General features: G+C 64.7%; 52 protein-coding genes and 1 pseudogene (1 of these 53 only partly in view). 32 read left to right on the top strand and 21 right to left on the bottom strand.

The window, feature by feature from the left end; translation table 11 throughout:
- Window positions 1-76, top strand: the 3' end of a protein-coding gene (locus tag F2P45_RS23030) for an NHL domain-containing protein (protein ID WP_166880281.1). 1,394 nt of this gene lie to the left of the window's left edge; 76 of the gene's 1,470 nt are visible here — the last part of the coding sequence; the start codon falls outside the window, past its left edge; it ends in the stop codon at window positions 74-76.
- Between the two features lie 24 nt (window positions 77-100).
- Here F2P45_RS23030 and F2P45_RS23025 read toward each other — a convergent pair whose 3' ends face one another.
- Window positions 101-535 (bottom strand): carboxymuconolactone decarboxylase family protein, encoded by a 435-nt coding sequence (locus F2P45_RS23025; protein ID WP_166880279.1) that lies wholly within the window; start codon window positions 533-535, stop codon window positions 101-103.
- Between the two features lie 93 nt (window positions 536-628).
- Between F2P45_RS23025 and sigJ the strand changes: the two genes are divergently transcribed.
- The 4 genes from sigJ to F2P45_RS23005 all read left to right on the top strand — a co-directional run bounded on the left by sigJ (window position 629) and on the right by F2P45_RS23005 (window position 4,937).
- Window positions 629-1,498, top strand: coding sequence for an RNA polymerase sigma factor SigJ (sigJ, locus tag F2P45_RS23020; RefSeq protein WP_166880277.1), 870 nt, complete (start codon window positions 629-631; stop codon window positions 1,496-1,498).
- Window positions 1,495-2,412 (top strand): AraC family transcriptional regulator, encoded by a 918-nt coding sequence (locus F2P45_RS23015; RefSeq protein ID WP_370663299.1) that lies wholly within the window; start codon window positions 1,495-1,497, stop codon window positions 2,410-2,412. The genes sigJ and F2P45_RS23015 overlap by 4 nt, the downstream gene beginning before the upstream one ends.
- 96 nt (window positions 2,413-2,508) lie before the next feature.
- Window positions 2,509-2,799, top strand: a complete 291-nt coding sequence (locus F2P45_RS23010) for a putative quinol monooxygenase (RefSeq protein ID WP_166880275.1) — start codon at window positions 2,509-2,511, stop codon at window positions 2,797-2,799.
- A 53-nt stretch (window positions 2,800-2,852) separates the two neighbouring features.
- Complete coding sequence (locus F2P45_RS23005) at window positions 2,853-4,937, top strand: TonB-dependent receptor (protein ID WP_166880273.1); 2,085 nt, start codon at window positions 2,853-2,855, stop codon at window positions 4,935-4,937.
- 57 nt (window positions 4,938-4,994) lie between these two features.
- Here F2P45_RS23005 and ppnN read toward each other — a convergent pair whose 3' ends face one another.
- Window positions 4,995-6,365 carry a nucleotide 5'-monophosphate nucleosidase PpnN gene (ppnN, locus tag F2P45_RS23000; RefSeq protein WP_166880271.1) on the bottom strand — a complete coding sequence of 457 codons (1,371 nt, stop codon included), beginning with the start codon at window positions 6,363-6,365 and terminating at the stop codon, window positions 4,995-4,997.
- Window positions 6,366-6,579: 214 nt separating this feature from the next.
- On the opposite strand from ppnN, the gene F2P45_RS22995 reads away from it, so the two are divergent.
- Entirely contained in the window at window positions 6,580-8,151 is a 1,572-nt protein-coding gene (locus tag F2P45_RS22995; RefSeq protein ID WP_441295249.1) for a peptide MFS transporter, read from the top strand.
- A 62-nt stretch (window positions 8,152-8,213) separates the two neighbouring features.
- Here F2P45_RS22995 and F2P45_RS22990 read toward each other — a convergent pair whose 3' ends face one another.
- Window positions 8,214-9,116 (bottom strand): LysR substrate-binding domain-containing protein, encoded by a 903-nt coding sequence (locus tag F2P45_RS22990; protein WP_166880267.1) that lies wholly within the window; start codon window positions 9,114-9,116, stop codon window positions 8,214-8,216.
- Between the two features lie 122 nt (window positions 9,117-9,238).
- On the opposite strand from F2P45_RS22990, the gene F2P45_RS22985 reads away from it, so the two are divergent.
- From F2P45_RS22985 to serB, 15 genes are all read left to right on the top strand, one after another.
- On the top strand, window positions 9,239-10,150 hold the full coding sequence (locus F2P45_RS22985) for a Rossmann-fold NAD(P)-binding domain-containing protein (protein WP_370663298.1): 912 nt from the start codon (window positions 9,239-9,241) through the stop codon (window positions 10,148-10,150).
- A gap of 76 nt (window positions 10,151-10,226) precedes the next feature.
- On the top strand, window positions 10,227-10,769 hold the full coding sequence (locus F2P45_RS22980) for a sigma-70 family RNA polymerase sigma factor (protein ID WP_308613713.1): 543 nt from the start codon (window positions 10,227-10,229) through the stop codon (window positions 10,767-10,769).
- Window positions 10,766-11,755 (top strand): FecR family protein, encoded by a 990-nt coding sequence (locus tag F2P45_RS22975; RefSeq protein ID WP_166880262.1) that lies wholly within the window; start codon window positions 10,766-10,768, stop codon window positions 11,753-11,755. Before F2P45_RS22980 ends, F2P45_RS22975 begins: the two co-directional genes overlap by 4 nt.
- A 77-nt stretch (window positions 11,756-11,832) precedes the next feature.
- On the top strand, window positions 11,833-14,286 hold the full coding sequence (locus tag F2P45_RS22970) for a TonB-dependent siderophore receptor (RefSeq protein ID WP_166880260.1): 2,454 nt from the start codon (window positions 11,833-11,835) through the stop codon (window positions 14,284-14,286).
- 3 nt (window positions 14,287-14,289) lie between these two features.
- Entirely contained in the window at window positions 14,290-14,577 is a 288-nt protein-coding gene (locus tag F2P45_RS22965; RefSeq protein WP_166880258.1) for a hypothetical protein, read from the top strand.
- Window positions 14,574-16,169 (top strand): PepSY-associated TM helix domain-containing protein, encoded by a 1,596-nt coding sequence (locus F2P45_RS22960; protein WP_229505244.1) that lies wholly within the window; start codon window positions 14,574-14,576, stop codon window positions 16,167-16,169. The genes F2P45_RS22965 and F2P45_RS22960 overlap by 4 nt, the downstream gene beginning before the upstream one ends.
- A complete protein-coding gene (locus F2P45_RS22955; RefSeq protein ID WP_166880257.1) occupies window positions 16,166-16,513 on the top strand; it encodes a DUF3325 domain-containing protein in 348 nt (115 codons plus the stop codon). Before F2P45_RS22960 ends, F2P45_RS22955 begins: the two co-directional genes overlap by 4 nt.
- A 132-nt stretch (window positions 16,514-16,645) precedes the next feature.
- Entirely contained in the window at window positions 16,646-19,027 is a 2,382-nt protein-coding gene (locus tag F2P45_RS22950; protein WP_370663300.1) for a penicillin-binding protein 1A, read from the top strand.
- Between the two features lie 89 nt (window positions 19,028-19,116).
- Entirely contained in the window at window positions 19,117-21,099 is a 1,983-nt protein-coding gene (locus F2P45_RS22945) for an OPT family oligopeptide transporter (RefSeq protein WP_166880255.1), read from the top strand.
- 92 nt (window positions 21,100-21,191) lie between these two features.
- Window positions 21,192-21,710, top strand: coding sequence for a hypothetical protein (locus F2P45_RS22940; protein ID WP_166880253.1), 519 nt, complete (start codon window positions 21,192-21,194; stop codon window positions 21,708-21,710).
- A gap of 388 nt (window positions 21,711-22,098) precedes the next feature.
- Window positions 22,099-22,887 (top strand): PP2C family protein-serine/threonine phosphatase, encoded by a 789-nt coding sequence (locus F2P45_RS22935; RefSeq protein WP_166880313.1) that lies wholly within the window; start codon window positions 22,099-22,101, stop codon window positions 22,885-22,887.
- 140 nt (window positions 22,888-23,027) lie between these two features.
- Entirely contained in the window at window positions 23,028-24,023 is a 996-nt protein-coding gene (locus F2P45_RS22930) for an HDOD domain-containing protein (RefSeq protein ID WP_166880252.1), read from the top strand.
- A 12-nt stretch (window positions 24,024-24,035) separates the two neighbouring features.
- Window positions 24,036-24,977 (top strand): 5'-nucleotidase, encoded by a 942-nt coding sequence (locus F2P45_RS22925; RefSeq protein WP_166880250.1) that lies wholly within the window; start codon window positions 24,036-24,038, stop codon window positions 24,975-24,977.
- A gap of 85 nt (window positions 24,978-25,062) precedes the next feature.
- Complete coding sequence (gene mfd / locus F2P45_RS22920) at window positions 25,063-28,518, top strand: transcription-repair coupling factor (protein ID WP_166880249.1); 3,456 nt, start codon at window positions 25,063-25,065, stop codon at window positions 28,516-28,518.
- 16 nt (window positions 28,519-28,534) lie between these two features.
- On the top strand, window positions 28,535-29,377 hold the full coding sequence (serB, locus tag F2P45_RS22915) for a phosphoserine phosphatase SerB (protein WP_166880312.1): 843 nt from the start codon (window positions 28,535-28,537) through the stop codon (window positions 29,375-29,377).
- Window positions 29,378-29,431: 54 nt separating this feature from the next.
- Here the strand turns inward: serB and F2P45_RS36365 are convergent, their stop codons facing one another.
- From F2P45_RS36365 to F2P45_RS22890, 5 genes are all read right to left on the bottom strand, one after another.
- On the bottom strand, window positions 29,432-30,289 hold the full coding sequence (locus F2P45_RS36365; RefSeq protein WP_229505243.1) for a PEP-CTERM sorting domain-containing protein: 858 nt from the start codon (window positions 30,287-30,289) through the stop codon (window positions 29,432-29,434).
- 24 nt (window positions 30,290-30,313) lie between these two features.
- Window positions 30,314-31,183: a PEP-CTERM sorting domain-containing protein gene (locus F2P45_RS22905; RefSeq protein WP_166880247.1), complete on the bottom strand. Its 870-nt coding sequence runs from the start codon at window positions 31,181-31,183 to the stop codon at window positions 30,314-30,316.
- Between the two features lie 132 nt (window positions 31,184-31,315).
- Entirely contained in the window at window positions 31,316-31,864 is a 549-nt protein-coding gene (locus tag F2P45_RS22900; RefSeq protein ID WP_166880246.1) for a GNAT family N-acetyltransferase, read from the bottom strand.
- Window positions 31,865-31,989: 125 nt separating this feature from the next.
- Entirely contained in the window at window positions 31,990-32,172 is a 183-nt protein-coding gene (locus F2P45_RS22895) for a hypothetical protein (protein ID WP_166880244.1), read from the bottom strand.
- Window positions 32,159-32,947 (bottom strand): hypothetical protein, encoded by a 789-nt coding sequence (locus tag F2P45_RS22890; protein WP_166880242.1) that lies wholly within the window; start codon window positions 32,945-32,947, stop codon window positions 32,159-32,161. The genes F2P45_RS22895 and F2P45_RS22890 overlap by 14 nt, the downstream gene beginning before the upstream one ends.
- Window positions 32,948-33,300: 353 nt before the next feature.
- Between F2P45_RS22890 and F2P45_RS22885 the strand changes: the two genes are divergently transcribed.
- Complete coding sequence (locus F2P45_RS22885) at window positions 33,301-34,848, top strand: sigma 54-interacting transcriptional regulator (RefSeq protein ID WP_166880241.1); 1,548 nt, start codon at window positions 33,301-33,303, stop codon at window positions 34,846-34,848.
- Window positions 34,849-34,853: 5 nt separating this feature from the next.
- Here the strand turns inward: F2P45_RS22885 and F2P45_RS22880 are convergent, their stop codons facing one another.
- Together F2P45_RS22880 and F2P45_RS22875 are read right to left on the bottom strand one after the other, a co-directional pair.
- The gene (locus F2P45_RS22880; RefSeq protein ID WP_166880239.1) at window positions 34,854-35,483 is read right to left on the bottom strand and encodes a hypothetical protein; all 630 of its coding nucleotides are present in this window, start codon (window positions 35,481-35,483) and stop codon (window positions 34,854-34,856) included.
- A complete protein-coding gene (locus F2P45_RS22875) occupies window positions 35,480-37,597 on the bottom strand; it encodes a protein kinase domain-containing protein (RefSeq protein ID WP_166880237.1) in 2,118 nt (705 codons plus the stop codon). The genes F2P45_RS22880 and F2P45_RS22875 overlap by 4 nt, the downstream gene beginning before the upstream one ends.
- A 208-nt stretch (window positions 37,598-37,805) precedes the next feature.
- Here F2P45_RS22875 and F2P45_RS22870 point away from each other — a divergent pair, with 208 nt between their 5' ends.
- Entirely contained in the window at window positions 37,806-38,255 is a 450-nt protein-coding gene (locus tag F2P45_RS22870; RefSeq protein ID WP_166880235.1) for a hypothetical protein, read from the top strand.
- A 3-nt stretch (window positions 38,256-38,258) separates the two neighbouring features.
- Here F2P45_RS22870 and F2P45_RS22865 read toward each other — a convergent pair whose 3' ends face one another.
- Window positions 38,259-38,657 carry a GFA family protein gene (locus tag F2P45_RS22865; protein WP_166880234.1) on the bottom strand — a complete coding sequence of 133 codons (399 nt, stop codon included), beginning with the start codon at window positions 38,655-38,657 and terminating at the stop codon, window positions 38,259-38,261.
- Window positions 38,658-38,813: 156 nt separating this feature from the next.
- Between F2P45_RS22865 and F2P45_RS22860 the strand changes: the two genes are divergently transcribed.
- Both F2P45_RS22860 and F2P45_RS22855 read left to right on the top strand, forming a co-directional pair.
- Complete coding sequence (locus F2P45_RS22860; RefSeq protein WP_166880232.1) at window positions 38,814-39,083, top strand: hypothetical protein; 270 nt, start codon at window positions 38,814-38,816, stop codon at window positions 39,081-39,083.
- 112 nt (window positions 39,084-39,195) lie between these two features.
- A complete protein-coding gene (locus F2P45_RS22855; RefSeq protein ID WP_166880230.1) occupies window positions 39,196-41,391 on the top strand; it encodes an ATP-binding response regulator in 2,196 nt (731 codons plus the stop codon).
- Here F2P45_RS22855 and F2P45_RS22850 read toward each other — a convergent pair.
- Window positions 41,357-42,148: a DUF72 domain-containing protein gene (locus tag F2P45_RS22850; RefSeq protein WP_166880228.1), complete on the bottom strand. Its 792-nt coding sequence runs from the start codon at window positions 42,146-42,148 to the stop codon at window positions 41,357-41,359. The two genes, F2P45_RS22855 and F2P45_RS22850, sit on opposite strands and share 35 nt — an antisense overlap.
- Before the next feature lie 99 nt (window positions 42,149-42,247).
- On the opposite strand from F2P45_RS22850, the gene trxC reads away from it, so the two are divergent.
- Both trxC and F2P45_RS22840 read left to right on the top strand, forming a co-directional pair.
- On the top strand, window positions 42,248-42,691 hold the full coding sequence (gene trxC, locus F2P45_RS22845; RefSeq protein WP_166880227.1) for a thioredoxin TrxC: 444 nt from the start codon (window positions 42,248-42,250) through the stop codon (window positions 42,689-42,691).
- Between the two features lie 75 nt (window positions 42,692-42,766).
- Window positions 42,767-43,144, top strand: coding sequence for a DUF4870 family protein (locus F2P45_RS22840; protein WP_166880225.1), 378 nt, complete (start codon window positions 42,767-42,769; stop codon window positions 43,142-43,144).
- Between the two features lie 22 nt (window positions 43,145-43,166).
- Here the strand turns inward: F2P45_RS22840 and F2P45_RS22835 are convergent, their stop codons facing one another.
- The 4 genes from F2P45_RS22835 to phaC all read right to left on the bottom strand — a co-directional run bounded on the left by F2P45_RS22835 (window position 43,167) and on the right by phaC (window position 48,498).
- Entirely contained in the window at window positions 43,167-44,327 is a 1,161-nt protein-coding gene (locus F2P45_RS22835; protein ID WP_166880224.1) for a cystathionine beta-lyase, read from the bottom strand.
- Window positions 44,328-44,387: 60 nt separating this feature from the next.
- On the bottom strand, window positions 44,388-45,767 hold the full coding sequence (gene rimO / locus F2P45_RS22830; protein ID WP_166880223.1) for a 30S ribosomal protein S12 methylthiotransferase RimO: 1,380 nt from the start codon (window positions 45,765-45,767) through the stop codon (window positions 44,388-44,390).
- Window positions 45,768-45,940: 173 nt separating this feature from the next.
- Window positions 45,941-46,495 (bottom strand): polyhydroxyalkanoate synthesis repressor PhaR, encoded by a 555-nt coding sequence (phaR, locus tag F2P45_RS22825; RefSeq protein ID WP_166880222.1) that lies wholly within the window; start codon window positions 46,493-46,495, stop codon window positions 45,941-45,943.
- A 209-nt stretch (window positions 46,496-46,704) separates the two neighbouring features.
- Window positions 46,705-48,498, bottom strand: a complete 1,794-nt coding sequence (gene phaC, locus F2P45_RS22820) for a class I poly(R)-hydroxyalkanoic acid synthase (RefSeq protein ID WP_166880221.1) — start codon at window positions 48,496-48,498, stop codon at window positions 46,705-46,707.
- Between phaC and F2P45_RS35475 the strand changes: the two genes are divergently transcribed.
- The gene (locus tag F2P45_RS35475; protein WP_187367215.1) at window positions 48,497-48,880 is read left to right on the top strand and encodes a hypothetical protein; all 384 of its coding nucleotides are present in this window, start codon (window positions 48,497-48,499) and stop codon (window positions 48,878-48,880) included. The genes phaC and F2P45_RS35475 overlap by 2 nt on opposite strands.
- An 11-nt stretch (window positions 48,881-48,891) precedes the next feature.
- On the opposite strand, the gene pgeF is transcribed toward F2P45_RS35475, so the two are convergent.
- Window positions 48,892-49,680 (bottom strand): peptidoglycan editing factor PgeF, encoded by a 789-nt coding sequence (gene pgeF, locus F2P45_RS22810; RefSeq protein ID WP_187367213.1) that lies wholly within the window; start codon window positions 49,678-49,680, stop codon window positions 48,892-48,894.
- Window positions 49,680-50,696 (bottom strand): RluA family pseudouridine synthase, encoded by a 1,017-nt coding sequence (locus F2P45_RS22805; RefSeq protein ID WP_188130208.1) that lies wholly within the window; start codon window positions 50,694-50,696, stop codon window positions 49,680-49,682. The genes pgeF and F2P45_RS22805 overlap by 1 nt, the downstream gene beginning before the upstream one ends.
- Before the next feature lie 98 nt (window positions 50,697-50,794).
- Here F2P45_RS22805 and F2P45_RS22800 point away from each other — a divergent pair, with 98 nt between their 5' ends.
- Entirely contained in the window at window positions 50,795-51,625 is an 831-nt protein-coding gene (locus F2P45_RS22800) for an outer membrane protein assembly factor BamD (RefSeq protein ID WP_166880219.1), read from the top strand.
- A 283-nt stretch (window positions 51,626-51,908) separates the two neighbouring features.
- Here the strand turns inward: F2P45_RS22800 and yaaA are convergent, their stop codons facing one another.
- Window positions 51,909-52,679: a peroxide stress protein YaaA gene (gene yaaA / locus F2P45_RS22795; RefSeq protein ID WP_166880218.1), complete on the bottom strand. Its 771-nt coding sequence runs from the start codon at window positions 52,677-52,679 to the stop codon at window positions 51,909-51,911.
- A gap of 37 nt (window positions 52,680-52,716) precedes the next feature.
- Here yaaA and F2P45_RS22790 point away from each other — a divergent pair, with 37 nt between their 5' ends.
- A complete protein-coding gene (locus F2P45_RS22790; protein WP_166880217.1) occupies window positions 52,717-53,169 on the top strand; it encodes a putative toxin-antitoxin system toxin component, PIN family in 453 nt (150 codons plus the stop codon).
- Between the two features lie 44 nt (window positions 53,170-53,213).
- Here the strand turns inward: F2P45_RS22790 and F2P45_RS22785 are convergent, their stop codons facing one another.
- Both F2P45_RS22785 and F2P45_RS22780 read right to left on the bottom strand, forming a co-directional pair.
- On the bottom strand, window positions 53,214-54,296 hold the full coding sequence (locus F2P45_RS22785; protein ID WP_166880215.1) for an NAD(P)/FAD-dependent oxidoreductase: 1,083 nt from the start codon (window positions 54,294-54,296) through the stop codon (window positions 53,214-53,216).
- A gap of 250 nt (window positions 54,297-54,546) precedes the next feature.
- Window positions 54,547-55,563 carry a beta propeller repeat protein gene (locus tag F2P45_RS22780; protein WP_166880213.1) on the bottom strand — a complete coding sequence of 339 codons (1,017 nt, stop codon included), beginning with the start codon at window positions 55,561-55,563 and terminating at the stop codon, window positions 54,547-54,549.
- Window positions 55,564-55,667: 104 nt separating this feature from the next.
- Here F2P45_RS22780 and F2P45_RS22775 point away from each other — a divergent pair.
- Together F2P45_RS22775 and F2P45_RS22770 are read left to right on the top strand one after the other, a co-directional pair.
- Window positions 55,668-56,447: pseudogene (locus F2P45_RS22775) on the top strand (aminotransferase class I/II-fold pyridoxal phosphate-dependent enzyme); the annotation flags it as partial.
- Between the two features lie 121 nt (window positions 56,448-56,568).
- A partial coding sequence (locus F2P45_RS22770; protein ID WP_166880210.1) for a transposase occupies window positions 56,569-56,994 on the top strand: 426 nt, incomplete at its 3' end.

Here is a 56,994-nt window from a genome sequence, read left to right as displayed (position 1 = left end):
ATTCGACGCCAACGGCGTGCTGTATGTAACCGTTAGCGACGGCGTGATCAAGGTGATGCTGCCGCCTGCCCAGTAAAGGTAACACCGGGGCGCAAGCGCCCTATTCCGGCATCTTGCCGAATCCTACCGCCAGCCGGTTCCACCCGTTGATGGTCGAAATCAGCAAGGTCAGGTCGACCATCTCCTCGGCGCTGAACTGCTGCGCCAGCGCCGCGTAGCTCTCGTCTGTCTCCGGCTGCTGCGCCAGGCGCGTCATGGTTTCGGTCCACGCCAGCGCGGCCCGTTCGCGAGGCGTGAAGAACGGCGTCTCGCGCCACACCGACAGCGCGTGCAGGCGCCGTGCGGTCTCGCCGCCATTGGCGGCATCGGTCGCGTGCATGTCCACGCAAAACGCGCAGCCGTTGATTTGCGAACTGCGCAGGCGCACCAGTTCGGCCAGCGGCTTGTCGATGCTCGCCGTGGCGATATACTGCTCCAGCGCCGTCCAGGCTTTAAGGGCTTTCGGCGAGGCGGTCATAAAATTGATGCGTTCCATGTTTGATTCCTTGATTGTTGAAGTTGATTGCTTGGCCTTACAATCATTAGACGAGCCTGCCGCAACGTTTGTGACAGCTTTCCCGAAAAAAGAATGAACGACACCTTCACCACCCAGTTTCACCAGGTCCGGCCACGCCTGTTCGGCATCGCCTACCGCATGCTCGGCTCGCGCGCCGACGCCGACGACGCCGTGCAGGACGCCTGGCTGCGCTGGAACGCGAGCGACACGCGCGATACGCTGGCAAGTAGCGACGCCTGGCTGGTCACGGTCGTCACGCGCCTGTGCATCGACCGTTTGCGCGGCGCGCTGCTTGAGCGCGAAGCCTACACCGGCCCGTGGCTGGCCGAACCGATCGTCACGCGCGCGGCCGACCTGCCCGAGTCGCGCCTGGAACTGGCCGGCGACATCTCGATGGCCTTCATGCTGATGCTCGAACGCCTCGGGCCCGAGGAACGTGCGGTCTTCCTGCTGCACGAGGTATTCGACTGCGACTACGCCGATATCGCCGCCGCCGTCGGCAAGACCGAAGCGGCCTGCCGCCAGCTGCTGCACCGCGCGCGCGAACGGGTGCGCGCCGACAAGCCGCGCTTTGCGGTCAGCGACGCAACGCACATGGAGCTATTGCGACGCTTCGTGACGGCCGCGCAAAGCGGCGAGCGCGCGCAGCTGGCGCAGTTGTTCGCACCGGACGCCACCTTCCGCGCCGACGGCGGCGGCAAGGTCTCGGCCACCATCAACGTGGTGCGCGGTGCCGACAAGATCGCCCGCTTCTACGAAAGCATGGCGCGCAAATACGGCGCCGCCACCACCTTCGAACACGCGTTCATCAATGGCGAAGCGGGCCTGCTGCGCCTTGTCGACGGCAGGCTCGATTCGACCATGTCATTCGATATCGACAATGGCAGGATCGGCGCGATCTACGTGGTGCGCAATCCCGACAAACTGCTGCGCGCATCGTGAGCGCCGGCGCCGCTGCGACTCCCCTGGCACGCCTGCGCGACATGGTCGCCGCGCGCGCACAGATCGACGGCCGCACCGACTCGGCCTGGCCGGGCCTGCGCTACTACCGCTTCTCAAGCCCGGTGCGCTACGACAAAACCCAGACACTGGCGCCCGGCATCGTGGTCGTGCTCCAGGGCCGCAAGCACGCCCGCCTCGGCACCAGCACCCTGGTCTACGACGACATGAGCTGCCTCGTGCTGAGCGCCGAAACGCGCTGCGACGGCACCGTGGTCGAGGCCACGCCGGACCAGCCCTATCTTGCGATCCACATGGACCTGCCGCCCGACCTGCTGGTAAAGACCTTGATCACCCTGGCCGACGCCGCGCCCCCGTCAACCGCGCAGGCGGCGCCGAACTACGTCGCCCCGGTCGATGCGCGCGTGCTGGACGCCTTCACGCGGCTGCTGCCGGCACTTGACCACGCCATCGACCGCGCCACCATCGCACCGCTGGTCGTCGAAGAGATCATCGTGCGCCTGCTGCGCTCCGAAGCGGCAAGCGCCATCCGCGATGCGGCGGCGATCAAGCGCTCCGCCGCCCGCATCCACCAGGCGATGCAGCTGATACAGGAGCACTTCCGGCGCCCGCTGGCCATCGCCGAACTGGCCAGCGCCGTGGCGATGAGCCCCTCGCACTTCGCCCACACCTTCCGTGAAGTGGCGGGGCTGGCGCCGATGCACTTCCTGCGCAATACCCGCCTCGACGCGGCCCGGGTGCTGCTGCTGGCCGGCGGCAGGCGGCCCGGCGAGGTGGCGGCGCTGACCGGTTTCGACAGCGCGGCGCACTTTACCCGCGAATTCAAGCGCCGCTACGGCGCGCCGCCGGCGCAATACGCCAGCCAGCTCGCAAGTTCGCAGCCGCAGTCAACATAAGCGCAGCCGGGGGGCTGGCGGCGCCGCGCAAGCTCGCCTATCGTGTGCGTACGGCCGATTCGCGGCCGCATTCATCAAAAGCGAAGCGACATATCCATGCCAGGCACCACCTTCATCATCACCTTCGCCACCCGCCCCGAAGCGGCATCCGACTTTCGGGCGATGCTGGGCCGCGTCAAGCACGACCTGCCCGCCGTCGCCGGCTGTCGCGGCGTGAGCATCTTTCGCGCCAGCGACGATCCGGCCGTGTTTACGCTGGTCGAGCAATGGGACAGCGAACAGGCGCACAAGGCCCACATCGACACGCTGACCGCCTCCGGTGGCTGGGACGCGATTGCCGCGTGCCTGCGGGAGCCTCCGGCGGGCCGCTACGCCAGAGCGCTCTGAGCATTCCGTACAAAACGCGCCCGTTGCCGCCACAGAAACGTTAAAATGCAGTCATGCATTTCAATCAACGCCGCCATGCCCGTGCCACGCTCTCCATCATCCTGCTTGGGAGCCTGGCGCCGCCGATGGCTGCGCGCGCGCAAGACCCGGCTGTCGTGACGGTGACCGGCAAAAAGGCACCGGTCCTGAAAAAGCTCGACAAGACGGTATACGACGTGTCGAACATGGCGCGGGCCGCCAACGGCACCGCACAGGATGTATTGCAGTCAACACCCGAGATCGCGGTCACGGCCGACGGCCAGATTGCGGTCAAGGGGAATACCCAGGTCACGGTCCTGGTCGACGGCAAACCGGCGGCGATGATGGCCGGCGATGAACGGGCGGTGGCGCTGCAAACCATGAGCGGCACCGACATTGCCGGCATCGAAGTAATCACCAATCCGTCGGCCGCCTACAATGCCAACGGCGGGGCGATCGTCAACATCGTCCTCAAGCGCAAGCGCAAACCGGGCGCGCGCGCGCAGATGCAGGCCAGCGCCGCCGATCACGGCCTGTGGAACGTCGGCACATCCGGCGACATCACGCACAAGGAGTTCAGCGTGCATGGCAGCCTGGCCTACCGCCGTGACGGCACCCGGAAATTCCGGCGCTCTGAGGTCGAATGGCATAATCCGTTCGGCGGCCAGGCCGGAAGCACGCTGCAGACGTCTGACATCTTCGTGCGCCGCAAGGTGGAAAGCGCGGCATTCGGCGTCGACTACGCCTTGGGCGACACCGATAGCCTCAGCCTGTCGACGCGCTACAACGGCCGCCGCTCGCGCCCCCTGCTCGACACGCTCAATGTGATGCGGGAGGGCGCCGGCCAATCCATCTTTCACCGCATCTCCGAAGGTCCCAACGAGCAGTCCGACAACAGCGCCAGCCTCAGTTACAGCCATCAGGACAGCGGCAACGCGCTCAAGGCGATGGTCCAGCGCAGCAATACGACGGGACTGATCGACAAGTCGTACGGCGACGTCTCCGTCGAACCGCTGCGCGCCACCACCTACAGCCGCGGCGCGACCAGGTCGGCGCGCCACCTCAACCAGGCCACCGTCGACTGGAGCCGGGCCTGCGCTCACGGCCAGTGGGGCATGGGCCTCGATATCCAGGACGAGGTCAATGACCTGGACAATTATCAGGCGTCCGTCGACCGCCTGAGCGGCGCCGAGACGCCCGATCCCGCCACCACCAACGGCTACAAGGTGGCGACGACGCTGAGCGCAATCTATCTCACCGACCAGATCAAGCATGGGCAATGGGAAGCGCTGCTTGGTGGGCGGATCGAGCGCATGGCGCTGCGGGTGCGTCCGGCGCAAGGCGCCATGCAAAGCGCGCACTGGCAGGCATTCAATCCCAGCCTGCACCTCAAATACGCCGCCAGCGACAAAACCGACCTGACGTTCACCTATCGGCGCAGCCTGCAAAGGCCCGATCCGCGCGATCTGAATCCCTTCACCACCTACGTCGATGCGCAAAACCTCAGCCGCGGCAATCCCGGCCTCAAACCGCAGCGCCTCAATTCATGGGAAATCGGCGCCGACACCGAGCTTGCGCAAGTAAGCGCCAGCGCGGCCGCCTTTTACCGCACCAGCGGCGACACCGTGGCCGATGCGCGCAGTTTCGCCGACAAGGTGCTGGTGACATCCAAACAGAATGGCGGACAGGCCCGCTCGGCCGGTCTGACCGGCTCGCTCGACTGGATGCCGGATGCGGCGCTGCGCTTCGGCGTGGACGGCGGCATGTACCGCGTGGCGCTCTCGACCCCCGATCTGTACGGCCAGGTGCGCCAGGCCGACATGGCGGGCTACATGAATCTGCGGGCGAGCTACAGCGCCGGTCCGGACAATCTGTCGCTCGACGCGCACATCCAGTCGGCTGCCATCACACCGCTCGGGCGGCATGGATCGACCAGCAATGTGAACCTGAGCTGGAAGCGCCAGTTGAGCAAGACGCTCACCTTCACCGTCAACGCCAGCGATATCTTCGATGGCAGCAAGCGCAGCTACCGCACCGACGCGAGCACCTTCCGCCAGGCGGGATTCGATCATTTCGTCGCGCGCCGCATGTACGTCGGCTTCGTCAAAAAGCTCGAGTAAGGCCGCTGCCTGCAGGTCGGTGCGCGCCGGGCGGCGCGCACCATGCGGCTTAGGTACTTAGGTAATCACCCGATAGCACGGCGTGTAGGCCTTGCCCGGCAATTTCATCCGGCTTTGCGCGACGAACGACGACAGCAGCGCGTCCATCGGCCCCATGATGGCGGCGTCACCGTGAATTTCGAAGTGACCGAATTTTTCGATGGCGCGAATGCCTTCATCCTTGACGTTGCCCGCCACCACACCCGAAAACGCGCGCCGCAGGTTGGCCGCCAGCAGGTGCTTTTCCTGGTTCTTGTGCAGGGAGAGGTTGCGCATGTTCTCGTGCGTCGGCCGGAACGGTCGCTGGAACTCCTCGTCGATCTTGAGCAGCCAGTTGAAATAATAGGCATCGCTGCGCGATTTGCGGAATTCGCGCACCTGGCGGATCCCCAGCTGCATCTCCCTGGCCACCATTTCCGGATCGTCGATGATGATCTTGTAGCGCTTCTGCGCTTCCTCGCCCAGGGTATCGGCGATGAACTGGTTAATCTGGATGAAGTAGTCGCGCGCCGTTTCGGGCCCCGTGAAAATGAGCGGATACGGCATGTCGGCGTTATCCGGGTGGAGCAGGATGCCGAGGATGTACAGGATCTCTTCGGCGGTGCCGGCGCCGCCCGGGAATACAATGATTCCGTGCCCGGTGCGGACAAACGCTTCGAGGCGCTTCTCGATGTCCGGCATGATCACCAGGTCATTGACGATCGGGTTGGGCGACTCGGCCGCGATAATGCCCGGCTCCGAAATGCCCAGGTAGCGCCCGCCCGCCAGGCGCTGCTTGGCGTGCCCGATGGTGGCGCCCTTCATCGGCCCTTTCATCGCGCCCGGACCGCAGCCGGTGCAGATGTCGAGGTCGCGCAATCCCATCTGGTAGCCGACTTCCTTCGAGTAGTTGTATTCGATCCGGTTGATCGAGTGTCCGCCCCAGCACACCACCAGGTTCGGATTGCGCTGCGGCTGCAGCACATCGGCGTTGCGCAGGATATGGAACACCGAATCGGTGATGCCTTCCGTGCGCGACATGTCGAACTTGGGATTATCGGTCACTTCACTGCTGATGAAAACGATATCGCGCAGCACCGCGAACAGGTGTTCGTGAATCCCCTTGATCATCTTGCCGTCGACGAAAGCGATCGCCGGGGCGCCCTTGATCTCCAGCTTGATGCCGCGTTCGCGCTGTACGATGCTGATTTCAAAAGATTTATAGCGTTCCAGTAGTTCTTTTCCATCGTCGATGGTGCTGCCGCAGTTCAGGACTGCGAGCGCGCAGTTGCGGAAGATTTGATACAGGCCACCCTGGCTGGTGTCGAGCAGTTTGAAGACTTCGGCTTTCGACAGCACTTCGAGCTGGCCTTCCGGCGAAATCAGGGTATCGACAACGTCATGTTCCATAGTACAAATCCTTTTCGAATCGGTGTAACAAACAAGCCTGCAATGCCAATATACGACAACTCGCCGCTCTTGGGGGACACAACTGCCGCTGTGCTTGCGCAGCCTCGTTTGATGTCGTAATTAGCACATCTGGCAAAAATTCGCTGAGCATAGAAGATTTACATTAAAATGCGACCCTATTGGAAAACCGGGGTCACGAGCCGCGGCTGTCCATATGATTTATCCAACCATAACCATATTCAGGAGAAACCGCATGAGCGGTGCCGCTAACACACCCCACCAGGAAGTCGCTATCCCGGAATTCAAGCAGATCTTGGGTCATCCAAGTCCGCTCTGGATGTTGTTCATGACCGAATTTTGGGAACGTTTTGCGTTCTACGGCATTCGCTGGGCACTCGTGCTATATATAGTCACGCAGTTCTACGGCGGCGACGCCAGCGGCCAGCAGGCCGCCAACCTGACCTATGGTTCCTACCTCGCGCTGGTGTACGCCGGCGCCGTCTTCGGCGGTTATGTAGCCGATAAGATCATCGGCTACCAGCGCTCGATCCTGATCGGCGCCGCCTTCATGGCCGCCGGCCTGTTCGCCATCACGATCCCGAACGAAGATGTGTTCAAGCTCGGTCTGGCCACCATCATCGTCGGTAACGGCCTGTTCAAACCGAACATCTCGACCATGGTCGGCAAGCTCTATACGCTCAATGACACGCGCCGCGATTCCGGCTTCACCATTTTCTACATGGGCATCAACGCCGGCGCCTTCCTGGCGCCGATCTTTACCCAGGTCCTGGCCCAGAAAGTGTTCAACACCGGCGACATCCCGGCCTACAAGGTCGTGTTCTTCGCTTCCGGTATCGGCATGATCATCAGCCTGGTATGGTTCTTCTTCGGCCGCGCCACCCTCAAGGGCATCGGCGCGCCACCGGCGGAAGACAACAGCCCGAAACGCATGATCATGGTGGTCGCCGGCGCCTTGCTGGTCATCCCGGTCATGTTCTTCCTGCTCAAGGCCGGTGCCGGCAATCTGCAGATCGTGCTGACCATCCTGTTCCTGATCCTGGCCGGCATGCTGATCGCCGAAGGCATCCGCGACGGCAAGGTCGCGCGCGACAAGACCTTTGCGATGATGATCATCTTCGCCTTCAACATCCTGTTCTGGATGTTCTTCGAACAGGCAGGCAGCTCGTTCACCTTCCTGGCCGAGAGCATCGTCGACCGCAAGGACGCGCTGTCCTTCATCACCGCCCCATTCGGCATGAGCGAATTCCCGACCGCGTGGTTCCAGAGCGTGAACTCGGTGGCCATCATCGCCTGCGCTCCGCTGATCGCGTGGGTCTGGGTCGCCATGGGCAAAGCCAATCCATCGATTCCGCGTAAATTCGGCCTGGGCATCATCTTCAACGGCCTCGCCTTCGGCCTGCTGATGTACGCGCTGACCTACCTGGTCGATCCGACCTACGGCAAGATCCCGTTCTGGACCCTGTTCGCGGTCTACTGGGTCCAGTCCATCGGTGAGCTGTGCCTGTCCCCGATCGGCCTGTCGATGGTCACCAAGCTCGCGCCAGTGCGCCTGGTCGGCCTGGGCATGGGCGGCTGGTTCCTCTCGACCGGTATCGGCAACAACCTGTCGGGCATTTTCGCCAGCCACGTCAGCGGCGAGTCGGGCATGTCGATCGCGTCGGCACTGTCGGGCTACACCCAGGGCTTCATGTGGCTGATGATCGGCGGCGTGCTGCTGTTCCTGCTCGCACCATTGATCCAGAAGCTGATGCACGGCGTGAAGTAAGCGCAGTAGCACCATGAACAACGGCGGCCCGCGGGCCGCCGTTGTCGTTTACGTGCGCCTTCCTACGCGCTTTGATCGAGCGCGCGCTGCATCTCGTTCATCTCGGCCACCAGCCAGGCGCGAAAGCGCTGCACCTTGGGCATGCTCTCCTTGCTGCGGTTGACCATGAAGCGGTAGCCGCTGCCGAACGGCGCGCTGCGGCAGCTGATCTGCCGCAGCGAGCCTTTCAGGATATCCTGGAAGGCGATCCCGTACGCCACCAGCGCAATCCCCTGCCCCGCCACCGCCGCCTGGGCCAGCACGCCCCAGTGGCTGTAGCCGCGCGAGAAATCGTATTTACCCTTCAAGGCCTTGTTCTCGTTGAGCAGCTGCAGCCACGACTCGGTCGAATTCTCGTACAGCAGCGGAAAATTGGGCAAGTCGGCCAGGGTCAGTTCGGCCTGGCCGGGCGAGAGCAGGTCCGGACTGTACACCGCGATCAGGCGTTCGCGGAACAGCAGCGCCGGATCGCCATCGCTCACCGGTCCGTAGCGCACCGCCACGTCGCTGCTGTCGTCCTCCAGGTCGACCGGCGCATCGTTGGAATCGAGCCGGATATCGAGTTCCGGATACAGCTTGGTGAACCTGTGCATGCGCGGCACCAGCCACTTGATGGCAAACGAATGGGTGGTCGAGATGCGCAGCACCGACTCCTCGTCGCCGCCTTGCAGCGCGCCCACCTTGGCGCGCAGTTCGGCCAGCATGCGCGCCACCACCACCGCCAGTTCCTGGCCCTTGGCGGTCAGGGTCACATGGCGCGCATGGCGGATGAACAGGGCGAAGCCCAGGTTTTCTTCGAGCTGCTTGACCTGCTGGCTGATCGCCGCCGGGGTCTTGTGCAGCTCCTGCGCCGCCAGCTTGAAACTGCCCCAGCGCGCCGCGCAGTCGAAGTCGACCAGGCCGGAGAGCGTTCGCAGGGGCTTCATGCATACGCCATGACTAAGATTTTCTTGCTCATCGGTTCAATTTTTCTCGGTTGTTGATTCGCCATACTAAGCAGAAAATATACTGAGATCAACAAGGGAATGCAATGCGCAAGAATATATTGGTGATAGGCGGTACCCGCTACTTCGGCAAGCTGCTGGTGCAGCGTCTGCTCAACGCGGGTCACCAGGTAACAATCGCCACACGCGGCCATACACCGGACCCGTTCGGCGCGCGCATCACCCGCATCAAGGTCGACCGCCGCAGCAAGCACGCCATGCGCGCCGCCTTCGCCGGCACGGCCGGCTACGACATCGCCTACGACCAGATGTGCTACAGCCCGCTGGACGCGGCGATTGCCGTCAAGGTCTTCGCCGGCAAGGTCAAACGCTACATCGTCGCCTCCACCATCGACGTCTACCGCGAGCTGCTCGGGCAGCAGGATGCGCCGTTCGCCGAGACCGACATCAACATGCTGGCGCAGCCGATCGACACCCGCTATCCGTGGCACGACACGCGCCTGGCCACCGAGAGCTACGTGGCCGGCAAGGTGCAGGCCGAAGCCTATCTGTACCGCGACGGCTCGCTGCCGCTGGTGACCGTGCGCATCGGCCATGTGCTGGCCGGCGCCGAAGACTTTACCGGGCGCCTGGCCCATTACGTCGACCTGGTGCGCCAGCACGCGCCGCTGCGCTACGCGAATGCGGCCGCCGCAAGTTCCTTCATGAGCGCCCAGGGCACCAGCAACTTCCTGCTGTGGGCCGGCGCCCAGGAGTTTGTCGGCCCGGTCAACGCGGCCTGCGACGGCGGCCTGTCGGCGTTCGACCTGGTCCAGCGCATCGGCATGCTGCTCGAAGTACCGGTGCGCGCGCTGCCGGCCAAGCACAATGTCGCGGCCGGCGAACTGAGCCCCTTCGACTATCCGGCCCAGTACATGATGAACACCGCGCGCGCCGCGCAGCTGGGCTATCGCTTCGGCCACAGCGACGACTGGCTCGACCACCTGATCCTGCAGCACGACCTGGCCTTCGTGTGAGCGGCGGCGGCCCGGTAGTTGCCAACCGGCAGCGCCTCCGCCTATAATGCGAATAATTCTTATTCTCTTTTAGGTGATGGTCATGTCGGCGGCCGAGTCCATTCCGCAGCAGCACGCTCATGCAGTACACATACTGTATAGCGACCATCACGGCTGGCTGTCCGGCTGGCTGCGCAAAAGACTGGGCTGCGCGCACAACGCGGCCGACGTCGCGCAAGACACTTTCATGCGCATCATCGCCTCGCGCGACGCCCTGCTCGGGGTCGACCAGCCGCGCGCCTGGCTGGCCACCACCGCCAAACGCCTGATCATCGACCGCGCGCGCCGCCAGGCGCTGGAACAGGCCTACCTGGCCGAGATGGCCCTGCTGGCCGACAGCCTGCCCTGCCATCCAGCGCCCGACGAGACCCTGATGGCCCTGGAGGCGCTGGACCAGATCGGCGCCGCCCTGCAAGCCATTTCCGCCAGGGCGCGCGAGGCCTTCTTGCTGCATTACCTGGACCAGCAAACCCACGCCGCCATCGCCGCCCAGCTCGGGGTGTCGACCCGCATGGTGCAGAAATACCTGGTGCAAGCCCTGCTGGAATGCCGCAGCCAGTGCGCGGCGCTGGCGCAATGAGGCGCGATCCGATCGCCGCCCAGGCGGCCGCCTGGATCGTGCGCCTCACCGATGACGACCATGCCGAGCGCGCCCGCGCCCACGCCGGTTTCAGCGCCTGGAAGCTGGCCGACCCGCGCCATGCCGCGGCCGCCGCCAGCATGGAAGGCTTGCTCGGCCAACTGGGCGAGGTGCGCGCGCAGGCCGGCGGCAGCGCCAGGCCGGCCCGCGCCGCGCTGGGCGCCGTGCCGCCCCAGAAGCCAGCGGCCAAACGCGCGCGCCGCGCCGCCGCCGCACTCGGGGTCGCGCTGGCGCTGCTGGCGGGACCGGCCTGGCTCACCGCAAACACCTATCAACCCGCCTGGCTGCTGGCCGACCTGCGCGCCGGCGCCGGCCAGTGGCACACCCGCACCCTGGACGACGGCAGCCGCATCACCCTGAACGGCGCGACCGCCGTCAACCTGCGCTTCGACGCGCGCGCCCGCACGCTCGAACTGGTGCAGGGCGAGATCCTGGTCGATGTCGCCAAGGATGGCGCGCGCCCCTTTGTGGTCGAGACGCCGCAAGGCAGCATCCGCGCGCTCGGCACCCGCTTCGCGGTGGCGCGCCAGGGCCAGGCCACGGTCCTGAGCATGCTCGAATCGCGCGTGGCGGTGCGCGCCGCCGGCCGCGAGACCATCGTCGGCGCCGGCCAGCGCGTGCGCATCGACGCCGCCGGCGTCGGCGCGCCGGCGCCGATCGACCCGGCCAGCATCGACGACGCCTGGCGCCTGCACCAGCTGGTGGTGTCCGACCGTCCGCTGGCCGAGGTGCTGGCGCAACTGAACCGGCACCGCGGCGGGCGCATCGCGTACGACCCGGCGCAGCTGGCCGGCATTCGCGTCTCCGCCGTGCTGCCGCTGGACGACACCGACCGCGCGCTGCGCCTGCTCCAGGAGAGCTTTCCGCAACTGCGCATGCGCAGCGTGACGCCATGGCTGGTACTGGTCGATACGAAAAAAGAGTGATTTTTTCCGAACAGCGGTTCCGGTTTCGTTTTTTGCTTCGTCATGTCAATGAAACCAATCCACAAGGACGCATCGACATGTTTACAACCTCCCGCTCGCGCCGCCTGCGCGCCTCCGTCATCGCCATCGAACTCCTGTGCGGCGCCTTGCTCAGTGCCGGACCGGCCCTGCACGCCCAGGCCCAGACCCAGCAACGCCAATACAGCATCGCGGCCGGCCCGCTGGCCGATGCACTGAACCGCTACGCCCAGCTGACCGGGGTCGCCATCGCAATCGATGCCGCCAAGGTGCACGGCGTGCGCAGCGAAGGCTTGACGGGCAGCTACGGCGTCGAACAGGGCTTCGCGGTCCTTTTGCGCGGCACCGGCTTCGCACTGGGCAAGTCGGGCGCCGGCTACATCCTGGTTCCGGCTGCGGCCGCCGTTCCTGCCGCCCCGGCCACTGCCCCAGCCCAAGCCATGAGTGAAATCAAGGTCAGCGCCCAGGCCGCGCGCAGCGCCACCACCGAAGGCAGCACCTCCTACGCCAGCAACACGGTCACCCTCGGCAAAGGCGAGCTGGCGCGCAAGGACATTCCGCAATCGATCAGCGTGCTCACGCGCGAGCAGATGGACGACCAGGGCCTGGTCGACCTGATGGACGCCGCCAACAGCATCACCGGCGTGGTCGGCGCCAAGGGCGTGGGCCAGGGCATGGTGATCAATTCGCGCGGCTTCCAGATCGATTCCTGGCAATACGATGGCGTGCCGATTCCGCGCAACACTTATGCGCTGGGCAACTGGGGCACCGAAGGCCTGGTCTATTTCGACCGCGTGGAAGTGCTGCGCGGCGCCGCCGGCTTGCTGCAAGGCACCGGCAGCCCCGGCGGCGCGGTCAACCTGGTGCGCAAGCGCGGCCTGGCCGAACGCAGCGTGGCGCTCACCGCCCGCGCCGGTTCCTGGGACCACGCCGGCGTCCAGCTCGACGCCGGCAGAGCGCTCAACGCCGCCGGCACCCTGCGCGCGCGCGTGGTGGCCGATGTCGACAACAGCCATTCCTTCATCGACCAGGTGTGGGAAAAGAACCGCGCGCTGTACGCCGCGCTGGACGTCGACATCAGCCCCGACACCAGCCTCGGCCTGGCCGTGAGCAACACCGACAACCGCACGCGCCCGATGGTGCGCGGCCTGCCGCGCTATCCGGACGGCGGCGACATTGGCCTGCCGCGTTCGACCTGGGTCGGCGCCCGCTGGAACCGCGCCGAAATCGAACAGACCACCGTCTTTGCCGACCTCAGCCATCGCTTCAACGCCAACTGGACCCTCAAGGCGGCCGCCGTCCACATGGATGAAAACAATTCCTCGGTGCACCAGCGCATGCACGGCAAAGTGGCCCTTGACGGCAGCGGACTGGACTTCGCCGACTGGTCCACCGATTTCAATTCGACCAAGCTGGGCGCCGATCTGTACCTGAACGGCCGCTTCGACGCCCTCGGACTGCGCCATGACGTCATGCTCGGCGCCAATTATTCGAAATACACCTCGGACGACCGCTTCGCGCGCACCTTCACCCCTGGCGGCAACATTTTCAACATCGACCACGCGCGCCCGTGGATGGATTTCGACACCATCGTCGCGCGCGGCGGCCGCGCCACCTACGCCAACTACGATGTCCGTCAAAAGGGCATCTACGGCAGCTGGCGCGCCAGGGTGAGCGAGTCGCTGACCGCGATTGCCGGCGCGCGCGTGAGCTGGTACGACGAGCTCTACCGCCAGCCGCGCGTCAACCAGCAGAGCACGGTCACGGCCTCGGGCAAGGTGACGCCGTACGCCGGCCTGGTGTATGCGCTGAACCCGCAATGGTCGGCCTACGGCAGCTATACCAGTGTGTTCGAAACGCAGTCCGGACGCACGGTCGCCGGCCAGGCGCTCGACCCTGTCATCGGCAGCAATATGGAAGCCGGCCTCAAGGGCGAGCTGATGGACGGCAAGGTCAATACCTCGCTGGCCATGTTCCGCTACGACCACAAGAACCGCTCGGTGGCCGATTACGCCGCCGGTTACGCCTGCGATGGCTGGTATTGCGACAAAACCAGCGGCAAGGTGCGCAGCCAGGGCGTGGAAGCCGAGGCCAGCGGCGCAGTACTGCCGGGCCTGGAACTGTCGGCCGGCTACACCTGGAACACCACCAAGTTCCTGCGGGACGCCGACAACCAGGGCAAGACCTTCAGCCAGTGGACCCCGAAACACATGCTGCGCGTATGGAGCCGCTACCAGTTGCCGGGCGATTGGAACAAGCTCAGCGTGGGCGCGGGATTCAGCACGCAAAGCCATACCATCGGCTACGAACGGACCTTCAAGGTGCCGGGATTCAGTGTCTGGAGCGCGCGCCTGGCCTGGCAGCTCAAGCCGGAGGTGACGCTGGCGCTCAACGTCAACAATCTGTTCGACAAGCGCTACTACATCCCGGCCTTCAACCAGACCGACGGCAACAATGACTACGGCACGCCGCGCAGCGTCATGTTCAGCGTCAAATACACGCCCGCGCTGTAAGCCATGACGCTCAGTCCCAACCTGCAAATCTGCTCGCGCCTGCTCGCGGCCGTGCTCGGCGGCTATGCCGTCGCCGCCGCGCTGGCGGTGTTCCTTGGGGCGCTGTTGCCGATGGCGCGCGCCGAAGCGGTCCTGATGGGCACCTACGCCAGTTTCGCGGCGTACACGGCGGCCATTGTCTGGGCCTTCTCGCCGCAGCCGCTGGCGCGCGTCTGGCTGACCCTGGCGGGCGCAAGCGCCGTGCTCGGCGGCGCCGGCATGCTGCTGGCACGCGGCGGGAGCGGCGCATGAAGGCCGGCTGGCGCCAGTCCATGGCCTGGCTGCACACCTGGTGCGGGCTGTGGTTTTCATGGCTGCTGTATGCGATTTTCCTGACCGGCACCCTGGCCGTGTTCGACGAGGCGATCACCCACTGGATGTCGCCCGAGCACGCGCTCGCGGAGCACGCCGCCGCGCCGCCGGCGCCGGTGGCGGCCTCCGAGCGCGCCCCACGCCTGGCGCTCGGCGCGGCCTTCATGGCAAAAGCCCATCCGCGCGCCGACATGTGGGAAATCTGGCCCATCAACCGCAACGACGACAACGCGCTGAGCGCCTACTGGTTCAACCAGCAAGGCGGCTATGCCGAGGCCCGGCTCGACCCGGCCAGCGGCGTGCCCATCGCCCCGGGCGCCGCCGGCAAGCCGGTGCGGCCGACCCTGGGCGGGCACCACTTCGTCGACTTCCACTACGAACTGCACGCCGGCCGGGCCGGCCTGTGGATCACCGCCATCGCGGCCATGGCGATGCTGGTGGCGCTGGTGTCGGGCATCGTCACGCACAAGCGCATCTTCAAGGACTTTTTCACCTTCCGCCCCAACAAGGGCCAGCGCAGCTGGCTCGACGCGCACAACGCGGTGGCGGTGCTGACCCTGCCCTTCCTGTTCATGATCGCCTACACCGGCCTGACCATTTCCAGCGTCACCCTGATGCCGGCCCCGCTGCTGGCCCGCTACGGCCCCGGCGCCGACAACATGAAACAGTTCCTCGCCGACCTGGGCGGCCCGGCCAGGCTGGCGCGCAGCGGCAAAGCGCTGGCCGTGCCCGACCTCGAAAGCTACGCCGCGCGCGCCGAAGCGCTGATCAAGCAACCGGTGCGCTGCATCGTCATCGACAACCCCGGCGACAGTTCCATGCGCATCGGCGTCTACGGCTGGGACAACCAAGCCGAGGCCATGACCCGCATCGCCAACACCACCGGCATGGTCTCCTTTTCCGCCGCCAGCGGCGCGGTGCTGGCGGTGCGCCAGGGCGGCCAGGTCGACGGCGGCGCCGCCTCGCTGACCCGGCTGGCGATGGGCAGCCTGCACATGGCCAGCTTCGGCGGGCTGGCGATCCGCTGGCTGTATTTTGTATGCGGCCTGGCCGGCACCGCCATGATGGCCACCGGCGCGATCCTGTTCATGGTCAAGCGCCGCAACAAGCATGGCGCCGAATTCGGCACCGCCACGGCCCGCGTGTACCGCCTGGTGGAAGGGGTGAACGTGGCCGCGATTGCCGGCCTGGCCATCGCCTGCGCCGCCTATCTGTGGGCCAACCGCCTGCTGCCGCCGGATCTGGACCAGCGCGCCGGCTGGGAGCTGCGGGTCTTCTTCGGCGCCTGGCTGGCGGCGCTGGCGCACGGTTTGCTGCGCGCGCCGGCACGCGCCTGGCGCGAACAGCTGTGGGCACTGGCCTGTTTGTGCGCGCTACTGCCGCCGCTGAACTGGATCACCACCGGCGACCATCTGGTCGCGCAAATCGGCGGCCGCGCCGACTGGGAAAGCGCCGGCGTCGAACTGGCGGCGCTGGTGGCCGGCGCGCTGGCGGCATGGGCCGCGCTGAAACACCGCGGGAGCACGACATGAGCAATACCCTCATCGCCGGCGCTGCGGCGCTGGGCCTGGCGTACGGCGGCATGACGCTCCTGTGCCTGGCGATGGACCGCCATCATCAACAGGCATGGGGGCGCGAACCGTCGCGCCGGCAGCGCGTCGGGCTGCGGGGCGGCGGCGCGCTCCTGCTGGCGCTGGCGCTGCCGCCCTGCGTGGCGGCGTGGAGCGCGACCGTGGGCATCGTGCTGTGGCTCGGCTTCCTGTCGGCCGGGGCGCTGCCGCTGGTGTTCCTGCTGCCGTACGCGCCGCGCGCCACGGCGTGGTCGGCGCTGCTGCTGGTGCCGGCCGCGCTGGCCGGGTTGATGTGGCTCCCATGAAAACGGGGCCATAAAAGCGATCGACTATAATTCGCCGGGACTGGGCCGTCACTCCTGGCACGGCCCGCACTGGCGGACATTGTTTTGACTACAGACTCCTTACCCAAGCGCTGGTTGACGCGCACATTCATCATTCGCGCTGTGCTCCTGTCAATCGCCGCCGGCCTGCTGGCGGTGCTTGGCCTGCTCGGCTACTTCTACGGCGTGATCGTACCGCGCGTGCCGGCCATCGACGCCGTGGTCGACTACCGGCCCAAGATCCCGCTGCGCATCTACACGGCCGACAATGTGCTGATCGGCGAATTCGGCGAAGAACACCGCGATTTCCTGGCGATCGAGAAGGTGCCCGCCATGATGAAAAACGCCGTGCTGGCCATCGAAGACACGCGCTTCTACTCGCACGGCGGGGTGGACTGGATTCGCGCGGCCGGCGCCGCGCGCGCCAACCTGCGCGGCGGCTTTCGCGAAGGCGCCTCGACCATCACCATGCAGGTGGCGCGTAACTTCTTCCTCACGCGCGACAAGAAACTGGGGCGCAAGGCCGACGAAATCGCCCTCGCCTTCAAGATCGAGGCCGCGCTCAAGAAAGACAAGATCCTCGAACTGTACATGAACCAGATTTTCCTGGGACGGCGCTCGTACGGCTTTTCCAGCGCCGCCCAGGCCTACTTCGGCAAGCGCCTCGACCAGCTCTCGATCGCCGAAATGGCCATGCTGGCCGGCGTGCCGCGCGACCCGGTCGGCAACAACCCGGCGGTCAATCCGCGCAACGCCAAGAAGCGCCAGATGATTGTTCTCAGGCGCATGCGCGAACTGGGCTACCTCGACGACACCCAGTACGCCGCCGCCAAGGAAGAACCGATGCGCATCGCCGCCAAGCGCCAGGAATTCGACATTCACGCCGAATATGTGGCCGAACTGGCGCGCCAGGCGGTGTTCGAACAATACAGGGACGAGGCCTACACGCGCGGCATCAGCGTCTACACCACCATCCTCAAGGCCGAACAGGACGCCGCCTACGACTCGCTGCGCCGCAACGTGCTGGCGTACGACCAGCGGCACGGCTACCGCGGCCCGGAGTCCTTCATCGACCTGCCCTCGGACGCCCAGGAACGCGCCGACGAGATTCGCGAAGAACTGCGCAAGCGCCCGGTCAGCGACGGCCTGGCGGCCACCGTGGTGACCGAAGTATCGGGCAAGCTGGTCGCGGTCGAAACCATGGACGGCGAGCGCATCGAGATTTCCGGCGCCGGCCTGCGCTTCGTGGCGCCGGCGCTGGCGCCTGCCGCCAAGGCGGCCATCAAGCTGCGTCCGGGCGCGGTGGTGCGCATCGCCCAGGACCGGGTCAAGGATAAAGACAAGGACAGCAAAACCTGGTCGATCGTCCAGTTGCCGCAGGTGCAGGCCGGTTTCGTCGCTATCGACTCGGCCACCGGCGCCTACCACGCGCTGGTCGGCGGCTTCGATTATGGCCTGAACAAGTACAACCACGTGACCCAGGCCTGGCGCCAGCCAGGTTCGGCGATCAAGCCGTTCGTGTATTCGGCGGCGCTGGAAAAAGGCTTTTCGCCGGGCACCCGCATTCTCGACGAAGCGCTGTCGATGCCGAGCGGCGCCAACGGCGCCACCTGGAGCCCGCAAAACGACGACGGCAAATTCGATGGCGAAGTGAGCATGCGGCGCGCCCTGGTGCATTCCAAGAACGTGCCGACCGTGCGCCTGCTGCGCGCCATCGAGGTCGGCTACGGCCATGAATACCTCGGCAAGTTCGGCTTCGACCTGGCGCGCCACCCGAAGAACCTGACCATGTCGCTCGGCACCGGCGCCGTCACGCCGCTGCAACTGGCGGGCGCGTACGCGGTGTTCGCCAACGGCGGCTTTTCGGTCAAGCCCTACCTGATCGCCAGGATCACCGACGGCAACGGCACCATCCTGCTTGAAACGCCGGCGCCCGCCGTCGCCGACGAAACGCTGCGCGTGATCGACCAGCGCAACGCCTTCATGGTCGACAGCATGCTGCGCGACGTGACCCGCTTCGGCACCGCTGCCGGCGCCACCCGGGCGCTGGGCCGCAACGACCTGGCCGGCAAGACCGGCACCACCAGCGACGCCTTCGACGGCTGGTTCGCGGGCTACGCCGGCAATGTGGTGGGCGTGGCCTGGATGGGCTACGACGATCCGCGTTCGCTCGGCGGGCGCGAGTTCGGCGCCACCCTGGCCATGCCGATCTGGGTCGACTACATGCGCGCGGCGCTCGACAAGCGCCCGGCCAAGGAACGCCCGGCGCCGGAAGGCGTGCTGCGCGAGGACGACGACTGGATCTATGCCGAATACGCGGGCAGCAGCGAGTTCAAGACGATCGACATGAACGAGCTGCCGGCGCTGCCGGACGATGGCGCGGAGCCGGGCGAACCTGGGGAGCCGGGTGAGCCGGGCCAGGCGCCGGCGCCAGGCACGCCGGCCGCGCCGCAGCCGCAGTTCAACCACGGCGCCGAATCGCAGGCGGGGGGTTAAGCGCCCGCTTCGCATTTCGCTTCCGCGTTCGCCCTTTGCCAGCTATGATGGGACGCTTTTTTGCACCCTCATACATACTGGAGCACTGGATGGCGATTGTCGCACTGGCCGGACCAAAAGAAATCACGATCCGAGGAGTCCTCCTCGGCATCGTCATCACCCTGATCTTTACAGCCGCCCAGGTCTACCTGGGCCTGAAAGTCGGACTCACTTTCGCGACCTCGATCCCGGCCGCCGTCATCTCGATGGCGCTGCTGAGCGCCTTCAAGGACGCCACCATCCAGGAAAACAACATCGTCCAGACCATCGCCTCGGCGGCGGGCACGCTGGCGTCGGTGATCTTCGTGCTGCCAGGGCTGATCATGATCGGCTGGTGGGCCAAGGTGCCGTTCTGGCCCGTCTTCGGCGCCTGCGCCATCGGCGGCGTGCTGGGCGTGATGTACACCGTGCCGCTGCGGCGCGCGCTGGTGTCGCAGTCCGACCTGCCCTACCCGGAAGGCGTGGCCGCGGCCGAAGTGCTCAAGGTCGGCACCTCCTCGCGCAGCGGCGCGGCCGAGGGCAAGCTCGGTCTGATGGCGGTGATCTGGGGCAGCGTGGCCTCCGCCCTGTTCGCGGCCGCCGCCGGCGCCAAGCTGATGGCCGCCGAAGTGGCCATCTACTTCAAGGCCGGCAGCGGCGCCACCGGCATCGGCGCGGCCAGTTCGCTGGCCCTGCTGGGCGCCGGCCACCTGATGGGCATCACCGTCGGCATGGCCATGCTGGCCGGCCTGGTCATCGCCTGGGCCATCCTGGTGCCGGTACTGACCTCGATGGACCCGCAGCCGGCCCTGTCGGCCGCCGACCAGGCGCTCGGCATGTGGAGTTCCAAAGTGCGCATGATCGGCGCCGGCGCCATCGGCGCGGCCGCCATCGTGACCCTCGCCACGCTCGGCAAACCGGTGATGGGCGGCCTGAAGTCGGCCCTGGAAGCGGCCCGCAAGGCCAAGGCCGAAGGCGCATCCATCGACCGCGCCGAGCAGGATCTGCCGATCTTCATCGTCGGCCTGGTGACCCTGCTGGCCATGGTGCCGGCCGGCTGGCTGCTGGCCAGCTTCCTGCAAGGTGGCGTGCTGGCCAGCCTCTCGCTGCCGCTGGTGGCCGTCGGTGTCGGCTACATCCTGATCGCCGGCGTGTTCGCCGCCGCCGTCTGCGGCTACATGGCCGGTTTGATCGGCTCGTCCAATTCGCCGGTGTCCGGCATCGCCATCCTGACCATCCTGGGCGCCTCGCTCAGCGTCGGCTTCGTCGGCAAGCACGTCATGGGTCCGGAAGTGGCGCATGCGCTGGTGGCCTACGCGCTGTTCGTCACCACCGTGGTGCTGGCCGTCGCCGTGATCGGCAACGACAACCTGCAAGACCTGAAAACCGGCCAGCTGGTAGGCGCCACCCCGTGGAAGCAGCAGGTTGGCCTGTTGATCGGCGTGGCCGCCGGTTCCACCGTGGTCCCGCTGGTGCTGGACCTGCTCAACAAAGCCAAGGGCTTTGCCGGCGCCCCGAACGTGGGCGTGGTCGGCGACGATCCGCTGGCAGCCCCGCAGGCGGCCCTGATTTCGACCCTGGCCAAGGGCGTCATCGGCAATAACCTGGACTGGGGACTGATCGGCTACGGCGTCCTGCTCGGCCTGATCCTGGTGGTCGCCGACTTCGTCATCCGCAAGGCTAGCCGCGAGCGTTACAGCCTGCCGCCGCTGGGCGTGGGCCTGGCGATCTACCTGCCGGCCGCGGTGACGGCGCCGGTGATCGTCGGCGCGCTGGCCGGCTGGATGTTCGAACGGGCCGTCAGCAGCGCCACCTGGGGCGACGCGGCCAAGCGCATCGGCGTGCTGGTCATGTCGGGCTTTATCGTCGGCGAGAGCCTGTTCAACGTCGGCCTGGCCGGCCTGATCGTGGCCACCAATGTCGCCGAACCGCTGGCCATTCCCAACGCCATGGGCGAAACCACGCACATGCTGATCGCGCTGGTGCTGGGCGCGGCCATCGTCAGCGGCCTGTATCGCTGGGCCGCACGCAGCGCCCAAAAAGTCGCCGCCTGACCCCGGCGCAATTGCCCTGCCAGGGCGCCGGCCGGCGTCCTGGCGATCCGTGGACCAGTCAATGAGATGCTGCAAAAACGCAAATACCGCAAATGAAACCTGGAACTTATTCTCTCCTGATACTTTCGTTTTTTTGCGGCAAATTTTCTTTTGCAAGCGATACGTTCAGCACCATTCAATGTGGATCAGAAATTTCCAAGAAACTTATCGGCAGGCACGTAAAGAATGAAAAAGTGGTGGCTATTGAGGCCAGGCATAAAAGCTTAGGCCTCAAAAATTTGGGAATGGATGACATTTCTGAAGGATTGCTCGCAGGATACTGGATGATTTGTGGGAATAAATTTATCCTGCTTGAGGATAAGAAGTTTCTGATCCACGATGTTTTACAAGTTCCAGACGATTCAAAAAACTTGGTAGAATTTACTGGAAAATGCACGATACACAATAAAGAAAAATCAGAATTGATTTTTGCTCTTTTGAATAAAGAAGATGGTGTTGCGTCTCTATCAGCAAACTCCGCTTGGATTGTTGATGAAAAGAAAAAATTATTCAAGAAAACTTCTACGGATGGGATGAGGTGTGAGAATTTTTCATCCGCCCCGCCGCCATAAAGGCGCGATGATGTGCGAGTCGCTTCGGTGGGAACTTCTGGCAAGCGCCTTGTTGAACGTTGACAAGGCGCTTTTTTCGTGGTCGCCCGGCAGAGGGGAGCGCCGGCTGGATCGTCAACGTCCTCGCCAGGTGACGGAAACACGCCGCCGCCCAGCTCGACCGGGCGCGCGCACGCCTGGCGCAGCGCGGCGGCGCGCCGGCCCGTCCCGGCACGCACCCTGAACCGGTTTTTACGGTATTGACCCGGACAAAGCGCACCCTGCGTGCTAGCATGGCAATCATGCGCGACTGACTCACGTCAGTCCACCCTCAGGAGACGCCTTGTATTTTTGGAAGCAACTTTCACCGTCCACACCGCACCGCCTCGCCGCCGGTACGGCTTTCGGCATGACCGACACCGGCACCGTACGCCCCTCGAACGAAGATAACTTCCTGATCGACGCCAGCCTGGGCCTGGTGGCCGTGGCCGACGGCATGGGCGGCCACGAATCGGGCGAGATCGCCAGCGCCGAAGCATTGAGCTCGCTGGCCCAGTTCCTGCGCGCCAGCACCGATCCGGACAGCGGCATGGCGGCGCCGAATTTCCGCGCCAGCCCGTTCGACCCCGAATCGACCGATCCGGACGCCATCTGGAGCGAGGACATCCTGTCGGGCATGGTCACGCTGCACGACGCGGTCGAATTCGTCAACCAGCGCATGTACCAGACCAATCTGGCCAACCGGCGCGGCGACGGCGGCGGCATGGGCACCACCCTCACCGGCGTCTGGCAACCGGCACCGGGCGCCCCGCTGCTGGCCTTCCACGTCGGCGACAGCCGCCTGTACTGCTACCGCGCCGGCCAGCTGACCCAGCTCACGCGCGACCAGACCATGTACCAGGACGCCGTCGACGCCGGCGCCACCGAAAACCTGCCGCCGCGCAACCTGCTGCTGCAAGCGATCGGCCCCTCGGGCGACGTGCGCCCGGAACTGCACATCCAGGCCGTCCAGCCCGGCGACCTGTACCTGCTGTGCAGCGACGGCATGTACGGGTCCACGCCCGACGAACGCATCGCCGCCCTGCTGGCCGACGCCCGCCCGGACCAACTCGGCGATTGCTGCAAGGAACTGATCGCCACCGCCTTGCGCGACGGTAGCCGCGATAACGTCACCGTCGTCCTGTTTGATTGCGATTAAGCTTCACACAAAGTCAACATGCACGTTCAGCAAACATTCGTGCACCAGACACGACGCCGGGCAACGCAACCCTAAGTTTCTACTGAGTAATCATGTAAAATCGGGGTGACAGCCTTTGTGCAGGTAAAAGAGAACAAGCAATGAAATGGCTGAAGAATTTGTTGGGCGGCGACAGCGAGGAGAGCGCTCCCGCGCCCGCCCCCGTGGCAGCACCCGCCCCCGCCAGGACGCGGGCGCCCGACCCTGCGCACGCGGGCATGGTCGACGTGCTGTTCTACCGCTGGCTGGCCGGCATCACGCCCAACAGCGGCCCGTCGAGCGACGAAAAAGTCCTCGTGGTCGACCTGGCCTACATGACCCAGCAGCCGCTCGACGAGATCACCCTCGCGCCCAGCCGGCCGGCCGTGTTCACGCCCTTGCTGCGCTCCATGCGCGACAGCAGCGTCTCCGGCGCCGACCTGGCGCGCCAGCTCGCGCAAGACAAGGAACTGATCGCCGAAGTGCTGCGCGAGGCGAACCGCCCCTGCCACCACCCGCACTATCACGCCAACGACCCGGTGACCACGGTCGAACGGGCCACCATGCTGCTGGGTGTGAACGGGCTGCGCATGCTGGTTGGACGCGCCTCGCTGCTGCCGGTGATCATGAGCATGCATCCGGGGCCGTTTTCGCAGCTTTCCACGCCGCTGCTGTGGCGCCAGTGCGAAAAATGCGCGCTCGCCGCCAGCGTGCTGGCGCCCTCGGTGCGCGCCAATCCGGTCGAAGCCTATTTCGCCGGGCTGCTGCACAATATGGGCCTGATCGTCGCCTTCCGCGTGCTCGACCAGGCCAATACCGAAGCGTCGCTGCCGCAGTCCGAAGAATTCGTCTCGGCGCTGCATGCGCACGCGCGCGTGCTGTCGGTGCGGATCGCCGAAGCGTGGGGCTTTCCCGAGACCGTGACGAACGCCATCCGCGAGGCCGGCGACCCTGACGGCGCGCCGTTGTCGCAAGTGGTGGCGCTGGCCGACATGCTCAGCCGCCTGCGCATGCTGGTCGACTCGGCCCACTTCGAAGAGGATGACCCGTTCGTTGTCGAAGGGCTCGACGCCGCCGGCCTGGCCTGTTTCGAAGAACTCCGCAACGAGGACGAATAATGAGGACCATCGATGCCCTTCGAGATTGAGCGCAAGCTGGTCATTGGCGTGGCGTCGAGCGCCCTGTTCGACCTGACCGCCTCGCACCAGGTGTACCTGGACAGCGGACCGGATGAATACCGCAGGTACCAGGAGCGCAATCTGGATGTCATCCTGGGCAAGGGCGTGGCGTTTCCCTTCATCCGGCGCTTCCTCAACATCAACAAGGTATTCCCGCGCCATCATCCGGTCGAAGTGGTGCTCCTGTCGCGCAACTCGCCCGAAACCGGGCTGCGCGTGATGCGCTCGATGGCCCATTACGGGCTCGATATTTCGCGCGCCGCTTTCATCACCGGCAAGTCGCCTTACACCTACCTGCCGGCGTTTAACGCGGCACTGTTCCTGAGCGCGAACGAAGAAGACGTCAAGAGCGCCATTGCGGCCAACTATCCGGCCGGGCTGGTGCTGCCGTCGAAAATCGTCGACGACGATGACGATATCGAACTGCGCGTGGCCTTCGACTTCGACGGCGTGATCGCCGACGACGAATCGGAGACCATCTTCAAGCGCAATAACAATCTTGAAGAATTCCACGCCCACGAGACCTTGCACATGGCGGTGCCGCACCAGCCCGGGCCCCTGGCCGAGATGTTCCGCAAGCTGTCGCTGATGCAGAAGCTGGAAGAACGCGCGCAGCGGCGCGACCCGGACTACAAGAAAGTGCTGCGCATTGCGATTATCACCGCGCGCAACGCCCCATCGCACGAGCGCGTGGTGACCACGCTCAAAAGCTGGGGCGTGTCGGCCAGCGAGACCTTCTTCTTGGGCGGCATGAACAAGACGCGCGTGCTGTCGATCTTCAAGCCGCACATCTTTTTCGACGACCAGCTGACGCATTTGACGTCCTCGCCCGGTGGAACGATACCGATGGTGCATGTGCCGTTCGGGATTGCCAACCGGCGGCCGGCGGGGTGAACGTGGCCGCCTGTCCGGTTTTGCATCGGCGGGCGCACCCCGATCCGGCTATAATTACCCGTCCCGCACCCAGCCAGCACAGCGCATGCCTTTCGATTTAAAGAAATCACTCCCAAAAACCGGTAACCGCTTCGCGCTCCCGACCCTGTACGGCTCCTCGGACGCGTATGCGCTGGCGGTGGCGGCGCTCGAACTCAAGGCGGCAAAGCAGATGCTGACCGTGATCGTGGCCAACGCCAGCGACGGCCAGCGCCTGCTCGACGAAATCCCCTGGTTCGCCGACGGCCAGCTGGCCTGCCACCTGCTGCCGGACTGGGAAACGCTGCCCTACGACGCCTTTTCGCCGCACCAGGACCTGGTCTCCGAACGCCTGGCCACCCTGCACGAAATCCAGAACGGCCAGTGCGATGTGCTGATCGTGCCGGCCACCACGGCGCTGGTGCGTCTGGCGCCGCCCTCGTTTTTGGCGGCCTACACCTTCTTCTTCAAGCAGGGCGAAAAGCTCGACGAAACGCGCCTCAAGGCACAACTGACCCTGGCTGGCTACACCCACAATTCGCAGGTCATGTCGCCCGGCGAATACTCGGTGCGCGGGGGCCTGATCGACCTGTTCCCGATGGGTTCCGCCCTGCCCTACCGGCTCGACCTGTTCGGCGACGAAATCGAAACCATCCGCACCTTCGACGCCGACACCCAGCGCTCGCTCTACCCGGTGCGCGAAGTACGCCTGCTGCCGGGGCGCGAATTCCCGATGGACGACGCGGCCCGCACCACCTTCCGCAGCCGCTGGCGCGAACGCTTCGAGGGCGATCCATCGCGCTCGGTCGTGTACAAGGATGTCAGCAGCGGCATCGCCTCGGCCGGCATCGAATACTACCTGCCGCTGTTCTTCGAGCAGACCGCGACCCTGTTCGACTACCTGCCCGAAAAAGCCAGCCTGGCCTTGGTAGGCGACATCGACGGCGCCATCAAGCGCTTCTGGCTCGACACCGAATCGCGCTACCGCTTCCTCAAGGCCGACCGCGACCGCCCGATCCTCACGCCCGATGAACTGTTCCTCAGCGACGAGAACTTTTTCACGCTGGCCAAAGCGTACGGCCGCTGGGTGCTCACCAAAGACGCCGACCCGGAACCGTCCGAACTGTCGGCGCCGATTCCGAACGTTGCCGTCAACCGCCGCATCGAGGACCCGCTGATCAACCTGCGCGCCTACCTGCTGCAGAACCAGCAACAAGATGCGCGCGTGATGATCTGCGCCGAATCGAACGGGCGGCGCGAAACGCTGCAGCAGTACTTCAACGAATACAGCCTGGCGCTGGTGCCGGTCGAGGGCTTCGCCGGCTTCGTGCAGTCCGACGCCAGGCTGGCGCTGGGCGTGGCGCCCTTGCAGGCCGGCTTCGAATTGTCCGAGGCGGGTGCCGGCAACCTGGTTTTCATCACCGAGACCGAGCTGTATGCGGGTTCGGGCCGGCGCGCCGGCAAAAAGAAGCAGGAAGGCGTCACGCAAGTCGAGTCGATGGTGCGCGACCTGTCGGAGCTGAAAATCGGCGACCCGGTGGTCCACATCAACCACGGCATCGGGCGCTACATGGGCCTGACCAGCATGGACCTGGGCGAAGGCGAGACCGAATTCCTGCATCTCGACTACGCCAAGGACGCCAAGCTGTACGTCCCGGTCTCGCAGCTGCATGTGATCTCGCGCTACTCGGGCGCCTCGCCCGAAGACGCGCCGCTGCACGCGCTCGGCTCGGGCGCCTGGGACAAAGCCAAGCGCAAGGCGGCCGAACAGGTGCGCGACACCGCCGCCGAACTGCTTAACCTGTACGCCCGGCGCGCGCTGCGCAAGGGCCACTCCTTCGAATATTCGGCGCACGACTACCAGAACTTCGCCGACAGCTTCGGCTTCGAAGAAACGCCCGACCAGGCCGAGGCGATCAACAACGTCATCAAGGACATGACCGCCGGCAAACCGATGGACCGGCTGGTGTGCGGCGACGTCGGCTTCGGCAAGACCGAAGTGGCGCTGCGCGCCGCCTTCATCGCCGTCATGGGCGGCAAGCAGGTTGCCATTCTGGCGCCGACCACCTTGCTGGCCGAGCAGCACGCGCAGACCTTCGCCGACCGCTTCGCCGACTGGCCGGTGCGCATCGCCGAGCTGTCGCGCTTTCGCACCGGCAAGGAGATCAACAACGCCATCAAGGGCATGGCCGACGGCACGCTCGATATCGTGATCGGCACCCACAAGCTGCTCTCGCCGGACGTGCAGTTCACCCGCCTGGGCCTGGTCATCATCGACGAAGAACACCGCTTCGGCGTGCGCCAGAAAGAAGCGCTGAAAGCCCTGCGCGCCGAAGTCGACGTGCTCACCCTCACCGCCACCCCGATTCCGCGCACGCTCGGCATGGCGCTGGAAGGCTTGCGCGACTTTTCGATCATCGCCACCGCCCCGCAAAAACGGCTGGCGATCAAGACGTTCGTGCGCAGCGAAGACGGCTCGGTCATCCGCGAAGCGTGTTTGCGCGAACTCAAACGCGGCGGCCAGATCTACTTTTTGCACAACGAAGTCGAGACCATCCAGAACCGCTCGGCCATGCTCGCCGAGCTGCTGCCGGAAGCGCGCATCGGCGTGGCGCACGGCCAGATGCACGAGCGCGACCTGGAAAAGGTCATGCGCGACTTCGTGGCGCAGCGCTATAACATTTTGCTGTGCACGACGATTATCGAAACCGGCATCGACGTGCCGACCGCGAACACCATCATCATGCACCGCGCCGACAAGTTCGGCCTGGCGCAGCTGCACCAGCTGCGCGGGCGCGTGGGCCGTTCGCACCACCAGGCGTACGCCTATTTGCTGGTCACCGATGTAAGCAGCCTGACCAAGCAGGCGCAGCGCCGCCTGGACGCGATCCAGCAGATGGAAGAACTGGGCAGCGGCTTCTTTTTGGCGATGCACGACCTGGAAATTCGCGGCGCCGGCGAAGTGCTGGGCGAGAACCAGTCGGGCGAGATGCTGGAGATCGGCTTCCAGCTGTATTCCGACATGCTCAACGAAGCGGTACGCTCGCTCAAGGCCGGCAAGGAACCCGACCTGGCCGCGCCGCTGGCCACCACCACCGAAATCAACCTGCACGTGCCGGCGCTGCTGCCGGCCGACTTCTGCGGCGATGTGCACGAACGCCTGTCGATCTACAAGCGCCTCGCCAACTGCAGCGCGCAAGAGAAGATCGACGACATGCAGGAAGAGCTGATCGACCGCTTCGGCAAGCTGCCCGACCCGGTCAAGGCGCTGATCGAAACGCACCGCCTGCGCATCGCCGCCAAGACGGTCGGCATCATCAAGATCGACGCGCATGGCGAAGCGGCCAGCCTGCAGTTCATGGTCAACCCGCCGATCGACTCGATGCGCATCATCACCCTGATCCAGAAAAACCGCCACATCAAGCTGGCCGGCCAGGACAAGCTGAAGATCACCGCCAGCATGCCAGACCTGGCGGCGCGGGTCACGCAGGTCAAGCAAACGATTAAACAACTGTTAGCGTAAAACGAACATGACGACCATGAACCTGGTGCTGCAAGGCCTTGATGCCACCCTAGAGACCTTGCGCCGCATCGCCGCGCTGGCCAACCCGGCGCGGGTGACGGAGCTGGGCGAGTGCGCGATCCGCTGCGAAGCCATCGAATTTTCCGAGGTTCTCAAGCAGACCATCGAGGCCGCCGCCGGCGCGGCGCGCATCGACGCCACCTTCATCGCGCCCGGCCGCACGCTGGCCGACTTCAAGCTGGTGGCGATGGACATGGATTCGACCCTGATCACCATCGAGTGCATCGACGAAATCGCCGACATGCAGGGCCTCAAGCCCCAGGTGGCGGCGATTACCGAAGCGGCCATGCGCGGTGAACTGGAGTTTGCCGAAAGCCTGACGCGGCGCGTGGCGCTGCTGGCCGGGCTGGACGCGGCGGCGCTTGAACGCGTGTACGACGAGCGGCTGGCCATCTCGATGGGCGGCGAAGCGATGCTGGCGGCCGTGCGCGCGGCCGGCCTGCGCACCTTGCTGGTGTCGGGCGGGTTCACCTTCTTTACCGAACGCCTCAAGGCGCGCCTGGGACTCGACTACACCCATGCGAACGTGCTGGAGATCGTGGACGGCAAGCTGACCGGCCGCGTGCTGGGCGGGATTGTCGACGCCGAGGAAAAGAAGCGTACCGTCGAACGCGTGTGCCGTGAGATCGGCATTGATACATCACAAGCGATCGTCATGGGCGACGGCGCCAACGACCTGACCATGATGAGCGTCGCCGGCCTGTCGGTGGCGTTCCGCGCCAAGCCGGTGGTGCGCGCCCAGGCCGACGTGGCGCTCACTTACACCGGCCTGGACGGCTTGCTCAACATTCTCGCGTAAGCGCTGCTGCGCTCAGAAAAACCATGCGGGCGCGCGCCCGCATGCAAACACCACTCAGGCAGGCCGCTTGCGGCGCGCGACACCCGCCACCAGCGCCAGGCCGGCGAGGAGCATGCCGTACGTCGCCGGCTCCGGCACCGGACTGGCCACCGGCGAGGTATCGAGCGAGTTCGCTTCCGACCACAAGGTGAGCTCCACCTTCAGCTTCCACGACGTTTTCGCCGTGTTCTGGAACATGATCGACAAGCGCTCGCTGGCCGACTCCGAGTACGGCGCGTTCGGATCGGCGCTCCAGGACGGCGCTCGCATGCTGAACTCCGAAACGAAATCCGGGTAGCCGTTGGCGCTGAATTCAGGGAAGCTCATCGAGGCCGAGAGTTCCGAACTCTCTTTCAGGGTATTGGTGCTTGGCAGTGCTTTCGCCACGCTGCCACGCACGTCGGCAAAGAACCTGACCTCAGTACCTGGCGAAAGGACGAATTCTTCGATCATCACGTAATTCGACGCGACCACCCTGCGCTCGTAGCCGGCGCCGTTTTTGGTCGACGCGGCCGTACTCAAGGCCAGGGTCTGGAAATTGGTGCCGCTGACGGTCGAAACCGCGGTGCCCTGCGCGAGGGATATGCCTGCGTCGAGATCGCGGCTGTACAGCAAGTGCGAATTGTCTTCGCTGCTCTCGCGGTTCTGGCGCAAGCCGGTTTCGCTGATATCCCCGATGGCGCGGATGCCCAGCTGCGCGGGATTCAGCGGCTTGACGATCGACAGCGATGGCGCGATGCCGTCGTTCGGCAGCAAGTCCACCAGCGAGTAAGAAAAATTGGTCAAGGTGCCTTGCGCGCTCACTTGCGCGCTGGCCGACAGCGGCACGGCGAGCGTTGCGCCCAGTACCAGCGTGGTAACGATTGTCTTCATAAAAATCCTGAGTTGAATAATGAGTTAGTTACCCTGGACCTTGCGGCGGCGGCGCGCTGCGCCCGCGACCAGGCCCAGTCCGGCAAGCAGCATGGCCGTGGTGGCCGGCTCGGGTACCGGCAGTGGCAGCATGCTGTAGTACTGACTGTCCGCGGACGAGGTCAAGGAGAACTTCAAGTTCAGATTCGATGACAACGCCGAGTTGTTATCGAACGTCAGCGAAAAACGCTCACTGCTCGACGCAATGGGAGGAGGACTTGCGTCGTAATAACCGTTCGCCGCTCTCACCCTGATCGTTTTCGAGTCCCCGCCGATCACCTGGTCCTGCACATAGCCGACTAAAGAAAAAGAACCATCGATTTGCGCATCTTCCCGAAACAGACTGCTTGCCGGCTTCGCCGCGGACGCGCTGCCGTTGAAGTCGGCGAAGAACGAGACCTGGGTGCCCGGCGAGAGCACGAACTCGACAATGTTGGCACTGGCGGACGCATACGTCTGCCGGGTTCCGGCAACGGAGCTGGTGGTCGAGACCGTGGTGCGAAATTGCAGTGAAGCGAAATCAGTACCGGTCACGCTGGCGCCTGACTTGCCGGCAGCCGTGTCGAGACGCGCATTGATGTCGCGGTTATAGCGGGTGGTAGATTGGGTACGTTTGTCGTCCAGCGATGGGACCGTGTCGCCATACTGCCTGAGGTAGGCGGAAATCTGGGAGGCGCCGGCATAATCCGCGGGCACGACAATGGTGAGCGAGGGCACGATGCCATCGTCGGGCAACAAATCAACCAGGCTGTACGAGAAATTGCTCAGACTGGCGTCAGCGCGCACCTGTGCCTGGGCCAGCAGCGGTGACGCCAGCGTGGCCGCGATCACCACGCCTACGGCGAATTTGTTCATGGAATGCCTTAATTTAATAACAAAATTATCGGGAATGACAATATAGCAGCGCCCGCTGCACGCGCGATGATTTGTTGTTCAATTTATACAAATTTCACGCTGATAAGTGGTTTCCGAAGGCGTTCGGGCGTGTCAGCAGCCAGGCTGGAGTGCCAGGCTGCGCCGCATGCGGGTCAGCCTGACCACCACGCCATCGGCCAGCGCCAGCGCGATCGGTTCGATCGCCACGAAACCGTGCGCCAGGTACAAGGGTTCGCCCGGCATGGTCGACACCAGTTCCAGCGAACCAAAGCCGGCCTGTGCGGCCGCCTCGATGCAGTGCCGCAGCAGCATGCTGCCCAGCCCGCGCCGCGCCATTGACGGATCGACGAAAAAGGCGCGGATGCGCGCCGGTTCGCTGGCCGGATCGAGCAGGCGGTCGTTGCCATGCTTGGCGCCGTCGCCGCCAAAGTCGGTGGCGCGCCGGCTCCAGCCGCCGCAGGCGACCACCCTGCCCTCGTCCTCGATGGCGAAGTAGGTGCCGTCGTCGACCAGTGCGCTGTCGACGCCGAACACTTCGCGCGTGATGGCGTCGGCTTCCTGCGGCGTGTAAAAACCGGCGGCCAACCCGGTCCCCGAGCGCGCAATCAACGCTTCCAACAGCGGTTTTTCGGACATGCGTGCCAGGCGGATGGTGAACATGGGTGCTCCCGTAGGGGTGAAAAACCGATTATAGGCGACCCGGCACAGCGAAAAAAAACGCGCACCTCGGTGCGCGTAAAAGAAGACGACATGGGTGGCGGCGGGCGCGGTGGAACGCCATCCGCCTATCGTCCGGCGGTATCCCTCGTTCGATCGAGGTTATATGGTGCCCGGGCCTGCTGCGCTGGCGCGGCCTCGGTTGTCAGGGTGGTCGACGGCTGCTTGCTGGCCATGAGTGCGCGCTCGGGCAGGTCGGCCGCCAGCGCCAGCACGGCCATCAGCACCAGGATCCAGTCACGCAGCTTCAAGCAAGACTCCATACGCGGTAATGCCACTCGGCGGGGCCGATTTTTGCACCTTGCGGGCGGCGAACCAGCCGGTCAGGCGGCCGTCCTGGCTGCTGATGATCGGGCACGAGGCACTGAGCATGGTGCCGCGCCCGCTCTCGCCGACCAGGGCGCCGCCGCCGGCCACCACGGCGTTGCCATGAGGGACGGCCACCAGCGCGCTCGGGTAGCCGGTCAGCAGGCTGGTGTTCGAGACGATGCGCGCTTCGAGCGCCACGTCGGGCCCGGTGCGGATGCCGATCACGAAGGCGGTCACGCGGGCCTGGTCGACGGCGTCGTGCTCGCGCCCGGAAGCGCTCCAGCCGCAGATATTGCCATCGGCGCCGATCAGCGGGTAGCTGGCGGTGAGCATATTGCCGTTGACGGGGGTGGCGTAGTTATCCTGGGCGCCGCCGCCGGTGCCGATCCAGCCGGCGCCGAGCTTGACGCTCACGCCCGGGTCCGACACCAGCGCGCTGGTGGCCGAAAACACCTGCTGTTCGATCCGGACCGGCTCGCCGTCGCGGGTGATGCGGATGCCGACCGCGTACACCGCCAGCGGCACCGGGTCGGCCAGGCCGAAGTCGCGTCCCGCCGCGGCCCAGCCGGTGTAGACGCCGGACTGGTTGCGGGTCGGGTAGCAGGCGGTCAGCGTGTTCGAGGTGCCGCGGCCCATGTCGTAGGCGCCGCCGCCGGTGAGCGTGAAGCCGGGCGGCAGCCATACCTGTGCCGTCGGCCCGGTTGCCCGGGTTGCCACTCCAACGAATGCATAACTTTCGATCACGATACCCATGGTTCCCAACTCTCTCAAAAGCATTAGCTACTTGCTGCCCAACAAGGCCGCGATAGATACTTAGCAACTAGCGTGCCATGCTGATAAGTGCCGAAATAGACAGCAAACCGCGCTTGTTTTCCGGTAAATGATGTAAATGAGCATGTAAATGCGGGCCCATTTACATGTCGAACGGAACGCGGACGCGCAGCGGCCGGCGCGGCATTGACAGGCGACGTGTAAAACACGTGTAAGCGGACCGCTCTTTACATGTCAACAATTGTCGCCCTTGCTCTATAATTGGCATTTACTAAACGCCGTGCCATGGAGCCTACCCGGTGAATGATGTTGATAACACGCTGACGACCCAGCTTTTCTCGCAAAAGAACGGCATCACGAGTGCCTTGCTGGGCCTGACCATTCTGTGGCATCCGGAAACGGAGCGCATCGGCGAGCAGTTCATCGGCCCGGCCGAGGAAGGCGCGATCGAGGTGTGCCGTTACACGCCGCTGTTCTTCCGCCCCGGCCAGGACGGCATCGCGCTCGGCCACCGGGCGATCGCGCGCGCGCCGCTGATGGTGCGCAGGCTCGGCGATGACAGCGTGGAGCTGGCCGCACCCGACAGCCGCATGGCGCTCGAAGTCAATGGCGCCGTGCTGAGCGGCACGCGCCGCTTTACCCGCGAAGAAGTCAAGGGCGGCGTGGTGCTGGGGCTGGGCGGCCATGTGCTGCTGTGCCTGCACTGGATGACGAGTTTCCCGCGCCCCAACCTGTTCCCGAGCCTGCTGGGCGTGAGCAGCGGCGCCATCGCCACGCGCGAGCTGATCCGCCAGGTGGCGGGCACCGACCTGGCCGTGCTGCTGCTGGGAGAGACCGGCACCGGCAAGGATGTGGCGGCGCGCGCCATCCACCAGGCCAGCAAGCGCAGCGCCAATCCGCTGGTGGCCGTGAACATGGCGACCCTGAGCGAGTCGCTGGCCGCGGCCGACCTGTTCGGCGCGGCCAAGGGCGCGTACACGGGCGCGCAGGCGCCGCGCCAGGGCTTGTTTGCCGAAGCCGATGGCGGCACCTTGTTTCTCGATGAATTGGGCGACACGCCGGCCTCGGTGCAGCCGATGCTGCTGCGGGTGCTGGAAACGGGCTGCTACCGCCCGCTCGGCGCCAGCGCCGATGCGCGCACCACGGCGCGCCTGATCGCCGCCACCGACCAGGACCTGGATGCGCGCGGCTTCAACCAGCCCTTGCTGCGCCGCATGGAGGCGTTCGTGATCCGGGTGCCGACCCTGCGCGAGCGGCGCGAGGATATCGGCGTGCTGCTGCTGCACATGCTCAAGGGTTGCGCGTTGAATAGTGCCGAGCTGGCGGCGTTTCCGCCGGCGCTGGTCTCCGAGATGTGCAATTACGACTGGCCGGGCAATATCCGCCAGCTGGCCAATGTGGCGCGCAGGATGGTGATGGCTTTGCAGGCGGGCGAGCGGCCGGTGCTGTCGCAGTACGTGCATGCGCCGGCAACGGCGCGCCCGGTCAGCGCCATGGTCGCCATGTCGGCTGAACAGCCGCGCAGCGCCAGCCAGAAAGCGCCGATGGAGGGCGCGCCGCGCCGCAAGCTGGCCGAGGTCAGCAACGACGACCTGCTCGGCGCGCTGGAAGAACATGGCTGGCAGATCAGCGGCGCGGCCCAGCAGCTGGGCTTGTCACGGCCCTCGCTGTACAAGCTGATCGAAGCGCATCCGGCGATCCGCCCGGCGGCGCTGATCCCGCGCGAGGAACTCGACGCGGCCCTGAGTGCCCACGGCGGCGACCTGGCGCGTTGCGCCTCGCGCCTGAAAACGCCGAGCGAAGCGCTGCGCCGCCATTTGCGGGTGCTGGGGCTGGACGCCGCCTAGGAAACTCAGGTCGGCAAGCGGCCGGCGATGTCGCTTTCCGGCGCGAGCTGGCAGGCGACGCTATCGTCGGAATCCATCATCATCGGCGGAATGATGCCGGCGCCGACCTGGCCTTCCGGATCGAACACGAAGACGCGGCGCTCCACGTTACCCGAACTGCGCGTGATTTCCACGGTCAGGGCAAACGAGATTTCCCAGCGACCGGTCGCTTCGGCCACCGTCAGGAAATTCTCCCATTTCTGCACTTTGGTGTGGTACCTGCGACCGTCTTCCTCGGTATCGGCGCTGCGGCCAGGCACGAATTCGTCCGCGGGAATCTCGGCAGAGGCGCCCACAACGCCGGCAAATGGCGAGGGAACCGCGTAGCTTGCCAGCCCACCCGGCGCGATGGCAATGATCTGGGGACGGGTGATCAGGCAGCAGTCGAGGACCTTGAACGATTCGAACGCTTCATAGCCGCCCGCCCGCACCCGCACCTTCATCTTCTCGCCGACCGTAAAGTAGATCGCCCCCGCATACCTCCCCTTGACCGGATTGCCATCGCCATCTTTGCGGCTGAACGACCATTCCAGCGTTTCTCCGATCTGGTTAATGTCGAAATTTGCTTCCAGGAGCATCGAGGTCGGTTTTTTCATTTGTCACTTTCAGTGGTGGAGTAAAAGTACCGCGGGTCACGCCGCAACTCGATCAGGTCGGGTTCGGCGCTAATCAAGTGGTTGGGATATCCCTTTGCGCGCGCGTGGGTCAATTCGCTCAGCGCAAGGTCACGTTCGCCCAGAAGTTCGTAGGCCATCGCTGCCCGAAAATGCACGTTCGGGTCATCCGGCAATATCTCGATGGCACGCCGGGTATGCTCGATGGCGCCCGCGCGCTCACCCAGGCGGGCCCTGTACAGTCCCATGCGCGACTGCAGGGTGGGCTCGCCCGGCGCGCTGGCCAGGATCGGCTTGAGCATGCCCAGAGCTTGCTGGTACGCCTTGCGCGCATCGTCCTCGCGGCCAGGAATCCAACGCAAGGTATCACCCAGGTTGGCCCAGTGCAGGTAATCGTAATTATTGCCGAAGGGCGGGGAAACGGCGCGCTCGAAGGCCTCGGCCGCGCCGACATAGTCGCCGCGGGTGAACAGCGCGTTGCCGAGATTGGTATATAGCGGACCCGTCGCTCGCACTTGCAAACCTTGCTGCAAAACTTGCAGACTCTCATCCAGGCGATTCTGGCGCTGCAGGACCAGGCTCAGGTTGGAATACGCACTGACACTGTCGGGTTCGAGTTTGATACTGTGCCGGAACGCCTGCTCCGCTGGCTTGAGTCGGCCCTGATCGAAATACAGGGTGCCGAGCAAATCGTAGAAAACGTGATCGCCAGAATAGCGCTTGATTGCCTGCAGCAAGAGTTGCTCGGCTTCGGCAAAGCGGCGCAGGCGGGTCAGCGCATTGGTCTTGGCAACCAGGCCAAACCAGTTGAGCGGGTCGAGCCGTAACGCCTGATCGGCCAGCATCAGGGCTTCGGGCGCCCGCCGCTGGCTGGCCCGCACCGTCGACTGAGCGGCGTAGCCGAGCGCCAGCTGATCGTTCAGACTGATGGCAAGTTGGGCACTGGCGTCTGCGCGCTTGAGCCAGGTATCGTCGCGTCGTTCGCTGGTTTGCTTGAAGCAGTAAGCGAACGACAAACCCGCGGCAGCGGCGGCATGTTTCGGATTACGCTCGAGAATATGGCTGAAAGTGCGGATCGCCACATCCAGCCGTTCGCGCCGCTCGAAGGTCTTGAGTGCCGTCAAACCGCTTTCCATCGCGGCGGCTTCGGAAAAGAACGGATCGTTATGCGTGTACCATTGGCCCAGGTGCCCGCTCGCAAGCAAACCGCCGAGCGCCACGACCAGCGTACCGATGCCGATGGCGAGCGCCGCCTTCTTCTTGCCAGACGGCCCTTTTTCGCTAGCGGCGGCGGCCGGCGTCAGCGCCGGCGCGCCCGTGCCGGCGCGCAGGCTGCGCACCGCCTCGCGCACCGCCTCCATCGAAGCGAGCCGGTCCTCGGGCTGGCGCGCCGTCATGGCACGTACCAGGGCGGTCACGCCCGGGCTGGTGTCGGGCGCGAACGGCCACAGGTTCGAAGACGACTGGATATGCGCGGCCGCCAGCGCCAGCCCGCTCAGGTGCGAAAACGGGCGGGTGCCGCTGAGCAGTTCGTACATCACCACGCCGAGCGCGTACACATCGCTCTGCGGGCTCAGGGTCGAGCCCATCATCAGTTCCGGCGCCAGGTAGGCGATGGTGCCTTCGGTCTGGTCGAACACCACCGATTCGGTGGCCTGCGGGTCGATCTTGCGCGCCAGGCCGAAATCCATGATGCGCACCTGGCCGCCGGGTTCGAGCATCAGGTTGGCCGGCTTGATGTCGCCGTGGATCAGTTTGGCGGCGTGGGCTTCGCACATGGCGTCCGCCACTTGCGCGACGATGTCGAGCACCTGCGCTTCGGGCATGGGGCCGCGCTTGCCGGCTTCGCGCAAGGTGCAGCCGTCGACGAATTCCATGATGATCGATTGCTGGGCGGCGTCGCCCTCGATCGAGAAGATGCGCACGAAGCCGGGATGGCGCAGGGACGCGGCGAGACGCGCCTCGTCGAGCAGATTGTCTGGTCGCGAGGAAAGCAGTTGCGGTTTCAGCCGCTTGATGGCGATAATACGCTGGAGCCTGGAGTCCCAGGCTTCGTACACTTGCCCGAAGCCGCCCTCGCCCAACAGTCGCTTCACCTGATAATGGCCCGTCCCCTGCTCTTCATCCTGCAAATTGCGCTCCACGTTATGTCAGTTGCAAAAACATTTCCGTAGTGTACATGTATGACAGAGTCAATGACAAAAAAGTTTCATGTCTTATCATGAATGTAACAACGTGTAAGTAGCAGCGCCGGCGCATGCCATTTGCCTATAGTGATCGGAACAGAATAAGGAATTCCTTGCCATGAAAAACCTCTTACTTATCGGAACGCTAGTCGCGCTTGGCGGTTGCGCCACCTATCCGCCGTCGTCCGGCTATGCCAGCGGCGGCTATGCTCAGCCGTCCGATCCGTCGCAGTGGCGCGTGGTGTCGGTCACCCCGGTCGCGCCGGGCACCGGCGACAAGGTGGCCGCGGCCTCGCCCAACGGCTCGCGCGTCGAATATTCGTCCCGTCCGGTCACTGTGGCGCCGCCGGTCTGGGTGCAGTCGCCAGTCTACGTGCAGCAGCCGGTGTATGTACCGGCACCGGTGTACGTCGAGGAACCGCTGTGGTACCCGCCGATCTCGCTGAGCCTGGGCTTCGGCTTCGGCCGCTCGTGGGGCCATCACGGCTACGGGCGTGCCCATGTCGGGCGCGGCTGGGGCCTTGGCGGCCACGGACGCGGCCATGGACGCGGCTGGCGCCACCGCTGACGATTACAAGTAACCCGTCTCGGCGGGCGGCTTGTCCCACTCGTCGTTGCGCCCGTCCACGTAGCGGATCGGCACCCACGACAGCTCTTCATCCGACACGCCGTCCAGGCAGGTCACATTCACGCCGTAAAACTTGCCGAGCCGGGGCGACTGTCCGATGCTGAACGGGCGCACCCCGCAATGGCGGCAAAACAGGTGGTGCTCGACGCGCCGGTGGAACTGGTAGTCGCCCAGCTCGGACGCCCCGCACAGCAGGCGGAACGATTCCGGTTTCACGATCGCCGCCCACCAGCGGTTCTTCCTGCACAGGGAACAATTACAGCGCAAGGTTGTCACGCTCAGGTCAATATCGGCCTCGAAGCGCACCGCGCCGCAATGGCAACTTCCAAGATACGTTTTCATCGTCAGTTCATAATCCTGCGGGGTTTTTCTGGATGACGTTAAGTTTCAGTTAAGCATTGAAGACGAGTGTACCAGCAAGGAACGCAACAGCGCCACCCGCCTGCGCGAGGCACTTGCCGATGGACAATCCCTATCCCAGCTTGTATGCTTGCCTGCATGAACATCACCCAACAGATCGCCCTGACCCTGAGCACCGCCGCCCAAGCCCACGCCGCCAACTGGCGCGCCTGGGCGGCGCTGGTGGGCATGCTGCTGATGTTCGGCGGCATGGTGGCGATGATGTGGTTCCTCTCGCAGCCGAGCTTCGACATGCGCGGCTGGCTGTGCGGCGGCGCCAGCATGGCCGGGCTGGCCCTGTGGCGCGCGACCTTGCCGCTGGCGGTGCATGAAGTCGAGCAGCGCAGGCGGCGCGGCGGCGGCCGCTGAAGCGAGTTTCGCAAGAGCGCTGGCCTGCTGTAAAATTGCGCACCGTTCCCGTCACCCAGCTCCGTCGATCCATGCCAGCCCACCTTCCCCACTTCCGCGGCGTCGCCCACTGATGCGCCTGCGTTCCCACTATATTTTCCTGGCCCTCTCGATTGTCATTCCGGTCGCCGTCTTCGGCGGCATCGCGCTGCACATCTTGCAGGACACCCAGCGCAGTTCCGCCGTCGGGCGCGTCGAACAAAGCGCCACGCTGACCGCGCGCGCCATCGATGCCGATATCTACCGCGCCCAGTCGGTGCTCAAGGTGCTCGGCCACTCGCAGGCGCTGGCGCAGGGCGACCTGGCGCGCTTCTACGACGAGGCGCGCCAGGCCAGCGCGGCGCCGGGCGGCTGGATCATCCTGTACGACACCCACGGCCAGCAGCTGCTCAACACGCGCCGCCAGTACGGCATTGCGCTGCCCAGGCGTCCCGATCCCGAACAGGTCACGGCGATGCTGGCGTCAAGCCAGGGCCAGGTGACCGGCATCAAATGGGGCGAGGTGCTGAAGAACCATTTCGTCATGGTCGAGGAGCCGATCCGCACCCCGTCCGGCAAGCGGTACGTGATCGGACAAGCCTTTTCGCCGGCCTTTTTCGCGCACTCGTTCACCGGGCGCACCCTGCCGCCGGGCTGGCGCGTGGCGCTTCTCGACCGCGCCGGCATCATCATCGCGCGCAGCGAGAACGCCGACAAATTCGTCGGCCTCACGGTGCGTCCGGACACGCTGGCCGTGATCAACAAGGCGCGCAGCGGCGTGTTCACCCATCTGTCTGGCGACGACCGGCGCGTGGTCGACGCCTTCACCCGTTCCGAACGCTCGGGCTGGTCGATCATCATCGGCGCGCCGGTCGACGAGATCGAGGCGGCGGTCTGGCGCGGCGTGCCGGTGATGACGGCCGGTCTGGTGATCGCCTTGGTGGCGGCGCTGGCGCTGGCCATGCTGGCCGGACGCCACCTGGTGCGTTTCGTGGCGCGCGCCTCGCAGGCCGCCGCGCTGCTCGGCCAGGGCGGCGAAGTGCGCGCGCTGGCGCGCTCCGGCATCCATGAACTGGAAAGCCTGAACGAAGCGATCCGCGAAGCGAGCGACCGCCTGCAGGCCGAAATGCGCTCGCGCACCGACGCCGAGAACGAACGCAATGCCCTGCTGGTCTCCGAAAAAACCGCGCGCGCCCGCGCCGAGGAACAGAACGCCGCCAAGGACGAATTTCTGGCGATGCTCGGCCACGAACTGCGCAACCCGCTCAGCGCCGTGGCCAGCGCCGTCTCGATTCTCGACAACGCGCGCCAGGTCGATGACGCCATGGCCCAGCGCGCGCGCGACGTGCTGCGGCGCCAGACCGACCATCTGCGCAAACTGGTCGACGACCTGCTCGAAGTGAACCGCGCCCTGATGGGCAAGCTGGAACTGCAAAAGGCACCGGTCGACCTGGCCGAGGTGGTGCAGCGCTGCGTCGACACGCTCAAGGCCAGCGGGCGCACCGCCGCCTTCACGGTGCGCGTCGACAGCGTGCCGGCCACGGTCAACGCCGATCCTACCCGCCTGCTGCAAGTGATCGACAACCTGCTCGACAACGCCATCAAATACAGTCCGGGCGGCGGCGAGATCGCGATCAGCGTGCGCCAGGTGGGCGACGCGGCCGAACTGGCCGTGCGCGATTCGGGCCTGGGCATCCCGCCCGAGCTGCTGCCGCACGTGTTCGATATTTTCGTGCAGGGCAAGCAAAGCCTGCAACGCGCCCATGGCGGCTTGGGAATCGGCCTGTCGCTGGTGCGCCGGCTGGTCGACCTGCACGGCGGCTTCGTGCGCATCGACAGCGACGGCAGCGGCAAGGGCAGCACCGCCACCGTCACCCTGCCGCGCCTGGCCGGGCACATGCCCGCGCTGCCGGGTGCAACGAGCGCGCCGGAGCAGCGCCTGCGCCGCGTGATGCTGGTGGAAGACAACGCCGATGCGCGCGAGATGATGTCGATGCTGCTGCAACTGCGGTCCTGCGACGTGGTCAGCGCCGCCAGCGGGCTTGAAGCGATTGCCACGGCGCTGGCCGCGCAGCCGGAACTGGCGTTCATCGACATCGGCCTGCCCGGCATGGATGGCTATGCGCTGGCGCGCGCGCTCAAGGCCGACGAGCGCACGGCCGGCATCGAACTCATTGCGCTGACCGGCTACGGCAGCGAAAAGGACCGCACGCAAGCCATCGACGCCGGCTTCGCGCGCCACTTCACCAAGCCGATCAGGCTGGAAGACCTGGACCTGGCGCTGGCGTGAGCCCCGGGCCAGGTTCGAGCGCCGTGCGCAGCGCCAGCGCATTGGGCAGCGCCGCGCCGGACGCCGTGTTGTCGAAGATGATCCAGACATCGCGCCCCTGCTGCGCGTGGACCGCCATGTCGCGCGCCAGCTGCGCAATGTAGGCCGGCGAATACGCGGAATAGTAGATGCGCGGCGAGCCATGCAGGCGCACGTAGATCGCCTGCGTGGTCGGCACGTGCGGGCCATGCTGGCCCTTGGCCGGATCGGCGATCACGCGCGTGACGCCCGCCCGTTCGAGCAATGCGCTCGCAGCGTCGCCGAACCAGCTGGGATGGCGCGCTTCGCAGGCGAGCATGCAGCCGAACGTGTCGTTCACGCGCGCGAAAAAATCGCCGGCCACGGCGCCGTCAAACGCGAACTTGGGCGGCAGCTGCACCAGCAGGCAGCCGAGCTTTTCGCCCAGCGCCCCGACCTCGCCGGCAAACTGGCGCAGCGGCGCGTCGATGCCGGCCAGGCCCGCATCGTGCGTGATCGCGCGCGGCATCTTGACCGCGAAACGAAACGCCGGCGGCACGCTCGCGGCCCAGCGCGCGTAGGTCTTGGGCTGGTGCGGCCGGTAAAAGGACGAGTTGATTTCGACCGTGCCGAGCACCCGGGCATAGCGCTCCAGGTGGCTGCCTTCGGCATCGAAGGACGGCGCCGCCTCGCGCGAAATGGTCCAGCCGGCGCAGCCGATGCGCAGCACGCCGCCAGATGGAAGTCGTTGAGATGTCATGGCGAGAAAGTGTAGCAGCCCTCGCGCGCCAGGCCGAACACGCTTGGACGGCGCCCGGTCTACAATGGCGTTTTACCAATCCGTACGCAGGAGGATTTCATGACCGACCCCGTCCACATCGTCTGCCCGCATTGCGAAGCGGTCAACCGGCTCGCCCAGGAGCGCCTGAAAGACACGCCGGTGTGCGGCAAATGCGCGAAGGAGCTGTTCGTTGCCACGCCGCTCGACGTCAACACGGCGCGCTTCAACAAGCACATCGAGCGCAACGATATTCCGGTGCTGGTCGATTTCTGGGCCGGGTGGTGCGGACCGTGCAAGCAGATGGCGCCGGCCTATCTGCAGGCGGCCAGGCGGCTCGAGCCGCGCGTGCGCCTGCTCAAGGTCGATACCGAGCATCTGCAGGACCTGGCGGCGCGCTACAACATCCGCAGCATTCCCACCCTGGCGCTGTTTCGCAACGGCCGCGAAGTGGCGCGCCAGCCGGGTGCGATGGATGTGAACGGAATCGTTTCCTGGGTGGACGCTCTGATGCGGCATGCATGATATGCATGCAAAATGTGCGGAAAGGCCGCTGCGGGGCTGCTACAATCGGCTCGTATTGCTAAAGGAGCATGAAACATGACGCAAGAACTTATCTTGGAGCGAAATATGGAAGAACAAAAAAACATGGCGCGGATTCTGTACATCGTGCACGCGCTGGCATTGGTTTTTTCGCTGGGCATGCTGTCGATCATCCCGCTGATCGTCAACTACATCAAACGCGGTGACGCGCAAGGCACGTTTGTCTACAGCCATCACAGCTGGATGATCCGCTCGTTCTGGTGGTTCGTGTTCTGGATGGTGGTCGCCATTTTCTTCGCGGTGGCGCTGGGCTGGCTGTTCGGTATCGGCCTGTTCCTCGCGTGGGTCATCGGCGGACTGGCCTGGATCTGGAAGGCGTATCGCCTGCTGAAAGGGTTCTTCGACCTGGAGAAGAACCAGGCGATGCCGGCGTAATCGATGTAGAGGGACTGGCAGGCTACAGCCGCGCCAGTCCTTGTTCCAGATCCGCGATCAGATCATCGGCGTCCTCCAGCCCGATATTGAAGCGCACCAGCACCCCCGCATCGGTCCACCCCTTGCGCATCGCCCGCATCCGGTACGGCATGACCAGGCTGTTCGCCCCGCCCCAGCTGTAGCCGATGCCGAACAAGGCCAGGCTGTCGACAAAGCGGTCGGTCTGCTGTTCGCTGTAACGCCCATCGAACACCACCGAAAACAAACCGCCCGCGCCGCTAAAGTCGCGCTTCCAGTGCGCGTGGCCCGGACAATCGGCAAACGCCGGATGCAGCACCCGCGCAATTTCCGGGCGCGTCTTGAGCCACGCCGCCACCTTGCGCGCCGCCGCGTCGTGCGCGTCGAAGCGCAGCCGCATGGTCGGCAACGAGCGCAGCACCAGATAGGCGTCGTCCGCGCTCACGCCCAGTCCCAGGCGCATATGCGCCATGGCCAGCCGGTCGTTGAGTGCGCGCTCGCGCGTGATGACGGCGCCCATCAGCACATCCGAGCCGCCCGACTGGTACTTGGTCAGCGCCTGCATGATGATGTCCACGCCCAGCTCGAAGCCGCGCAGCGCCAGCCCGGCCGACCAGGTGTTATCGAGCGCCACCAGCGCGCCGGCGGCATGCGCCGCCGCGCAGATGCCTGGCAAGTCCGGCACTTCCATCGACACCGAACCCGGCGCCTCGGTCCAGACCAGCCGTGTATTGGGCTGCATCAGCGCGGCGATGCCGGCCCCGATCATCGGATCGTAATAGCGCGCCGTGACGCCGAAGTCCTCGCTCAGCCAGCGCCCCAATTCACGGTTCGGGTTGTACACATTGTCGGGCAAGAGCACGTCGTCGCCGCTCTTGAGCAGCGCAAAATCGACCATGGCGATCGCCGCCAGCCCGCTCGGCGCCAGCAGGCAGAACTTGCCGTCTTCGATGGCGGCCAGGCGCGCTTCCAGCGTGAAGGTGGTGGGCGTGCCGTGCAAGCCGTAGGTATAAGCGCTCTTGTCTTTCCAGTCGCCCGAACGCATCGCCGCGACATCCTTGAACAGGACTGTCGAGGCGTGATGGATCGGGGTGGGAAACGCCGCGAAGCCGGCGGGCGGCTCGTAGGCGTCGTGAATGAGGCGGGTCTGCGGGGAAGTTGTCATCGGCTGGCGGCTGTGCGGTGGCGGCGCGGCCACCACAGCGGCCGCGCCAGCCGTGGTGGACTAGACGACCGAAGCCCAGAGATCGTGGGCGTCGGCGGCGGTGATGGTGACCTCGGCAAATTCGCCGACGGTGAGCTTCTTGCCCGGCACCAGCGAACGCTTGATGTGGACCACGCCGTCGATTTCGGGGGCGTCGGCCCACGAGCGGCCGATGGCCTCTTTGGCGCCGACTTCATCGACCAGCACGCGCATGGTCTTGCCGACCTTGGCCTGCAGGCGCTTGGCCGAGATTTCTTCTTGCAGAAGCATGACGCGGCCGCGGCGTTCTTCGCGCACTTCGTCCGGCACCGGATTGTCGAGCAGGTTGGCGGTCGCGCCTTCCACCGGCGAATACGCAAAGCAGCCGAGGCGGTCGATCTGGGCTTCCTTGAGGAAGTCCAGCAGGTATTCGAATTCGGCTTCGGTCTCGCCCGGGAAGCCGGCGATGAAGGTCGAGCGGATCGTCAGGTCCGGATTCATGGCGCGCCAGGCCTGGATGCGGTCGAGGTTCTTCTCGCCGCTGGCCGGGCGCTTCATGCGCTTGAGCACGTCCGGATGGGCGTGCTGCATCGGAATGTCGAGGTAAGGCAGGACCGAGCCGCCGCTCATCATCGGGATGATCTGGTCGACGTGCGGATACGGATACACGTAGTGCAGGCGCACCCAGGCGCCGAACTGCGCGGCCAGCTGGCCGAGCGCTTCGACCAGCTGCGTCATGTGGGTCTTGACCGGGCGGCCGTTCCAGAAACCGGAGCGGAACTTGACGTCGACGCCGTAGGCGCTGGTGTCTTGCGAGATGACCAGCAATTCCTTGACGCCGGCCTTGAACAGGTTTTCGGCTTCCATCATCAGGTCGGCGATCGGGCGCGACACGAGGTCGCCGCGCATCGACGGGATGATGCAGAAACTGCAACGGTGGTTGCAGCCTTCGGAAATCTTGAGGTATGCGTAATGTTTCGGGGTCAGCTTGATGCCTTGCGCCGGCACCAGGTCGAAAAACGGCTCGTGCGGCTTGGGCAGGTGCAGGTGGACCGAGTCCATCACTTCGCCGAGGGCGTGCGGACCGGTCACGGCCAGCACTTTCGGGTGCACTTTCATGATGATGTCGTCGCCTGCAGCATCTTTTTTGGCGCCGAGGCAGCCGGTGACGATGACGCGGCCGTTTTCGGCCAGCGCTTCGCCGATGGCGTCGAGCGATTCCTGCACGGCGGCATCGATGAAGCCGCAGGTGTTGACGATGACCAGATCCGCACCTTCGTACGACTTGGCGGTCTCGTAGCCTTCGGCGCGCAGCTGGGTCAGGATCTGTTCGGAGTCGACCAGCGCTTTGGGGCAGCCGAGCGAGACAAAGCCGACTTTAGGAGCGGCACCAGGAAGGGGAATACGACGAAGTTCGGACATGTTGGAGGCACAATAAAGCAGGGTAATCTGCGATTATACCTGTTTGGGAGGGGGAGTTGGTGGTTTGAGTGTTGCCGGCAGCCATTGGTGCTCGCGCCACTATTGAGTCCGTCGTCCCCGCGAAGGCGGGGACGACGAAATGGGCTACGCCAGCTTTCGCGCTGAAAAGAGAATTACTTCTTCTCCACCGGCGGAAACGGAAACGCCGCCCCGAAAATGCTCTTGCTCTGGTTCTGCATCTGTTCCTGCATCTGCACGAACAGGTTCTTGCTCTGGTCGATGTAGTTGTTCATCATCCCCTGCATCATCGGACCCTGCACATTCATGAACTGGGTCCACATCTCGGGGCTGAACGGCTTCCCTTCGAACGCCCCGGTCTGGCCGGTGGTGAACTTGTTCTGGATGTCCGTGAACGCCTGGACATTTTTCTCCAGGTAGGAGCCCATCATCCCCTGCATGGCGTGGCCGTAATAGCGGATGATCTGCGACAACACACCGCTCGAAAACATCGGCGCGCCGTTCGCTTCTTCTTCCAGAATGATTTGCAGCAAAATGCTGCGGGTCAGGTCTTCGCTGCTCTTGGCGTCGATGACGGTGAACTCATCGGCGTCGAGCACCAGCTGCTTGACGTCGGTCAGGGTGATATACGAACTGGTCTGGGTATCGTACAGACGACGATTCGGGTACTTCTTGATCAGGCGTTCCGTACTCTTTTTTGCACTACTCATCTCAAGGTTCCACTTATTGCGCCGCAGCGCATGTTGACTGATCACGAAAAAAAAGCGGACTGAGGTCCGCTCCTGACACGCCTACTTTTTGCATTATAGAGTGGATATTCGCAAAAATACCACTTTACGCGGCCGTGTGCAGCAAATAGTGCGCCGCACCTAAACTGTAAGTACCAGGCAACGCCCGTTGCCCGGTACTACTGTCCGGTTCAGTCCGCGCGAACCTTCACGTAACGCCCCGGCGCCGGCTCGATCGGCTGGAAGTCGGCATTTCCATGTTTCTTTGGGGCACTGACATTCTTACCACCGTGAGCGGCCAGAAATGCCGCCCATTCCGGCCACCAACTGCCGAGGTGCTCGGTGGCACCGCCGAACCATTGCTCGGCTGGCGGGACGGCGGCGCCGGCTTCCACCTCGGCCCTGGCCTTGGCTTTGCCCTTGCCCTTGACCGCGGCAGCCGGCGCGGTAGCCGGCGCGGGATCGTTGGTCCAGTAGCTGCGCTTGTTCTTCGATGCCGGATTGATCACCCCGGCAATGTGCCCGGACGCGCCCAGCACGAAGCGGTTGGCCCCTGCCTTGCCGGGATTGAGCAGATGCATCGACGCATAACTGGCCTTCCACGGCACGATGTGGTCTTCGCGCGAGCCGTACACGAACACCGGCGCATCGATCGCACCCAGGTTCACCGGCGAGCCGGCCACGGTCAGCTTGCCCGGCTCCTTGAGGCTGTTTTCCAGGTAGGTATTGCGCAGATACCAGCAAAACATCGGGCCTGGCAGGTTGGTGCTGTCCGAGTTCCAGTACAACAAGTCGAACGGCGGCGGTTCCTTGCCCTTCAGATAGTTCGACTGCACATAGTTCCACACCAGGTCGTTCGGGCGCAGGGACGAAAACGTTGTCGCCAGGTCGCGCCCCGGCATCAATCCGCCTTTGGCTAGGGCTTTTTCGCGCATCGCGACCTGGGTCTCGTCGATGAACACTTCCAGCACGCCGGTGTCGTCGAAGTCGAGCAAGGTGGTGAGCAAGGTCAGGCTGGCGGCCGGCTGCTCGCCGCGCGCCGCCAATACCGCCAGCGCCGTGCTCATGATGGTGCCGCCGACGCAAAAGCCGAAGGCGTTGACCTTGTCGCTGCCGGAAATGGCGCGCGTGACCTCGATCGCCTTGATCGCACCGGTCTCGACGTAGTCATCCCAGGTGGTGCCGCCCAGCGAGGCGTCCGGATTGCGCCACGACACCAGGAACACGGTGTTTCCCTGCTCCACCGAGTAACGCACCACCGAGTTTTCCGGCTGCAAATCGAGGATGTAGAACTTGTTGATGCAAGGCGGCATCATCAGCAGCGGCACCTGGTGCACGGTCGGCGTGGCCGGGCTGTACTGGATCAGCTGGAACAGATGGTTTTCGAACACCACCTGGCCCGGCGTGGTGGCGACGTTGCGGCCGACTTCAAAGGCCGACTCGTCCGACAGCGAAATGCGCCCTTTCTGCATATCGCCCAGCATATTGGACAAGCCGCGGGTCAGGCTCTCGCCCTTGGTTTCGATGAGTTTTTGCTGCGCTTCCGGATTGGTTGCCAAAAAATTGGCCGGCGACATGGCGTCCACCATCTGCTGCACGGCGAAGCGGATTTTCTGGCGTTCGCGCGGGCCCGCCTCGACGGCATTGGCCATGGCGGTCAGGAATTCGGCGTTTAACAGGTATGATGCGGCACTGAAGGCCGACATCGGATTGGACAGCCATTCCGGCGCGGCAAAGCGGCGGTCGGCCAGCGCAGGGGTTTTACCGGAAAGAAATTCCTGCCACAATCCCGCTGCTTTTTGCAGATAGTCGTTGCGCAGCGCTTCGAGCGCCTGCTGCGGAATGGTGGCACCGGCGTCCTTGAGCAGGCTGGCGACCGGGCTGGTATCGAGCGGTGCCGGGCGGAACAGGGCCTGCCAGGCGGATGGATCGGTCATTTGCGACATCCATGCGGAGGCCATCGCTTGCGGGTCGGGCATATTCATGTTTGCGTTCATTGTTTCAATCTTTTCCAAGGAAAGTTGTATGTGGCTTGTCGCTATTGCATGGATCTATGTGGTCGGACTGATGGCGGCTACTGAGATAATCGAGCACAGTATTGTCGCAGGCATTATGACCTTTTTGGGCTATTGTGTGTTCCCTTTGTCAATAGTCTGGTACATCGCCGGGTCCAAGATGCGGCGCATGAAGATCGCACAGAAAGAAGAAATGGCGCGCCGCCTACGCGCGGGACGCCAGCAAGAGCATGACGTCACCGGCGAGCGCGAGCATCATCGCCCGTCACGCGACCGGGGCGGCAGCGATGACGATGGCGGCGACAGCGGTGACAGCGGCGGCGGAGACGGTGGCGGCTCCGGCGGCGACTGAGGCCGCGTGGCCTACTTGATCCAGATCAGGCTGGCCTGGCGGCCGGTGACCTGGTCGCGGCGGTAGGAATAGAAGCGGCCGCGCTCGCTTGCAGTGCAATAGGTCCCGCCGGAAACACGGTGTACGCCATCGCGCGCCAGCACGATGCGCGCCAGCATGTAGATATCCGCCAAAAACTTGCCCGGACGCCCGGGAAACGCGGCGAAGGCCTGCGCAATCGATGCCGCCTCTTCTTCTCCACGCGCCTGGGCGGCGAAGCTGTCGACCACGTCGCTGCCGACTTCGAACTGGCTCGGCCCGATGGCCGGCCCCAGCCAGGCGCTGATCTGGCCGGCGCCAGCCGCGCGCATGGACGCCACCGTCTCGCCCAGCACGCCCGCCGCCAGCCCGCGCCAGCCGGCATGCGCCGCGCCCACCACCTTGCCGTCCAGTGAAGCGAACAGCACCGGCAGGCAATCGGCGGTCATGACCGCGCACACCACGCCTGGCGCGTGCGCGACGCTGGCGTCGCCCACCCGCACCGGCTGGCCCGGCTGCACGCTGGCGGCATCGACCACGGCGATACCATGCACCTGCGAAATCCAGGCCGGCTCGCCCGGCAGCGTCTGGCGCAGGCGCTCGCGGTTCAGGCCGACCAGCACCGGATCGTCGCCCACATGCTTGCCCAGGTTCAGCCCACCGCCGCCGGCGCCATCGTCATACGGCGCCGGACTGACGCCGCCGACGCGGGTGGTGGCGATGGCGCCCACGCCGGCCGGCATGTCCGGCCAGTCGGGTGCGATGAGATGCACGCCGTGCATCAGACCTGCTCGGGCTCGGGAATGCCGGCGCGCTCGATCAGCTCGGCAAAATCGTCGGCCAGCGGGACGATCCATTCCATATCCTCGCCGCTATCCGGATGCACCAGCCCCAGGCGGCGCGCCTGCAGCGCCTGGCGCGGGAATACCGGCGTCAGATGCTGCTTGCCGTACACGGCGTCGCCCACCAGCGCGAAGCCGATCGACAGCATGTGCACGCGGATCTGGTGGGTGCGGCCGGTCTCGAGCTGGCATTGAACCAAACTGACGGGACGACGGTCCAACATACCGGTGGCGATGCGCTGATAGTGCGTAATGGCCGGCTTGGCCGAAAAATTGGTCGACACCGCCATCTTGACCCGGTCTTTCGGGTGGCGGCCCATCGACGCGTCGATGGTGCTGCTCAGTTGCGGCGTGCCCCAGACCAGCGCAAAGTACTCGCGCTTGACGCTGCGTGCCTGCAACTGGCGCACCAGGTCGGTTTGCGCCGCCAGGGTTTTGCCGATCACCATCAGGCCGCTGGTGTCCTTGTCGAGCCGGTGCACGATGCCCGCGCGCGGCACGCCGGCCAGCTGCGGGCAATGGTGCAGCAAGCCGTTGAGCAAGGTGCCGGCCCAGTTGCCGGCGCCCGGATGCACGACCAGTCCGGCCGGTTTATTGATGACGATGATATGCTCGTCCTCGAAAACGATGTTCAATTCCATCGCTTCCGGCGTGTAGGCCTCGTCTTCCGGCGCGCTTTGTGGCAGGATGACGACCGCTTCGTCGCCATAGGCGGTATCTTTGCCGCGCGCGGGCTTGCCGTCGACCAGCACGTGGCCGGCGTCGAACCACAGTTGCAGGCGGCTGCGCGAAAATTGCGGAACCAGGCCGGCAATGACCTTGTCCAGACGGTGGCCGCAGGCGTCCGGCGTCAGTTCGAGGTGGATCGGAGAGAGGTCGATGCCGGGGGCGGCAGCGACGTGTTCGTCGCCCGCCTCGTCGTCGAGGTCGATCTCCAGATCGGGGTCTAAGGGCAAATCCGCCGAATTCGGCGTTGGAGTTAATATCACAGCAGTCCCATCGGCTATAATCAGCCTTTCGTTGAATCTCAGTTAATACTCTCTTGCAAAAAGTTATGCAAAAAAAATTATCGCGTGTTGTTGCCAATACTGTTGCTACTACTCTTCTGCTCGGTTTGTCCGCATGCAGCTTGTTGCCGGAAAAAACCGACGAGACCAAAAACTGGCCGGTGACGAAATTATACGCTGAGGCACGCGAAGAAATGGCGGGTGGTCACTACGAGGCGGCAATCAAGCTGTTCGAGCGCCTCGAAACCAACTACCCGTTCGGCAATTATGCAGCGCAGGCGCAGATGGAGATTGCGTACGCCCACTACAAGAGCCAGGACCAGGCGCAGGCGCTGGCGGCGGTGGAGCGCTTCATCAAGCTGCACCCGAACCACCCCAACGTCGACTACATGTACTACCTGCGCGGGCTGATCAACTTCAACGACCAGATCGGCTTCCTCAGCTTCGTGTACGAGCAAGACCCGACCGAGCGCGACCCGAAAGCGACGCGCGAAGCGTTCGCCGCCTTCAAGGCGCTGGTCGACAAGTTCCCCGACAGCATCTATGCAGCCGATTCGATCGCCCGCATGAAGTATTTGATCAACGCGATGGCGCAGTACGAAGTGCACGTTGCCAACTACTACCATGACCGTGGCGCCTACCTGGCGTCGCTGAACCGTGCGATGGCGGCGGTGGCGGACTACCAGGATGCGCCGGCGCGCGAAGAAGCGCTATTCCTGATGATGCGCAACTACGACAAGCTCGGCATGCCGCAGCTGCGTGACGACACCAAGCGCATTTTCGAGCGCAACTACCCGGGCAGCAAATATCTCGATCCGAACTTGGGTGAAAAAGCGTGGTGGAAGTTCTGGGCACGATCGAAGAGCCCGGCAAAGTAAATCGCGCCATGGCGAGCACATCAAAGACCGGGGAAACCCGGTTTTTTGTTGCCCCACCCGCCGGTGTCAGGTCTGACATTCGGACACAGACTGAACATTCGCTTGCCCTACATCCCACCGCAGACGCGGTTATTGTCGAGCTCGTGTCTGAATGTCAGACCTGACACCGAGGGTTGACGACACCGAGGGCTGACACCGAGGGTTGGACACCGAGGGTTGAAGGCTCAGCTCGTGTCCGAATGTCAGACCTGACACCGCCGGTAAGTGCCGCCGGAGATGGTTGTCAGTCTTCGACCTTGCGCCGGAAAATCCAGGTGCGCTCGTCCGAATCCTTCTTGTCGAAGGCATAGCCGTCCACCTTGAAGCTCTTTAACTTCTCGGCGTCCACGATGCCCTTGACCGCCGCATACCGCGCCATCAACCCGCGCGCCCGCTTGGCGTAGAACGAAATGATCTTGTACTTGCCGCCCTTCCAGTCCTCGAACACGGGCGTGATCACCGGCACGCTCAAGAGCTTGGGCTTGACCGATTTGAAGTACTCTTCCGACGCCAGGTTGACCAGCGCCTTCGCGCCGTTCTCGGCAATCGCCGCGTTCAGCGCACCGGTCACTGTCTCGCCCCAGAAGGCGTACAGGTCCTTGCCCGCCCCGGTGGCCAGCTTGGTGCCCATCTCCAGCCGGTGCGGGTGGATCAGGTCGAGCGGACGCAGCACGCCGTACAGGCCGGATAGAATACGCACGCCGCGTTGCGCATGGTCGAGCTGGCCCGGTTTGAGCGAGCGGGCGTCGAAACCGGCGTACACGTCACCGTTGAAGGCCATGATGGCCTGGCGCGCGTCCCTGGTGTCGGCGCTCCAGCTCGCATAGCGGCCAACGTTGAGCACGGCCAGCGCGTCGGAAATGTGCATCAGACTGCCCAACTCGGCCGGCGAATAGTGGCGCAGCACGTCGATCAGCGCGCTGGAACGGTCAAGAAAATCGGGCGTGGTGTGGAGTGTGGTGGTCGGGGGTGTGTCAAGGTCCAGCGATTTGGCGGGCGACAAAACAATCAGCATAAGATTCAATCAACTTACTACGAATAAACAGACCAATATGATACCCGCTCCAGCCAAACGCATCGTGCTCGACACCAATGTCTGCCTCGACCTGTTCGTCTTCCACGATCCCCGCTGGGCCAGCCTGCTGGCCGCCATCGACAGCGGCGCGGTCGAGGCGGTCACGCGCGCGGATTGTCGCGAGGAATACCTGGTGGTGCTGCACTACAAGCACCTGCCGCTCGACGAGGCCAGCCGCCCGCTCGCGGCCGCGCGCTTCGACGCCGTCATCACCGTGCTCGCGCCCGACGCCAAGCCGGTGCGCCTGCCGGTCTGCACCGACCGCGACGACCAGAAGTTCCTCGAACTGGCGCGCGACGCCGGCGCCGACATCCTCATCACCAAAGACAAGGCCCTGCTCAAGCTCGCGCGCAAGACCGCCCAGGCCGGCATGTTCCGCATCATGCTGCCGGAAGCCTGGGTCAAGCTGACGGCGGCCGCGCCGGCCTGAGCGGCGCCGCCTTGAGCGGGTGAACGCCGATGTGTGCGACGATGTCAGGTCGCTGGCGTACTCATGAAACGTTCCGGGCCGCATGGGCCGAGGGCTGCCGATCGCGCGCCATCCATGATCTCCTCGCTGGCAAGGCGGCCAGCGATCGCCGCCAATGTCACTCCCGGATGCATCGCGCAAACGTACAGGCCCGCGACAGCGGGAAGATATCCAATGATGGGAATGCCATCGGCCGGAATCGGCCGCAGGCCGACACAGGCCCATTCCGGCTTGATCTCACCAACCCCGTCGAGTTCATTGCCGATTGCGCCAGCGGTGCGGAGCGCCATGGCCAATGGCTGGTTTTCGAAGGCGTCATCGAGGAAATCCTCGGCCGCGAACAAGGTCCCATCCGCGCCTTGCCGCACCTCCATTTCAGGGCTGGAGATAATGGTACGGACAAGACCGGGCCGGGATGTGTAGCGAATCAATACCGCCGGGGAGGATGCAATTGGAAGCGATACATGCAATTTTTCGCTCAGCCTTCCGATGCCGGTGCCGGCTGCCAGTACGACCGTGCCGGCCTCGATCCTGCCGCTGCCCGTCTCGATCCCCGTCACCCGCGCGCCCTCGACTACAAGGCCGACAACCGGCGTCTGCGTGAGGATCGTCGCCCCATGCTCCCTGGCGCCTGCGATCAATGCATGCGTCGCTGCGACCGCGTCGAGCGCGCCCTGCTCTGGCGCGTAGACGGCTTGGACGGGCGGCTTCCTGAGATTCGGTTCCAGCTGGGTTATGCGGGACCGGCTCACCAGCACCGTGCCGGGCCGCATGGTTTCAGCGTGCATGGATTCGCCTGCGTTCAGGCCATACGACAGGGCCCCCGTCCACTGTATCTTCAGTCCAGGCAGTTGCGTTTCCAGGCGACGGTACTCACTAATGGCGGCGCCACGTAATTGCGCAATAGGATCAGGACCGATACTGGACGTATTAAGCCATGCAAATGATCGCCCGGTCACGCCGGAGGCGATGCCTTCGGCCTCAACGACCGTGACCTGCGCGCCTTTACGCGCCAGATGGTACGCCAGCGATGCCCCGACGATGCCTGCCCCGATGATGATGATACGTTTGGGTTCTTCATGATTCATACAACGACCTCGACCTGAATATCAGCTTGCAATTCATTTCCCTTATCGGTGTCGGCGGCAACGCCACCGCCGATTATAGGGTTGGCGCAGGGCCTTGCGCATTGCTTGCGACCGGTGGAAGACCGCAACACGGCCATCGAATCCGGCTTCGACCAGTATTTCGTCAAACCGGTCGACATCGAGCGGCTTAACGACCTGCTGTTCCAGATCGCGCCGGCCTGAGCCGTCGGCGGCGACGGCGACGGCTGTTTTAGCGGACCGGTGGATTATCCGGAAATGCGACACGCGTCCACGCCGCTCCATCGAACCACGCCAGGTCCTTGAATCCGAACGACCACAGCACGCCATCTTGCACCTCAAGCACGTTGGCATCGGCAATTTTCGGAACCAGGCCGGTGCTTAATCGCTCAATGTGTTCTCCGTCGAAGGTGAACAGGCCGCTCTCGGAGGCGAGATAGACAGTATCGCCAAATACCGCGACGCTGGAAAATATCTCATCGACATCGGCAGCCCCCATCGCAGCGAAGCCGTCTTTCCAATTCCCTCGAAGCAGGGTTCCGTTAACGCCGCACACCCACACCTCGTCCGAGCTGGCGCAGCAGATGGCGAGCAGTGCGGCATCAGCATCGCACTGAACCGGACTCCAGGCCATTCCGTCATAGTGAAAAATCCGGCCTGAATCGCCAACCGTATAGATATCGGTCTCATTCATGCCGCCGATATCGCTCAGCATCCGCATGTCCGCAAACAAGTCGTCGGTGTCGCTGAGATCGCCCGCGACAAGTCGGGCCAGGTTGGCATCGAAGTCGCTCGTCGACTTCAGCAAGCCCTGGTCGGCATGCACCCACGTCTCATTCTCCCGGCGATAAACCTGTCCCATGCCGCCGCACACGTACAGCCGCTTGCCGATTTCACGAATGGCGCTCACGTAGCCGTACTTGTCCGCCTCGGGGGTGCTCAAGCCGGCGTCGGCAATCTGCTCGATGATGTCGCCGCCGACGTATTCGAGCCGGACTTGCCCTTCGCTGGACAGGGTGCAGACCATGCGCCGCGGTCCGGTCCTGGCAACGCAAACCGAAACACCTTTCCAATCGGGCAAATCGTGGCGAACCCATTGGTTCTGCGTTTTTTGATTGTCGAAGATGAGGACGCGGGAGTACCGCTCTTCAGGATCGAGACCGTCGAGCTCTGCGCACAGATAAATACAGTCCTTCTCGATCACGCATCCCGCCATGAAGGTCAGCGCTGCGTCGTATTCGTTCGCCATCCGTTTTCCTCTTCTTGCCTTACGACCCACAGGAATGAACCTTCCTGTACACAACCATACCACTGCCGCACGCCGGTCCCTGCTGTTTCCCATGCGGCCGGCGGATGGCCACGCGCGCCTGCGCTAGAATAGCTGTCCGCACAACTTCCAGATCGCCCACGTCCACTCCCGTCCTGCACACCCGCCTGCCCGCCGTCGGCACCACCATTTTTTCGCTGATGTCGGCGCTGGCCAGCGAGCATGGGGCGGTCAACCTGGGCCAGGGCTTCCCCGACTTTGCCTGCGAGCCGGCCCTGCTCGACCATGTCGACGCCGCCATGCGCGCCGGCCACAACCAGTATCCGATGATGACCGGCGTGCCCGCCCTGCGCGGCGCCATCGCGGCCAAGATCGCGGCCGTGTACGGCGCGCAGTACGACGCCGCCAGCGAGATCACCGTCACCGCCGGCGCCACCCAGGCCCTGACCACCGCCATCCTGTGCTGCGTGCATCCGGGCGACGAGGTGATCGTGATCGAACCGGCCTACGACAGCTATCTGCCGGCCATTACCCTGGCCGGCGGCGTGCCGGTCCTGGTGTCGATGCAGCTCGGCGAGCAAGGCTACACCGTGCCGTGGGACCGGCTGGCCGCCGCTGTCACGCCGCGCGCGCGCCTGATCGTCATCAACACCCCGCACAACCCCACCGGCTCGGTGCTGCGCGCGGCCGACATGCGGGCCCTTGGCGACATCGTGCGCGGCAGCGACATCGTGATCCTGTCGGACGAGGTGTACGAGCACATGGTCTACGACGGCGCGCGCCACGAGTCGGTGAGCCGCTATCCTGAACTGGCCGAACGCAGCTTCGTGGTGTCGAGCTTCGGCAAGACCTACCACGTCAAGGGTGAGTTTCAGGCATGGACACACTAGTTCTGAGTTTGTACGGTGTGGACATTTGCCTATAGGGCACCTCGAAAAACCGACCCAGCCGTGGCATCATAGCGGCTCCTGTTGCTGACCTAATTTCATGATCAAGACGAGTCTGTTTGTCGACCAGGAACGCGAAGCCAAGCTGAACAAGCTTGGTGATGCGCTCAAGGTGATGGAGCAGCATGTCGACTTCATCGCGCTTGCCGATGCGGTTGATGAAGCCGCTCCCCGTCCCGGCCGCGAACGCGGCGGGCATCCTCCGTTCCCGACCGAACTCATGGTTCGCGTCCTGCTGATCCAGCAGTTGTTCAACCTGAGCGACGAACAAATGGAATTCCAGTTGCTCGACCGCCTGAGCTTCCAGCACTTTGTCGGACTGCGTTCCAGTAGTCAGACACCGGACCGGACAACGATCCGGACGTTCAAGGAGCGCCTGCTCAAGGCCGGTGCCAGCGAGAGTATCTTTGACGCCGTCAACCGCCAGCTTTCCAGGCATGGCTACATTGCGCGTGGCGGCCAGATG

This window comes from Massilia mucilaginosa, from assembly GCF_011682145.1.
GTDB classification, from domain to species: domain Bacteria; phylum Pseudomonadota; class Gammaproteobacteria; order Burkholderiales; family Burkholderiaceae_D; genus Telluria_A; species Telluria_A mucilaginosa.
Note: the sequence above shows the minus strand (reverse complement) of the source record. Positions and strands in the feature narration are given on the sequence as shown.

What these genes read in the sequence shown, in the direction of transcription:
- F2P45_RS23025 (WP_166880279.1), bottom strand. Translation starts at nt 535, where the DNA reads ATGGAACGCATCAATTTTATGACCGCCTCGCCGAAAGCCCTTAAAGCC.
- sigJ (WP_166880277.1), top strand. Translation starts at nt 629, where the DNA reads ATGAACGACACCTTCACCACCCAGTTTCACCAGGTCCGGCCACGCCTG.
- F2P45_RS23010 (WP_166880275.1), top strand. Translation starts at nt 2,509, where the DNA reads ATGCCAGGCACCACCTTCATCATCACCTTCGCCACCCGCCCCGAAGCG.
- F2P45_RS23005 (WP_166880273.1), top strand. Translation starts at nt 2,853, where the DNA reads ATGCATTTCAATCAACGCCGCCATGCCCGTGCCACGCTCTCCATCATC.
- ppnN (WP_166880271.1), bottom strand. Translation starts at nt 6,365, where the DNA reads ATGGAACATGACGTTGTCGATACCCTGATTTCGCCGGAAGGCCAGCTC.
- F2P45_RS22995 (WP_441295249.1), top strand. Translation starts at nt 6,580, where the DNA reads ATGATTTATCCAACCATAACCATATTCAGGAGAAACCGCATGAGCGGT.
- F2P45_RS22990 (WP_166880267.1), bottom strand. Translation starts at nt 9,116, where the DNA reads ATGAAGCCCCTGCGAACGCTCTCCGGCCTGGTCGACTTCGACTGCGCG.
- F2P45_RS22980 (WP_308613713.1), top strand. Translation starts at nt 10,227, where the DNA reads ATGGTCATGTCGGCGGCCGAGTCCATTCCGCAGCAGCACGCTCATGCA.
- F2P45_RS22975 (WP_166880262.1), top strand. Translation starts at nt 10,766, where the DNA reads ATGAGGCGCGATCCGATCGCCGCCCAGGCGGCCGCCTGGATCGTGCGC.
- F2P45_RS22970 (WP_166880260.1), top strand. Translation starts at nt 11,833, where the DNA reads ATGTTTACAACCTCCCGCTCGCGCCGCCTGCGCGCCTCCGTCATCGCC.
- F2P45_RS22965 (WP_166880258.1), top strand. Translation starts at nt 14,290, where the DNA reads ATGACGCTCAGTCCCAACCTGCAAATCTGCTCGCGCCTGCTCGCGGCC.
- F2P45_RS22960 (WP_229505244.1), top strand. Translation starts at nt 14,574, where the DNA reads ATGAAGGCCGGCTGGCGCCAGTCCATGGCCTGGCTGCACACCTGGTGC.
- F2P45_RS22955 (WP_166880257.1), top strand. Translation starts at nt 16,166, where the DNA reads ATGAGCAATACCCTCATCGCCGGCGCTGCGGCGCTGGGCCTGGCGTAC.
- F2P45_RS22945 (WP_166880255.1), top strand. Translation starts at nt 19,117, where the DNA reads ATGGCGATTGTCGCACTGGCCGGACCAAAAGAAATCACGATCCGAGGA.
- F2P45_RS22940 (WP_166880253.1), top strand. Translation starts at nt 21,192, where the DNA reads ATGAAACCTGGAACTTATTCTCTCCTGATACTTTCGTTTTTTTGCGGC.
- F2P45_RS22935 (WP_166880313.1), top strand. Translation starts at nt 22,099, where the DNA reads ATGACCGACACCGGCACCGTACGCCCCTCGAACGAAGATAACTTCCTG.
- F2P45_RS22930 (WP_166880252.1), top strand. Translation starts at nt 23,028, where the DNA reads ATGAAATGGCTGAAGAATTTGTTGGGCGGCGACAGCGAGGAGAGCGCT.
- F2P45_RS22925 (WP_166880250.1), top strand. Translation starts at nt 24,036, where the DNA reads ATGCCCTTCGAGATTGAGCGCAAGCTGGTCATTGGCGTGGCGTCGAGC.
- mfd (WP_166880249.1), top strand. Translation starts at nt 25,063, where the DNA reads ATGCCTTTCGATTTAAAGAAATCACTCCCAAAAACCGGTAACCGCTTC.
- serB (WP_166880312.1), top strand. Translation starts at nt 28,535, where the DNA reads ATGAACCTGGTGCTGCAAGGCCTTGATGCCACCCTAGAGACCTTGCGC.
- F2P45_RS36365 (WP_229505243.1), bottom strand. Translation starts at nt 30,289, where the DNA reads ATGAAGACAATCGTTACCACGCTGGTACTGGGCGCAACGCTCGCCGTG.
- F2P45_RS22905 (WP_166880247.1), bottom strand. Translation starts at nt 31,183, where the DNA reads ATGAACAAATTCGCCGTAGGCGTGGTGATCGCGGCCACGCTGGCGTCA.
- F2P45_RS22900 (WP_166880246.1), bottom strand. Translation starts at nt 31,864, where the DNA reads ATGTTCACCATCCGCCTGGCACGCATGTCCGAAAAACCGCTGTTGGAA.
- F2P45_RS22880 (WP_166880239.1), bottom strand. Translation starts at nt 35,483, where the DNA reads ATGAAAAAACCGACCTCGATGCTCCTGGAAGCAAATTTCGACATTAAC.
- F2P45_RS22870 (WP_166880235.1), top strand. Translation starts at nt 37,806, where the DNA reads ATGAAAAACCTCTTACTTATCGGAACGCTAGTCGCGCTTGGCGGTTGC.
- F2P45_RS22865 (WP_166880234.1), bottom strand. Translation starts at nt 38,657, where the DNA reads ATGAAAACGTATCTTGGAAGTTGCCATTGCGGCGCGGTGCGCTTCGAG.
- F2P45_RS22860 (WP_166880232.1), top strand. Translation starts at nt 38,814, where the DNA reads ATGAACATCACCCAACAGATCGCCCTGACCCTGAGCACCGCCGCCCAA.
- F2P45_RS22855 (WP_166880230.1), top strand. Translation starts at nt 39,196, where the DNA reads ATGCGCCTGCGTTCCCACTATATTTTCCTGGCCCTCTCGATTGTCATT.
- F2P45_RS22850 (WP_166880228.1), bottom strand. Translation starts at nt 42,148, where the DNA reads ATGACATCTCAACGACTTCCATCTGGCGGCGTGCTGCGCATCGGCTGC.
- trxC (WP_166880227.1), top strand. Translation starts at nt 42,248, where the DNA reads ATGACCGACCCCGTCCACATCGTCTGCCCGCATTGCGAAGCGGTCAAC.
- F2P45_RS22840 (WP_166880225.1), top strand. Translation starts at nt 42,767, where the DNA reads ATGACGCAAGAACTTATCTTGGAGCGAAATATGGAAGAACAAAAAAAC.
- F2P45_RS22835 (WP_166880224.1), bottom strand. Translation starts at nt 44,327, where the DNA reads ATGACAACTTCCCCGCAGACCCGCCTCATTCACGACGCCTACGAGCCG.
- rimO (WP_166880223.1), bottom strand. Translation starts at nt 45,767, where the DNA reads ATGTCCGAACTTCGTCGTATTCCCCTTCCTGGTGCCGCTCCTAAAGTC.
- phaR (WP_166880222.1), bottom strand. Translation starts at nt 46,495, where the DNA reads ATGAGTAGTGCAAAAAAGAGTACGGAACGCCTGATCAAGAAGTACCCG.
- F2P45_RS35475 (WP_187367215.1), top strand. Translation starts at nt 48,497, where the DNA reads ATGTTTGCGTTCATTGTTTCAATCTTTTCCAAGGAAAGTTGTATGTGG.
- phaC (WP_166880221.1), bottom strand. Translation starts at nt 48,498, where the DNA reads ATGAATATGCCCGACCCGCAAGCGATGGCCTCCGCATGGATGTCGCAA.
- pgeF (WP_187367213.1), bottom strand. Translation starts at nt 49,680, where the DNA reads ATGCACGGCGTGCATCTCATCGCACCCGACTGGCCGGACATGCCGGCC.
- F2P45_RS22800 (WP_166880219.1), top strand. Translation starts at nt 50,795, where the DNA reads ATGCAAAAAAAATTATCGCGTGTTGTTGCCAATACTGTTGCTACTACT.
- yaaA (WP_166880218.1), bottom strand. Translation starts at nt 52,679, where the DNA reads ATGCTGATTGTTTTGTCGCCCGCCAAATCGCTGGACCTTGACACACCC.
- F2P45_RS22790 (WP_166880217.1), top strand. Translation starts at nt 52,717, where the DNA reads ATGATACCCGCTCCAGCCAAACGCATCGTGCTCGACACCAATGTCTGC.
- F2P45_RS22785 (WP_166880215.1), bottom strand. Translation starts at nt 54,296, where the DNA reads ATGAATCATGAAGAACCCAAACGTATCATCATCATCGGGGCAGGCATC.
- F2P45_RS22780 (WP_166880213.1), bottom strand. Translation starts at nt 55,563, where the DNA reads ATGGCGAACGAATACGACGCAGCGCTGACCTTCATGGCGGGATGCGTG.